The sequence below is a fragment of the Halomonas campaniensis genome, assembly GCF_002211105.1.
GTDB classification, from domain to species: Bacteria; Pseudomonadota; Gammaproteobacteria; order Pseudomonadales; family Halomonadaceae; genus Vreelandella; species Vreelandella campaniensis_A.
Map to the genome: position 1 here is coordinate 156,550 of NZ_JPUA01000043.1, position 46,288 is coordinate 202,837.

Annotated in this window: 40 protein-coding genes (1 of these 40 cut by a window edge); 18 read left to right on the forward strand and 22 right to left on the reverse strand. The window is 54.3% G+C overall.

Annotated elements, in window-relative coordinates; all coding sequences use genetic code 11:
• The 3 genes from JI62_RS20185 to JI62_RS20195 form a co-directional block, all read right to left on the reverse strand.
• Nucleotides 1-579, reverse strand: the 5' end (the start) of a protein-coding gene (locus JI62_RS20185; RefSeq protein ID WP_088701895.1) for a methyl-accepting chemotaxis protein. The gene continues 1,137 nt to the left of window position 1, outside the view; the window shows 579 of its 1,716 coding nt (coding positions 1-579); the start codon lies at nt 577-579; the stop codon falls past the left edge of the window.
• Nucleotides 580-813: 234 nt separating this feature from the next.
• A complete protein-coding gene (locus JI62_RS20190) occupies nt 814-3,861 on the reverse strand; it encodes an efflux RND transporter permease subunit (RefSeq protein ID WP_088701896.1) in 3,048 nt (1,015 codons plus the stop codon).
• A 1-nt stretch (nt 3,862) separates the two neighbouring features.
• Nucleotides 3,863-4,957: an efflux RND transporter periplasmic adaptor subunit gene (locus JI62_RS20195; RefSeq protein ID WP_088701897.1), complete on the reverse strand. Its 1,095-nt coding sequence runs from the start codon at nt 4,955-4,957 to the stop codon at nt 3,863-3,865.
• A 177-nt stretch (nt 4,958-5,134) separates the two neighbouring features.
• Between JI62_RS20195 and JI62_RS20200 the strand changes: the two genes are divergently transcribed.
• On the forward strand, nt 5,135-5,758 hold the full coding sequence (locus tag JI62_RS20200; RefSeq protein ID WP_088701898.1) for a TetR family transcriptional regulator: 624 nt from the start codon (nt 5,135-5,137) through the stop codon (nt 5,756-5,758).
• A gap of 102 nt (nt 5,759-5,860) precedes the next feature.
• Here JI62_RS20200 and JI62_RS20205 read toward each other — a convergent pair whose 3' ends face one another.
• From JI62_RS20205 to JI62_RS20215, 3 genes are read right to left on the reverse strand one after another with little or no spacing between them, the layout of a single operon-like run.
• A complete protein-coding gene (locus tag JI62_RS20205) occupies nt 5,861-6,763 on the reverse strand; it encodes an amino acid ABC transporter substrate-binding protein (RefSeq protein WP_240513316.1) in 903 nt (300 codons plus the stop codon).
• A 12-nt stretch (nt 6,764-6,775) separates the two neighbouring features.
• Nucleotides 6,776-7,669 (reverse strand): amino acid ABC transporter substrate-binding protein, encoded by an 894-nt coding sequence (locus JI62_RS20210; RefSeq protein WP_088701899.1) that lies wholly within the window; start codon nt 7,667-7,669, stop codon nt 6,776-6,778.
• A 10-nt stretch (nt 7,670-7,679) separates the two neighbouring features.
• Complete coding sequence (locus JI62_RS20215; RefSeq protein ID WP_240513317.1) at nt 7,680-8,948, reverse strand: diguanylate cyclase domain-containing protein; 1,269 nt, start codon at nt 8,946-8,948, stop codon at nt 7,680-7,682.
• A gap of 445 nt (nt 8,949-9,393) precedes the next feature.
• On the opposite strand from JI62_RS20215, the gene codB reads away from it, so the two are divergent.
• The 3 genes from codB to JI62_RS20230 all read left to right on the forward strand — a co-directional run bounded on the left by codB (nt 9,394) and on the right by JI62_RS20230 (nt 12,483).
• Nucleotides 9,394-10,659, forward strand: a complete 1,266-nt coding sequence (gene codB, locus JI62_RS20220; RefSeq protein ID WP_088701901.1) for a cytosine permease — start codon at nt 9,394-9,396, stop codon at nt 10,657-10,659.
• A gap of 17 nt (nt 10,660-10,676) precedes the next feature.
• The gene (gene codA, locus JI62_RS20225) at nt 10,677-11,930 is read left to right on the forward strand and encodes a cytosine deaminase (RefSeq protein ID WP_088701902.1); all 1,254 of its coding nucleotides are present in this window, start codon (nt 10,677-10,679) and stop codon (nt 11,928-11,930) included.
• Nucleotides 11,931-12,006: 76 nt separating this feature from the next.
• Nucleotides 12,007-12,483: a YbaK/EbsC family protein gene (locus JI62_RS20230; RefSeq protein WP_088701903.1), complete on the forward strand. Its 477-nt coding sequence runs from the start codon at nt 12,007-12,009 to the stop codon at nt 12,481-12,483.
• Between the two features lie 21 nt (nt 12,484-12,504).
• On the opposite strand, the gene JI62_RS20235 is transcribed toward JI62_RS20230, so the two are convergent.
• Nucleotides 12,505-12,954, reverse strand: coding sequence for a GNAT family N-acetyltransferase (locus JI62_RS20235; protein ID WP_088701904.1), 450 nt, complete (start codon nt 12,952-12,954; stop codon nt 12,505-12,507).
• A gap of 92 nt (nt 12,955-13,046) precedes the next feature.
• On the opposite strand from JI62_RS20235, the gene JI62_RS20240 reads away from it, so the two are divergent.
• From JI62_RS20240 to JI62_RS20255, 4 genes are all read left to right on the forward strand, one after another.
• Complete coding sequence (locus tag JI62_RS20240) at nt 13,047-14,543, forward strand: PLP-dependent aminotransferase family protein (protein WP_088701905.1); 1,497 nt, start codon at nt 13,047-13,049, stop codon at nt 14,541-14,543.
• A gap of 9 nt (nt 14,544-14,552) precedes the next feature.
• Entirely contained in the window at nt 14,553-15,158 is a 606-nt protein-coding gene (locus tag JI62_RS20245) for a DNA-3-methyladenine glycosylase I (protein ID WP_088701906.1), read from the forward strand.
• A 172-nt stretch (nt 15,159-15,330) separates the two neighbouring features.
• Nucleotides 15,331-16,056, forward strand: a complete 726-nt coding sequence (gene pcsA / locus JI62_RS20250; protein ID WP_346425912.1) for a phosphatidylcholine synthase — start codon at nt 15,331-15,333, stop codon at nt 16,054-16,056.
• A 33-nt stretch (nt 16,057-16,089) separates the two neighbouring features.
• Nucleotides 16,090-16,782 carry a uracil-DNA glycosylase family protein gene (locus tag JI62_RS20255; protein WP_088701908.1) on the forward strand — a complete coding sequence of 231 codons (693 nt, stop codon included), beginning with the start codon at nt 16,090-16,092 and terminating at the stop codon, nt 16,780-16,782.
• A 41-nt stretch (nt 16,783-16,823) separates the two neighbouring features.
• On the opposite strand, the gene JI62_RS20260 is transcribed toward JI62_RS20255, so the two are convergent.
• Complete coding sequence (locus JI62_RS20260; protein ID WP_088701909.1) at nt 16,824-17,798, reverse strand: zinc-dependent alcohol dehydrogenase family protein; 975 nt, start codon at nt 17,796-17,798, stop codon at nt 16,824-16,826.
• Between the two features lie 68 nt (nt 17,799-17,866).
• Complete coding sequence (locus tag JI62_RS20265) at nt 17,867-19,309, reverse strand: PLP-dependent aminotransferase family protein (protein WP_088701910.1); 1,443 nt, start codon at nt 19,307-19,309, stop codon at nt 17,867-17,869.
• A gap of 164 nt (nt 19,310-19,473) precedes the next feature.
• Between JI62_RS20265 and JI62_RS20270 the strand changes: the two genes are divergently transcribed.
• Nucleotides 19,474-19,686, forward strand: coding sequence for a DUF1127 domain-containing protein (locus JI62_RS20270; RefSeq protein WP_088701911.1), 213 nt, complete (start codon nt 19,474-19,476; stop codon nt 19,684-19,686).
• Nucleotides 19,673-20,545, forward strand: a complete 873-nt coding sequence (locus tag JI62_RS20275) for a PhzF family phenazine biosynthesis protein (protein WP_088701912.1) — start codon at nt 19,673-19,675, stop codon at nt 20,543-20,545. Before JI62_RS20270 ends, JI62_RS20275 begins: the two co-directional genes overlap by 14 nt.
• A gap of 72 nt (nt 20,546-20,617) precedes the next feature.
• Here JI62_RS20275 and JI62_RS20280 read toward each other — a convergent pair whose 3' ends face one another.
• From JI62_RS20280 to JI62_RS20290, 3 genes are all read right to left on the reverse strand, one after another.
• Complete coding sequence (locus JI62_RS20280; RefSeq protein ID WP_088701913.1) at nt 20,618-21,016, reverse strand: Hsp20/alpha crystallin family protein; 399 nt, start codon at nt 21,014-21,016, stop codon at nt 20,618-20,620.
• A 37-nt stretch (nt 21,017-21,053) separates the two neighbouring features.
• The gene (locus tag JI62_RS20285; protein WP_088701914.1) at nt 21,054-21,515 is read right to left on the reverse strand and encodes an Hsp20/alpha crystallin family protein; all 462 of its coding nucleotides are present in this window, start codon (nt 21,513-21,515) and stop codon (nt 21,054-21,056) included.
• A gap of 203 nt (nt 21,516-21,718) precedes the next feature.
• Nucleotides 21,719-22,771, reverse strand: a complete 1,053-nt coding sequence (locus tag JI62_RS20290) for a class I fructose-bisphosphate aldolase (protein ID WP_088701915.1) — start codon at nt 22,769-22,771, stop codon at nt 21,719-21,721.
• Nucleotides 22,772-23,128: 357 nt separating this feature from the next.
• On the opposite strand from JI62_RS20290, the gene JI62_RS20295 reads away from it, so the two are divergent.
• Entirely contained in the window at nt 23,129-23,683 is a 555-nt protein-coding gene (locus tag JI62_RS20295) for a zf-TFIIB domain-containing protein (RefSeq protein WP_088701916.1), read from the forward strand.
• A 114-nt stretch (nt 23,684-23,797) separates the two neighbouring features.
• Here JI62_RS20295 and JI62_RS20300 read toward each other — a convergent pair whose 3' ends face one another.
• The 3 genes from JI62_RS20300 to JI62_RS20310 all read right to left on the reverse strand — a co-directional run bounded on the left by JI62_RS20300 (nt 23,798) and on the right by JI62_RS20310 (nt 31,472).
• The gene (locus JI62_RS20300) at nt 23,798-28,717 is read right to left on the reverse strand and encodes a DNA repair ATPase (RefSeq protein ID WP_240513318.1); all 4,920 of its coding nucleotides are present in this window, start codon (nt 28,715-28,717) and stop codon (nt 23,798-23,800) included.
• Between the two features lie 161 nt (nt 28,718-28,878).
• Nucleotides 28,879-30,816 (reverse strand): hypothetical protein, encoded by a 1,938-nt coding sequence (locus JI62_RS20305; RefSeq protein ID WP_088701918.1) that lies wholly within the window; start codon nt 30,814-30,816, stop codon nt 28,879-28,881.
• Nucleotides 30,817-30,839: 23 nt separating this feature from the next.
• Complete coding sequence (locus JI62_RS20310; RefSeq protein ID WP_088701919.1) at nt 30,840-31,472, reverse strand: NfeD family protein; 633 nt, start codon at nt 31,470-31,472, stop codon at nt 30,840-30,842.
• A 540-nt stretch (nt 31,473-32,012) separates the two neighbouring features.
• On the opposite strand from JI62_RS20310, the gene JI62_RS20315 reads away from it, so the two are divergent.
• Entirely contained in the window at nt 32,013-32,639 is a 627-nt protein-coding gene (locus JI62_RS20315; protein WP_088701920.1) for a LysE family translocator, read from the forward strand.
• A gap of 4 nt (nt 32,640-32,643) precedes the next feature.
• Here JI62_RS20315 and JI62_RS20320 read toward each other — a convergent pair whose 3' ends face one another.
• Nucleotides 32,644-33,591: a nucleoside recognition domain-containing protein gene (locus tag JI62_RS20320; RefSeq protein ID WP_088701921.1), complete on the reverse strand. Its 948-nt coding sequence runs from the start codon at nt 33,589-33,591 to the stop codon at nt 32,644-32,646.
• 126 nt (nt 33,592-33,717) lie between these two features.
• Here JI62_RS20320 and JI62_RS20325 point away from each other — a divergent pair, with 126 nt between their 5' ends.
• Nucleotides 33,718-34,188 (forward strand): Lrp/AsnC family transcriptional regulator, encoded by a 471-nt coding sequence (locus JI62_RS20325; protein WP_088701922.1) that lies wholly within the window; start codon nt 33,718-33,720, stop codon nt 34,186-34,188.
• Nucleotides 34,189-34,194: 6 nt separating this feature from the next.
• On the opposite strand, the gene JI62_RS20330 is transcribed toward JI62_RS20325, so the two are convergent.
• The 4 genes from JI62_RS20330 to JI62_RS20345 form a co-directional block, all read right to left on the reverse strand.
• Nucleotides 34,195-34,650, reverse strand: a complete 456-nt coding sequence (locus JI62_RS20330; RefSeq protein ID WP_088701923.1) for a nucleotide triphosphate diphosphatase NUDT15 — start codon at nt 34,648-34,650, stop codon at nt 34,195-34,197.
• 40 nt (nt 34,651-34,690) lie between these two features.
• Nucleotides 34,691-35,311, reverse strand: coding sequence for a TetR/AcrR family transcriptional regulator (locus JI62_RS20335; RefSeq protein ID WP_088701924.1), 621 nt, complete (start codon nt 35,309-35,311; stop codon nt 34,691-34,693).
• Between the two features lie 93 nt (nt 35,312-35,404).
• The gene (locus tag JI62_RS20340; RefSeq protein WP_088701925.1) at nt 35,405-36,901 is read right to left on the reverse strand and encodes a CoA-acylating methylmalonate-semialdehyde dehydrogenase; all 1,497 of its coding nucleotides are present in this window, start codon (nt 36,899-36,901) and stop codon (nt 35,405-35,407) included.
• Nucleotides 36,902-36,932: 31 nt separating this feature from the next.
• Nucleotides 36,933-38,306 (reverse strand): aspartate aminotransferase family protein, encoded by a 1,374-nt coding sequence (locus JI62_RS20345; RefSeq protein WP_088701926.1) that lies wholly within the window; start codon nt 38,304-38,306, stop codon nt 36,933-36,935.
• A gap of 325 nt (nt 38,307-38,631) precedes the next feature.
• Here JI62_RS20345 and JI62_RS20350 point away from each other — a divergent pair, with 325 nt between their 5' ends.
• The 5 genes from JI62_RS20350 to JI62_RS20370 are packed head-to-tail and all read left to right on the forward strand — an operon-like array spanning nt 38,632 to nt 43,966.
• A complete protein-coding gene (locus tag JI62_RS20350) occupies nt 38,632-38,874 on the forward strand; it encodes a hypothetical protein (RefSeq protein ID WP_088701927.1) in 243 nt (80 codons plus the stop codon).
• 15 nt (nt 38,875-38,889) lie between these two features.
• On the forward strand, nt 38,890-40,413 hold the full coding sequence (locus JI62_RS20355) for a sodium:solute symporter family protein (RefSeq protein ID WP_088701928.1): 1,524 nt from the start codon (nt 38,890-38,892) through the stop codon (nt 40,411-40,413).
• Nucleotides 40,414-40,424: 11 nt separating this feature from the next.
• The gene (locus JI62_RS20360) at nt 40,425-41,255 is read left to right on the forward strand and encodes a FadR/GntR family transcriptional regulator (RefSeq protein WP_088701929.1); all 831 of its coding nucleotides are present in this window, start codon (nt 40,425-40,427) and stop codon (nt 41,253-41,255) included.
• A gap of 18 nt (nt 41,256-41,273) precedes the next feature.
• Nucleotides 41,274-42,563 carry a Zn-dependent hydrolase gene (locus JI62_RS20365; RefSeq protein WP_088701930.1) on the forward strand — a complete coding sequence of 430 codons (1,290 nt, stop codon included), beginning with the start codon at nt 41,274-41,276 and terminating at the stop codon, nt 42,561-42,563.
• 2 nt (nt 42,564-42,565) lie between these two features.
• Nucleotides 42,566-43,966: an amidase gene (locus JI62_RS20370; RefSeq protein WP_088701931.1), complete on the forward strand. Its 1,401-nt coding sequence runs from the start codon at nt 42,566-42,568 to the stop codon at nt 43,964-43,966.
• A gap of 13 nt (nt 43,967-43,979) precedes the next feature.
• Here the strand turns inward: JI62_RS20370 and JI62_RS20375 are convergent, their stop codons facing one another.
• Nucleotides 43,980-45,374: an AMP-binding protein gene (locus JI62_RS20375; protein ID WP_088701932.1), complete on the reverse strand. Its 1,395-nt coding sequence runs from the start codon at nt 45,372-45,374 to the stop codon at nt 43,980-43,982.
• The coding region (menC, locus tag JI62_RS20380) for an o-succinylbenzoate synthase (protein WP_088701933.1) at nt 45,368-46,288 on the reverse strand (921 nt) is incomplete at its 5' end. The genes JI62_RS20375 and menC, both read right to left, overlap by 7 nt.

A 46,288-nucleotide genomic window follows, 5' to 3' on the forward strand; every position in this document is an offset into this window, starting at 1 on the left:
ATCGATATAGGTGAGGAACTGCATGTTACTGTCATAAGCATCAACCATTATCCTATTTTGCGCCGCCATGTAATCGTTGTAGGCCGTTCCCGCCTCTATGAACTGCTGATTTAAATCACTGGCCGTCTGCCTTGCATTGCGAAACTGTTCACCGTCACCCGCTGCCAACGCTACTTCTTGGGGCATCAAACCCTGCTCCGTCAAGTCCTGGAAACTGGCCAGTAAGGTTTCCACAAGGGGCGTCTGAATAGCGATCGACTCAAATCTGGAAAAGTATGCCTGAGCTGCCTGCTGCGCGCTCTGTGCCTCAGTCAGGTAATCACGCGCTGCGCGCGTATCCCCTTCATAAGCCGCAACATAGCTATTCACGTAAAACAGCTGTGCGTTCGCAATGGACAGCTGCCCCCGATTAACTGACCGCATTTGGTCTGCTGCACGGTCAACCTCTTTAAGCGACGAGCTACCCTCTACACCTGCTTGATAGCCAAGAAAAGCAATGATGATTATTAGCAGTGAAAAAATGACCAAAACAAGCGTTAAGCTCATTTTAATCGAGATATCTTTAAGAATGCGATTCATTTACAGAACTGCTCCAGGGGTTAGATTAGTTTTTGGTAATTCATATAATCTAGCTAGAGACGTTCCAGCGATTTTAGACTAAATTAAATTAACCGTTTGATTGCTATTCAAAACTTTATCTTTATCGGCTAATAGATCTTCAACTTTAGTCTAATTAAAACTCAACCATTTCACCGCCGTGACTTCGCTAAGCCACGGCGGTTAGGTAGGGGAAAAGCAATCCAGTGTAGGGTGTTATTTATCGGGGTGTATGCGTATCCGGTAGAGCACACAGTAAACCACCGGTAGTACAATGAGGGTTAACAGCGTAGCGACGCCAAGACCACCGATCAGCGCAACCGCCATACTGGCGAAGAAAGCATCGCTAATCAGCGGGATCATCCCCAGCATGGTGGTCAGGGCGGCCATGGCGACCGGGCGAACCCGGCTGACGGCTGCTCGCACCACCGCGTGGTAGCGATCTCGGTGTAGCGGCAACTGCACGTTGATCTCCTCCACCAGCACGATGGCATTTTTAATCACCATACCGATCAAACTTAGCGTGCCCAGCAGCGCCATAAACGAGAAAGGCATACCGGTGAGCAACAGCGCGCCGACTACGCCAATAATGGTTAATGGCACCAGCGACCAAATAGCCAACGGCTGACGGAAGTTATTGAACAGCACCACAGTGAGAATAAACATCATCACTATCCCCAGCGGCAGCGAAGCAAACAGCCCACTTTGCGCTTCCCCCGCGGTCTCAAACTCACCACCCCACTCAAGCCGATAACCCGAGGGCAGATCTAACGCTTCCACCCTTGGGCGAATCTCGGCCAATACGCTGGCGGCGGTCATCCCGCTTAACGGGTCAGACTCACCGTACACCGCCAGCATGCGCTCGCGATTGCGGCGCATAATTAGCGGGTCAGCCGCCTGGGTGGTGATATCGCTGATCACTTGATCGGCGGTGATATAGCGGTTTTGCTCTGCGCTCCAGACGTTAAGTGAACCGAGATTATCCACATCGTGGCGCTGCTTAGGGATAGCCCGTGCCACTATCGGAATCAGGTCGCTGCCGTCGCGGTAAATGCCCACTTGGCTGCCACTGGTACTCAGGGCCAGGGTGCTGGCCAGGTCTTCACGGGTCACGCCCAGCCTACGTGCTGTATCTTCAAGAAAAACGGGCTCAATCGCCTGAACGCGGTTACGCCAGCTGGTGCGCACGCTGGTCATATTGGGCGTATCACGGAACATGGCTTCAACCTGATCACCCAACTGACGCAGCACTGCCGGGTCACTGCCGTAGAAGCGTGCCTCAAGTTTGGCTTTCGGTGCGGGGCCGACTTCCAACGGGGCGATTTTATAGTCGATATCGCTATGGTCGCGCTTAAGCACTTGCTCAACATCTGCCATGCGGTCATGTTGAGTCGCTTTATCGTCGGTTTCGACTATTAGCTGCGCATAGCTTGCGTAGCGGTCTTCCGGCGAATAGGTGAGGGTAAAGCGCTGCGCCCCACCGCCCACGGTGGTGGTCAGGTGGCGAACCCCGGACATCTCCATCACGCTCTCTTCCAACTCGCTAACGCGGCGCTGGGTTTCGAGAATATCAGTGCCTTCCGGCGTGCGGTAATCGACAAAAAAGATCGGCGTATTGGAGGCTGGGAAAAAGGCATTTTTAACCGAACCAAAGCCAATCACGGCACCCACCAATACGGCCATCATCAGTACCAAGGTTAGCCAGCGCCAGCGAATACCGGCGATAATCACGCGGCCTACAAAACGGTAAACCACGCCTTTGTAGGGATCCTCCTGACCATCGCCGGGGGCAACGTTGCGGAAAAATAGCTTGAAGTAGAAGGGCGTTAACGTCAGCGCCGTGATCCAGCTCAGCAGCAACGAGTAGAGCAGCACGAAGAACAGCGAGCCGATAAACTCACCGGTGGTGTCGGGCGATAAACCGATGGGCGCAAAGGCGGCAATCGCGATTAGCGTGGCCGCCAACAGGGGCCAAGCGTTTTGGCGAATCACTTGGTGGGCTGAATCACGAATAGTGTTACCGCGCTTTAACCCCACCAACATGCCTTCGGTGACCACAATGGCGTTATCCACCAGCATTCCCAGGGCGATAATCAGCGCCCCCAGCGAGATTTTCTCCAGCTGCAGCCCGTGAAAGCGCATCAACATAAAGGTGCCGATAATGGTGATCAGCAGAATAAAGCCCATTAATAGCCCGCTGCGCCACCCCATAAACAGCATCAACACCACGATGACGATGGCCACCGCCTGGATCAAGCTGACCAGGAAACCGGATACCGCGTCATCGACCACCTGGGGCTGGTTGTAAACGACGTTTAGCTCCATGCCCAGCGGCGTGCGGTTTTGCAATTCATCCAGACGCTGCTCTAGCCGCTCCCCCACCTCGACCACATTGACGCCGCTTTCAAACGAGACGCCCAGCGAGATCGCCGGTCGACCCATATCGCGGTAAAGCTGCTGGGGCTGCTCCGCCAGCTCACGGCTTACATCGGCAATATCGCTCAGCCGTACCAACTCGCCATCGCCCTCGCTGACAATCAGGGCGCGCAGATCGTCAATATTCGCCGCACTGCCCGTGGGCGTGATGCGAAAACGACGGCCATCCTGTTTAAGATGCCCTGAGTCTGCCACGGCATTTTGAGTCTCAAGCAGCTGCTGTAGGCGAGAAAGCGGAATATTGAGCGCACGCAGGCGTTCGCGATCAACTTCGATATAGATGCGCTCTTCGTGCTCACCGCTTAATGATACCTTTGCAACGCCCTTCACCAGCGCGAGCTCGCGCTTAAGAAAATCAGCATGATCAGCCAGATCCGGCATGCTATAGCCCTCGCCGGTCAGGTTAACCATAAAGCCAAACACATCGCCAAAGTCGTCGTTAACGAGGGATTGGCTTGCTCCTGGCGGAAGCGCGGCCTGAGCGTCCTGTACTTTACGGCGCAGCGAGTCCCACAGTTGCTGCAACTCTTCGTTTTGTACCGTGCTTTCAAGCTCGACGGTAATCTGCGAGAGGCCATCAGAGCTTACCGAACTAACACGCTTAATCGATGACATCTCCTGGATCGACTCTTCCAGGGTCGAGGTGACTTCCTGTTCGACCTCTTCAGGCGTCGCTCCGGGATACTGCGTGGTGATCAACGCATTGCGAATGGTAAATTCAGGGAACTCCAACTGGCCCATGCCTAAAAACGATAGCGCGCCGCCCGCCAGCAGCACCACCGTCATTAAATAGCTGGCCGCGCGGTGGCGTAGGAAGTAGTCGACCATATTATAGCCCCTGCTCCTTTTCCCACGGCGTCACCTGGGTGTCCGCGGTTAAACGGTGGGCGCCAGCGGCCACGATGCGATCCCCCGCTGCCAACTCTCCGCTGACTTCAAGGCCGTTTGAGGTTAATTGACCAACCTCCACCGGCACTGCTTCAACGTTTTCCGGCTCGACGAACCGCCATACCTGGGCCTGGTCGGGATCATCACCGGCATAGCTCACTGCATCCGCAGGCAGGTGCCACAGCGGGGTGCTATTGTCGGTTTGTAGCGAGCTCAAATCTAAGCGCACGTTGGCGCTCATGCCGTCTAAAAGGGTGATATCGTCCGGCTGGGGAAGCGTTAGGGTGACTTCATACGCCAAACTCTGTGCGCTGGCTTGGGTGGTGTAAGAGGCAAGCTGGGCGAGATAGGGCTTGTCGCTATTGCCAAAGCGCACTTCGAACGCCAGCGCATCACCGAAGGGCGTTCCATTGCTTCGCGGTATGCGCTGCACGATCTGCTCGGGCAGATGAAACACCACGTCTAGCTGCCCTGGCTGCTGAATCACCGCAACCGTTTCCTGTACCTGAACAATCTGCCGGTTATCCACCGGCACTTGGGCAATCACGCCATCGTAAGGGGCGCGAAGCTTTGTATGCTCGACCTGCTCTTGGGCCTGTTCAAAGGTGGCTCGGGCGGCCCGCCACTCACTTTCCGACTCATCAAATTGGGACTGACTGACCGCCCCACGCTGCAGGGTATAACGCATGCGTTCCAGCGTTGCCTCGGCTAGCTCCAATCGCGAGCGGGCGCTGTCCAGCTCGCTTTGCACATTACGATCATCAATCCGCGCAATCACTTCGCCCTCGCTTACACGCTGGCCAGAGCTGACATTGAGCTCCAACAGTTCCCCGGCCATCTGAAAAGACAAATTGCTGCGCGTCGAGGCTTCCACCCGCGCCGGAAACTGTCGCAAGGCGGCGGCATTGGCTGACTGCAATGTGATCAACTTGACTGGTCGCGTTGCATCAGATGACTGCGCCTGGGGTTGCTCACAGCCCGTTAGCACGAGCAGAGCCAGCAGGATGGGCAATGAACGGAGAAGAGTAACGGCCACGGGATGCTCCTTGGGGGTCTATACCGCTTTCCAAAACTGACGTAGAAAAACCGAAGTGAGGTATTATACATCTCACTGACATTCACGAATGTCAGTGAGATGTATAATAATCATCAACCGGCGACTTTGCTATCCATCACTGCCAAAATACCGCTACGTTTATTAATAGGAGCCGCTATGTCCCGTCGTAAGGCCGACGCTGAACGTACCCGAGAAACCATTCTGGACGCGGCAGAGACCACCTTTCTAGCCCAAGGCGTTTCACGTACCACCTTGGCGCACATCGCCCAGGCAGCAGGCGTGACACGAGGGGCCATTTATTGGCACTTTGAAGACAAAGCAGCGCTTTTTGATGCGCTGCTGGAGCGAGTGCGCGTTCCACTTGACGAAATAGTGGGTGAGGCCGTTCAACGGTTAGGCGATTCGCCAGTAGAGTGCCTTCGCGCTATTGCCCAAGGCCTGCTGGCAACCATTTGCTATAACATCCCGCTGCAGCGGGCGGCGACGATTGTGCTGCACCGCTGTGAGAAGCTCGAAGAGGAACACCCTCGAATCTGCATGATCACGCGCCTTTCTGATCATGTCGAAATGCAGATAGAGCAGTTGTTTGAAGAAGCCCGAATAGCCGGCGCCCTACGCAAAGGCATCTCACCGGCTAGCGCCCGACGCCAGCTTCATGGATTTTTGATTGGGGTCTGCTTTGACTGGCTACAAGACCCTGAGGAGTACTCCCTGTCCGATGACAGCGAGGGTATCGTCGAAACATTAATGCGTGGCTTATTTAACACTCAAAGCATATGAGTCTGAATCCAATAATAAAGCGCTGAGCACTATAGGCATTTTAAACACTATTTCGGGGCAGTTGAGAGCAGGTATTTTCTCCAAAACTTACGCTTAATACATTTAATCCACCTTCGACTCGCGAAGGGCGATAAAGTGTTCAGCCAATACGGTGCTCATCGGTACATTAAGCGTAATGTCTTTGCCAGGAATAGGTTGCTGAAACCAGCGTTCGTAAAGCAGCGGCATTTCAGGACTGGTATAAATATGCTCAAGAGCCTTGTTCACCTCAGCTGCAAAGGCATCGTCGCCCAATCGCATTAGAAAACCGAGTGGCTCTGTCGACGTAATGGCTTCTTCGGAAAGCGCGTACGCGTCAGGGTGCTCGGATTCAGCCATCATTGTGCTCAGTAATATATCATCCATCGCGAAGGCCGCTACGCGCCCATCAGTAACTAAATCAAACGCTTCCTGCAATGTCTCGACAGGCACGACCGACAAGTTCAGTTGCCGTTCTCGATTGACCTGATTGATCTGACTGACATTGACGGTGCCCCTAGCAACGCTCACGCTTCGTCCGGCCAAGTCCTCCAAGGTGTTAAACCCATTCTCTTTCAGGGCCACATAATGCACCGAGACAAAGAAATGGCTCAGTGCAAACTGCGCACTCTGCCGTCGCTCTGGGGTATTAGTACTGGCATTACACTCAATATCGATATCACCGCTATTGAGCAGTTGTACCCGATTACTAGGCGTACGATACACATACTCTATATCCAGGGAAGGCAGACCTAACTGCACTTGCAACTGTTTCGCTAAACGTTGGCAAATATCAATAGAGTAACCGACGACGTTACCGTGATTATCTAAATAAGAGAATGGCGCTGTCTCACCATAGCCAACCCTTAATACGCCGGTTGCTTCTATGCGTTCAAGCGAATCGATAGACGTCTCTGCATAGGCTGCCTCTCCACCAGACATCATTACCAACAAACTACACCACCCAAGCAATAAACTCCGGCGCATAACACACCTCCTCTACTCTATGTACTGCTCAGGATTGGCGAAAATAGCAGCAAGCGCCGGCGCTAGCGGCAAGTTCAATACTCGGTTATCGGGAGGGAGCGGCTGCAAAAACCATTTTTCATAAAGCGTGCGGATAGTGTCACTCTGATAAATATTGCGTAGCTCCTTATTGACCAGATCAACAAAAACAGGGTCATCAGGCGGCATCATTAAGCCATAGGGCTCGGCACTGCTCAGTGTTGCTTGAGAAATATGAAAAGCGTCAGGGTCGGCAGCAGACGAAACCAAACCCGCTAACAAAATCTCATCCATCACAAACGCGGAAGCCTGCCCTGAGGCGACCATCGCAAAGGCTTCTTCATGGTCACGGCTGAGCATTACCGATATATTGAGCCCCTCGGTGCGATTCAGCTCGTTGAGCTGGGCGATATTGATAGTGCCCGTGGTTGATACCACGCTGCGGCCCGCCAAATCCTGCAAACTGTCCATATGCTGGTTAGCGAGGGATACATAACGCGTTGCAGTTAGAAAATGAGGGTATGAAAAAGCGGCTTGGCGCCGGCGTTCAGGGGTGTTGGTGGTCACCCCGCACTCGATATCCACGTCGCCATTACGCACTAATATAAATCGATTGGCAGGCGTGACCGGCACATAAGTTATCTTGAGATCACTTAACCCCAATGTTGCCTCCAAACCTTCAATGACATTTCGGCATAGCTCAATCGCATAGCCTGTTGGTTGGTCGTTGACCAGGTAGGAGAAGGGAACTTCGCTGGTACGATGGCCAATAGCAATCTCACCAGCCGACGCAATACGCGACAACGTCGGCGAGGAGGCGATCTCCTCACTAGCAGCGGCACCTTGCCACATCGCACTAATCATTAATAACGCTACTAGCCACTTCATAGGCTTACCTTTATTCGATGATCCTGGAATCCATTGTCATCCCTGCGGCATAGAGCATATAGCGGTCGCGCCCTTTCGCCTTGGCCGCATAGAGCGCCAGATCTGCGTGACGTAGCAGGTCATGGCTATTGCGCCCATTCGCGGGCGCGGTAGCAATGCCAACACTCACTCCAATGTTAATTTCCTGGTTATTAAACTGATACGGTTCACGTAGAGTAGACACAATCGCTTCCGCCAGTACTTTTGCCTCACTGGTGGCACTGCGCACAACGCGTTGGATGATGGCAAACTCATCGCCACCAAGGCGCGCCACCAAATCATTGTGGGTCAGCAGCCCCTGCACCCGCTGACTAACTTCAACGAGCAGAGCATCACCCGCCGCGTGCCCCAGGCTATCGTTTACTGCTTTAAAATGGTCAAGATCAAACAGCATGATATTAAATACGTCGCCTTGATGCAGTGAATTCACCGCTGTTTTCAACGCATTATTGAGTTGTACACGATTGGGCAACTTGGTCAGTTCATCATGATGAGCAAGATGCTGAAAGCGCAGAGCTTCGTCTTTAACTTCAAGTAAGTGTTCACGCTCAATGACTTTTTTACGAAGCGCATCTATGGCCTTTGCCATCCGGCCAATTTCATCGTTTCGGTCGGTATAAGGCGTGCTTTCAGCAGTCTGGTTTTTGGCGATGTCGGTGAGCGACCTAATTAATACCGGCACAGGTGTAAATAACTGACGCATTAAAATAGTGACTAACAGGGCTGTAGCGATCAACACCGCCAGCAGCACCACAAACGCTTTGCTGATCAGATCATTACGCATCTGATACAGCCCTTCTTTCTGGCCTATAGTGGCTACCAGCACTCCTAAAAGCTGACCATCAGGAGTAACAATGGGCAGCGAACTAATGAAATACTCTTCATTGCCAATGTTGGCAAATCCAACATAAAAATCAGCGGCATTCGATGTTGTATGCCACGTATCGATCTCCAGATTGGCGGGTAAGTCTGATGATGTATTAAGTGCATCAGCCACGACAGTGAAGCCCTCTGAGGACTTCGCGAACAGCCATACATTGTTACGTGTTTGTGCACTTGCCAGCGCCAATACATCAATTGGACTAAACCCAGTTTCCAGGACTGACTCTTCATCGCCAATCGGGCGCTGGGAAATGATATGCGTGACTTGACCGGTGTCATCTGTCTTAACCGCCACGGATGTATAAATACGCCTAATAGTCGCGCTCACTATCTGGGCATTCACCTGCGCTTCGCGCAACCACTGCTCCCGAGCCCCACGCTCCACTATCAAAAAACCCGACAGCGCCCCCATTAAATACGCAAACAGCACACCCATTAGCATAAACATCACCACCTTACCCACCAGGGTATGATGCCAAGGAAGTCTAGCCGCAGACCGTGAAGCACTCCTATGCTGGGGTTCTGGCATCTACTCCGGTTCCTTCATGGTTATAGCTGCAGCGGGCGTACCTGGGCGCAAGCGCAATAAGCACCATTTCTTTAACCAACAAACTTTTATGACCACTATATTATTCGGCAAACATACACAAACAATTAGGTTTTACTAACTAAAGTATCATTAAAATGGGCTGGTATGTCTTAAAAAATAACAAACTTAATCATTCTTGTTGCCCTACTCTTTTGGCATATCTCTTGCTTTATAAATAGCTGACAGACTCGCTGATTTACATTAGGAGAACTTGATGCATAATTCTGACTATCCCCTCAGTGAAGTCCCTACCAGTGCCCGCAAGGGCCTCCTTTCTACCTCGGCAGTACTGCTTGGGTTTACGTTTTTCACCGCCACCATGTGGGCAGGCGGCACCTTAGGCCAAGCCTTTCCGATTGGCCAACTGCTATGGATCATAGTGATTGGTAATTTGCTGCTGGGGATGTATGCGGCAGCCCTCGCCTATATTGCTTGTAAAAGCGGGCTCAATTCGGTGCTGATGGGGCGCTTCTGCTTCGGTGAAAAAGGCAGCAAGCTCTCCGATTTTATCCTCGGTTTTACCCAAATCGGCTGGTATGCCTGGGGCACCGCCACGATTGCCCTAGTGTTAGTACGCACCACAGGGATGCCTGAATGGCTGGAAATCCCCTTAATGGTGCTCTTTGGCTTTGGTTTCTGCATCACCGCAATGATCGGCTACAAGGGCATGGACTGGCTTTCACGCTTTGCCGTCCCCGCGATGATGCTGTTTATCTTAATCAGCCTTTTCACCGGGCTGGTGGATGTGCGCGGCTTTGCGGGACTGAGCCAACAAACGCCCACGGACAGCATGAGCGTAGCAGCGGCGATTACCGTCATCATTGGCACCTTTATTAGCGGCGGCACCCAAGCCACCAACTGGAGCCGCTTTGCCAAGACCCCGAAAATTGCCGTCATCGCCACCCTGGCGACTTTTTTTGTCGGTAACGGCTTAATGGTACTGACCGGCGCACTCGGCACCATGATTTACCAGCAGGCGGATATCGTGGATGTATTGATCGCTCAGGGCTTTGTCTCCATCGCCGTACTGATGCTGCTTCTGAATATATGGACGACCCAGGACAATACCATCTACAACTTCGCCGTGGCGGGCTGCAATTTAATGCGCACCGAAAAGCGTCGCTTGGTCACTGTGGGCGGTGCAGCGATTGGCACCGTGCTGGCGGTGGGCGGCATGTATAACCTGCTAATTCCCTTCCTAGTGCTACTCGGCACCTTTATACCGCCTATGGGCGGGGTGATTATGGCGGACTTCTGGCTCAAGCATAAAGGCCGCTATCCTGCATTGGATAAAGCACGACTACCCGACTTCAACAGGCGAGGGTTAGCTGCCTATGCGCTGGGCGCCGGGGCGGCTTACTTCTCCCCGTTACTACCTCCGTTGGTGGGTGTGGTAGTGGCAGCAGGCAGCTACGCCGTGCTGCTTCGTTTAAACCACGCTACGCTAAGCGATACGCTTCCCTCTACTGCTGAACAATAAGTGAGCCCCTGTTTTATATGAGCATGCAAATTATCAACGCCCGACTACGCCAGCGCCCTGAGCTTTACCGACTTGAGATTGAGAACGGCACGTTCACGTCGATTACCGTGCAAGACGCACCGCAAACAGCCATTGAGGGGCAGATTGATGCGGGCGCCAAGCTCGTTTGCGCGCCCTTTATTGAGCCCCATATTCATTTAGACGCTGCCCTTACGGCGGGCGAGCCTAGCTGGAACCAGAGCGGCACACTGTTTGAAGGTATTGAGCGCTGGGGCGAGCGTAAACCCATGCTTACCGAAACGGATATTCGCGAGCGGGCTCTGAAGACCCTGAATTTGTTGATCGGCAATGGCGTGCAGTTTGTGCGCACCCACGCCGATACCAGCGACCCTAGCCTGATTGGCCTTAAAACGCTGTGCGCTTTGCGCGACGAGTTAAAAGATAAAATTGATATTCAGGTGGTCGCCTTCCCGCAAGACGGCCTGCTCTCTTATCCCGGCGGTGACAAGCTGATGGAAGAGGCGCTGGAGGTCGGCGCCGATGTGGTGGGCGGTATTCCCCACTTCGAGTACACCCGTGAGCTGGGAGTGGCTTCCATGAAACGGGTGATTGAGCTAGCGATCAAATACGACCGCTTGGTGGATGTGCACTGTGACGAGATTGACGATCCCAACTCGCGCTTTCTCGAAGTTCTGGCCTACGAAGCACTGTTTAACGACTTAGGCAGCCGTGTGACCGCCAGTCACACCACGGCGATGCACTCCTACGACAACGCTTACTGCTCCAAACTGTTTCTGCTGCTCAAGCGTTCGGGCATCAACTTTGTCTCCTGCCCCACCGAGAGCATCCACCTGCAGGGGCGCTTTGACACCTACCCGAAACGGCGCGGCGTGACGCGTGTTAAGGAGCTCAACGCAGCGGGCATTAACGTCTGCTTTGCCGAGGACTCCATCTTCGATCCCTGGTACTCACTGGGGAATGGCAAGCTGTTGCGAACGCTGGATTTTGGCCTGCATATCTGCCAAATGATGGGCTATCAGGACTTCAGCCAGGCGCTTTCGCTGATTACCGACAACAGCGCCCGCACGCTCAATATTGAAGCGCGTTACGGCATCGAGGTCGGCAAGCCCGCCAGCTTCAACCTATTGGAGGGCGAGGATGACTACAGCGTGCTGCGCACTCAAGGCGAAGTGCTGCTTTCTGTACGCCACGGCGAGATCATTATGCAGCGCGAGCCAGCCAAAATTACGACGCCCCCCTGGCTTGGCTAATGTAGCAAAGGCACGTTAAATTAGTTATTTGACCGAGAACGTTAATGCCGAATGTTCATGACCGGGGGTATCCACAATGGGAATAGAAACCGTTCGTCAATTCTTTGCCGAGCATGCACCGGATGTAAACATCGAAGTACTTGAAACCAGCACAGCTACCGTTCAGCTCGCCGCTGACGCCCACGGCGTAGTGCCAGGGCAAATTGCCAAAACTCTGGCATTCAAAGTCGGTGAAAAGCCGCTATTGATTGTGGCCAGTGGCGATGCGCGTATCGACAACCGCAAAATCCGCGATACCTTCGGCGGCAAGGCCAAAATGCTCGACGCCGAGACGGTCATGGAACTGACCAGCCACCCGGTGGGCGGCGTTTGCCCCTTTGGGCTTGCCACTGACCTGCCGGTTTACTGCGATGAATCGCTCCACGCCTATGACGAAGTGCTACCTGCCGCTGGTTCGCCCACCAGCGCCGTGCGCCTAAGCCCAAAGCGTTTGGCCGAGCTGGTCAATGCCACGTGGGTGGATGTGTGCAAGCTGCCGGAAAACGCCACTTAAACACGCACCTATAACGCCGTGTTATTTAATATCGAGTAAATAACCGTAGAACGCCGTATTACGCTGCCAGCCTAATGATTCATAAAGGTGCTGGGCGCGCTCGTTCTCAACCTGGGTCATTAGCATCAATCGTGCCACGCCGTGATCATGGGCTAGCTGGGTGGCAGCTTCCATTAACACCCTACCGGTGCCTTTATCACGACATTCTGGCAGCACAAACAGATCATTTAACGTCCAGCGGGCATTTAAGCCCACTGTGGAAACCCCAGGGTAGAGCTGCACAAAACCCGTGAGCACGCCTTCGCTGTTCTCGCTAACCAGAATGAATGAATCTCCTAGCCCCATGCGCTGATCTAAAAAATCGCGCGCTGATTGAATATCACTCGGCTGCTTATAAAACTGACGATAGCCATCAAGTAATATGCTAAGAGGTTCTAAGTCATTGAGTACCGCCGAACGAACGTTAACCATAACGACTGCTCCGTGTGAGAGGTGATTTAACAAAGCTTGCCGTCATAGTGGTCTATAATAAAGAGCCACTTATCGCCAAATTAAGGGTACCAGTGAAAAGACGTGACGCTGCCAGTGACTGGATTGTGGAAGCGCTAGCGCTAAGGCTAACCACGAATGAAGCCACCACGCTTGTGCAGCAACTTTACTGCTCGCTTAAGGAGTGGATTCAACATGGTGAGCTGACGGCTGGCGATGCGCTTCCTTCTTCCCGCTATTTGGCTTGGGCTTTGGGTGTTAGCCGTAATACGGTGCTGGCCACCATGGATCGGCTTCTGGCGGAAGGGTTGCTGATTTCCCGCCAGGGTGCAGGACTCTATGTGGCGAACCTCCCCGCGCTGTTAACCCGAGCGGAGTTTCCACCCCCTTTGCCTGTCCGCTACTCAAGCCGGGGTAACAAGCTATTAACACTCAGCGGAACCTTGAGCCACGGCCATCGCGCCTTTGCCCCAGGCGTCCCGGCGCTCGATCTATTTCCCCGCGAGCAGTGGCAGCGCCTTTTAAGGCGTCACTATTATCACGCAGAAATGGCATGGATGGATTATCAAACCAGCGGTGGTTTACCTGCACTCAAAGCGGCTCTTAGTGACTATCTAAGACTCTCCCGCGCGGTGCGCTGCCAGCCAGAGCAGATTGTGATTACCCAAGGCGCCCAGCAGGCGTTTGAACTGATTGCTCAACTGCTCACTGACCCTGGTGATTCGGTTTGGATGGAAGAGCCAGGGTACGGTGGCGCCCAGGCCTGCTTTCTAGCGTCGGGATTGACGGTAACGCCCATACCCGTCGATAAAGAAGGCTTAAACCCATTACTTGCTCCCGAGAATGCGCCAACACCTCGGCTAATTTACGTGACACCCTCTCACCAGTATCCCAGTGGCGTGACCATGCCAGTGCCCAGGCGGCTGGCGTTACTTGAGCATGCTTCTCGCACTGGTAGTTGGGTCATTGAAGACGATTACGACAGCGAATTTCGGTACGACACGCCACCGACGCCCTCTCTACAGGGTCTTGCCGAGCAGTCATCGGTTATTTATGTAGGCACCTTCAGTAAAGTGCTTTATCCCGGCTTACGCTTAGGCTATTTGGTGCTGCCTGATACACTTGCCAACGACTTCAGACGTGCCCATGCACGACTGCACCGTGAAGGTAACTATCCCGTGCAATCGGCGCTTGCTGAATTTATTACCAGCGGGCACTTTACTCGTCACATCGCCCGGATGCGGGCGGCTTATCGCCAGCGCCAAGCCTGTTTACGCACGGCATTAGCGCCTGCTGTGGCCGCTGGGCTTCGGCTTTCTGACGGCCATGCAGGTATGCATCTATTAGCTGAACTCGATACTATTGAGGAAGAGGGGATGCTCGTTAAGCACGCCAGTGAAGCGGGCATTACGCTCTCTCCACTTTCACGCTACTACCTTTCCGAGAATAAGCGCCCTGGATTAGTGCTCGGCTATGCGGGCTCGACTGAAAGCGAGCTTCTAGCGGCAGGCGCATGGCTTAGCGATACATGGTTAAGCTTAAACCACTCACATCTTGGACTAAACAATTAGGAGCGCCCAATGCCCGATTTTATCGCCCCCGATGGAAACCCTCGCTGCCAATGGTGTGGCGGCGCGCCGGAGTTTCTACCCTACCACGATAACGAGTGGGGCTTCCCGGTAGACAATGATCAGCGGCTATTTGAGAAGCTTTGCTTAGAGAGTTTTCAGTCGGGCTTGAGCTGGCGCACTATTCTCAATAAACGCGAGAACTTCCGCACTGCATTTCACCACTTCGATTTTCATCAGGTTGCCCACTTTAGCGAAGATGATGTGCAACGCTTGCTGCAAGACGCGGGTATTATTCGCCACCGGGGTAAAATCGAAGCCGTCATTAATAATGCCCAGCGGGCACAAGTAATGGTGGAACAGGAAGGTTCGCTGGCCGCCTTCTTCTGGCGTTACGAGCCAGACGCCGATTCAATCGCCGCGCCGCAAACCCAGACCACCTCGCCTGAATCCATCGCACTTTCCAAAGAGTTGAAAAAGCGCGGCTGGAAATTCGTTGGCCCAACGACCGCTTTTGCCTTTATGCAGGCAATGGGGCTACTTAATGATCACTCGCTAAGTTGCATCACCCGCGATCGGGTCGAACAGGCAAGACAGCGGTTTCAGCGACCGGTGTAACAAAAAAGGCGTAAGGCACTATACTTCTTGCATGCTTGGCAAACGAAGACGCCATAGACAGATAGCCTACCTGCGTATTATCTGGGCATCTTCCTGTAGTAAGGTATGGTTCTTTAAGCACTTATCAATAAACCGAACAGCAAGGGGACAACACGTTCCCAATGGGGTCAACGTGGTTCAATCGTTCTCTTCACCTACAGAATCCCGCGCCTCACGATGTAAAGCTTGGAGTGTGCATATATTCACCGCCAGCGGTGTACTGCTCGGCACAATGGCGCTGCTCGCACTGGTTGATGATAATCCCGTTGCTTGCCTGCTCTGGCTGGGTGCCGCAATGATGATAGATGGTATTGATGGCACGTTAGCACGTAAGTATGAAGTGAAGGCCATACTGCCCCATTTTGATGGTTCAACGCTCGATATGGTCATTGATTATCTGACCTGGGCCTTTATTCCTGCCCTATTCATCTACTACTTCATTGAACTGCCGCCCTATTTAGGGCTGCTATCCGTATTTATCATTCTGCTGTCATCGATGTTCTGCTTCTGCAACGTCGATATGAAAAGCCAGGACAATTACTTTGTTGGCTTTCCTGCCGCCTGGAACATCGCCGCGGCCTATTTCTATATTCTCGACTTCCCGCCTTTCATCACCTTTGCCGCTATCGTCTTTCTGGCCATCCTTACCGTCACTAAGATGAAGTTTCTCCACCCCTTTCGTGTGCGCCAGTTCATGCCGTTCAATATTGCCATCACGCTGGTGTGGTGTGCATGTACAACGTCGTTGGTACTCTCAAGCCCTGAGCACGCCACCTGGGCTTTATGGGGGTGGGGCATTGCGTCTGTTTACTTTGCCGGTATGTGCCTATGGCGTACGGCGCAAGAGTGCTTTTATTGAACTTGCTGCCTAACTGCACAAGGAGCACGGAAGATGTCACTGACCCCGCGGCAACAGGAGAAGTTCAGAGCGCTGGCGGCAGAGATCGAAGGAATCGATGTCGAGGTCTACAAGCGCTTTGAGCGCGATCCTCTGGAGCCGATCATCGGTCTTGGGCAACGCAATCTGCGCATTGGCTTTTTCGGGCGCGACCCAGGGCGCGATGAGGTACGCCATGGCGAACCCTTTATCGGCGCTGGGGGGCAATTGGTCAGAAAGGCGCTGTATGAGCACCTTTATGATGAGAAAATGCCGGATTTCGAAGCATCAAAAGCCGTGGGCGAGCACTTTTTCTGGATCAATACCGTGCCCTACAAGCCCTTCGGCAACAAGGCGTGGTCGATGAAGGTCAAACGCCACTTCCACGGCCTGATGAACGAGGTTCTGATCTCCCGCTGGGAAGGACGAACCCTCATTACGTTAGGACGCGAAGCCTTCCTGTGGTTTGGCATTGGTCGTTCAAAGGAGGAGCGTGCGCGTTTGGAGGCCTTCTGGAAGAGTGAGAATCGCTTTGAGAGCCATATCGAAGTGACGCTGGAGGATGATCGGGGCAAGGCACAGGCCTTTACACTCTACCCACTTCCTCACCCCTCTCCCCTCAATCAGACCTGGTATGCACGCTTCCCAGGTCTATTGAAGCAGCGCCTAGAGCAGTTGGATGTACGTCCAGACAACCTCACGCTGTAAAGACGTAACCGCCCTCATTTAAGGCGACAGCTGGTTGGACGCTAATCATGCAAGGGTAGAGTAAAGTCCAGAAGCACCTTCGGGCCGCTTGGGCTAAGTGCCATCTCAACAGCTTGTCGCCACTCTTGGCGTGAAAACACTTGATAATCAGGCATCGCTGACTGATCTAAAAGTCTCCAGATAGCCGAGAATTTGTGCTGCCAAGTTTCTCCAGACATGCTGGCCAAACTATCGCGCAGGTGAAACCTTCTGTAGCGAGCGCAAGGCTTGGAATCCAATTGAATCGCCTGCCCTGTCAATAATCCGTAGGCGATAAACGTCGCCCCCGGTGCCATTAATTGCAATATATTTGCCGCGACGCGGCCACCTAAAGCGTCAAACACCACATCAGATTCACGGGCCATACGCGAGATCTTGGGCATATTGTGAATCGATATCGGTTTGATACCGAGCTGTTCCAGGCGGGCAACTCTACTCTCGGAGCGGTATATGCCGACAACCTCCCTGGCGCCGTGCTGATAGGCCCATGCCCCAAGATAGTCAGCGCAATTGGAACCCGCTCCACTGAGAAGAACACGCTTTCCCTCGACAGGCCAAGTCTTAAGCATGGTCAGAGCAGCCAAGGGATTAATGTAGGCACGCGCGGCAACGGCATCAGAAATGGTATCGGGAACGGGTACTGCGAGTGCCGCATCACAATCTAGAACCGTCTGCCAAGTGCCTTCGCCTCGTAATGGGAGCACTCGCTTTCCGATAAGAGAGGCATACTGTCTAGGTGCCTCAATAACGCGCCCCACTCCTTCGTAACCGGCGACAGCAGGGAGCTTTATACGGTGAGAATAAGCACCGGAGATGGGAATCAAGTCAGATGGGTTAACGGGAGCACATAACATCCTCACCCTGAGCTTACCCTCACCCAAACGAGGAACGTCCGCGGTTTCCATGTTCAATGTTTCAAGCGGCCGTCCGAACGCGCGATAGGTGAGAGCATGACGACGCATGGTTACCTCGAACATAGCGGATAAATTTCCATGACCTAATATGGATAAGGATAAATGCTCAAGGTTGCGGTTTAGACGTGAACTTAGATAACGCTTGTCGCATGCGTCTGAGCTTCCTCCACCATCTCGGTGGCTAGCTCACCCACGGTACGCACGGCGTTTTCGATGCCGGGTGTTAACGTGAACGCATAGTTAAGACGCAGGCATTGGCGAAACTTGCCCGAAGCTGAAAACAGCGATCCCGGCGCAACATGGATAGCATGTTGCGCTAAGCGCTGATTGAGCTTCACACAGTCCACCGCGGCGGGTAGCTCTACCCATAGCAAAAAACTGCCTTGGGGGTAGCTAATACCCGCGTCCTTGGGGAAGTAGCGCTGAACCCAACTGATCATGATATCGCGCTGGCGCTGATATTGGCGGGTGGCGTAACGGACATGGCGCTCGTAGTGCCCTTTGGCGACGAATTCTGCCACTGCCAGCTGCGGCAGCGTGGCTGAAGCACCGGTGGAGACATACTTCATATGCAGTGCCTGATCACGGTAGCGCCCTGGCGCCAGCCAACCCACTCTTAACCCCGGCCCCACGGTTTTGGAAAAGCCGCTGCACAGCATCACGCGCCCGTCGTCATCGAAAGATTTCACGGTGCGCGGTCTTGGCAGACTAAATGACAAGTCGCCGTAGATATCGTCTTCGATAATGGCTACATCGAAGCGTTGAGCAAGCTGAAACAGCGCCCGCTTGCGTGCTTCAGGCATGGTGTAACCCAGCGGGTTGTTGTAAGTGGGCGTGACCTGTATCGCGCGGATTGGCCATTGCTCTAACGCTAGCTCCAGGGCTTCCAGACTGATGCCGGTTTGTGGGTCGGTGGGTATCTCCAGCGCTTTTAAGCCGTTGGCCTTGAGTATCTGCATGGTGCCGTAAAAGCTGGGTGAGTCCACGGCCACCACATCGCCGGGCTGGGTAAGGGTGCGCAGCGCGATGGCCAGCGCCTCCTGACAGCCGGTGGTTACCATAATGTCATCCGGGTGCAGCAGGCAGCCGGAGGCGATGGCCAACCGTGCCACCTGTTGGCGAAGCTCAGGGCTACCGTTCAACTTGTCGTAGTTGAACCCATGCAGGTCGTTACTACGATGAAGTCCAGCGAGTATCTTCGACAGCGGTCGCAGCGTCTCATAATCAAAATTCGGTATGCCGCGCCCCAAAAGCAGCCGAACGTCATCACGCTGAGTGGCGACAAGCTCCAGCACCTGATCCCATTGGGAAACATCCAACGGTCGTTGGGCAGGCCGAGAGACTGACGGTAGCACCGACGGCACGCGGCTAGGCAGTACGAAGTAGCCCGATTTTGGTCGAGACTCAATCAACCCCACGTCCATCAGTTGGCGGCAAGCCTCCTGGGCCGTCGAGATGCTAACGTCAAGCTCCTGGCACACTGCACGGATAGACGGCAGGCGATCACCCACACGGTAAATCCCGTGTTCGATACGCTCGCGCAAAATGCTGGCGACTTCTTCATAGCGCGTCATGACACTCCCCCTAATGCAGCCTGATAACGATACAGATGACCTCAACATCGGCCATACAGAGGCATAACACGCCCTTCTGTATCCTAAAAACATTAAACTCTATATCTGTATTCAAATGATAGCACTGAGTAATCTGGTTGAGCATATAACACGGAGGATTAGCCATGCCACGCTTCAGCCTCACCCAGCTTCGCTATCAGCTAAGATCTCAACTGCGTCAGTACCGTCACTATCATCGTAGTCGCCGACAGTTACTGGCGCTTGATGACAGACTACTTGACGATATTGGCATTGACCGCACACAGGCGCTCAAAGAGGGACATAAAGCGTTTTGGAAGCATACACCACTCGATGAGGGGCCTTATGAAAACCGCTGAGTATTACCTACTCGACGTCTTTACCGACCAGCCGTTTACCGGCAACCCATTGGCCGTCTTTCTAGAGGCTGATGGGTTGGCAGACAGTACCATGCAGGCGCTGGCTAATGAGCTCAACCTGGCTGAAACGGTGTTTTTAAGTTCAGCCACTGAACCGAATCACTACCCGATGCGGATTTTTACGCCGACTCGTGAACTACCTTTTGCAGGCCACCCCACGGTAGGCACCGCGCATTTGCTAAGGGAACTGGATTTAGTGAACCACGGGCAAGGCGTTGTGCTCCAGCCTCCTATCGGCGAGCTAGTGGTTAAGTATGAACATGATAGGGCAACGTTTAAGACCGCCCAGCCCGCCATGGTCACCGGCAGCACTATTGATCGCATCACTGCCGTTGAGCTGCTGGGATTGGACATCCATCAGGTTATTGGTGATCCGGTGATTGCCTCCTTTGGGCTACCCTTTCATTTGATCGAACTCACTGACGTGGCAGCGTTAGAGAGCGTGCGTATTGCTACGACGGCTTGGGCAAGTGCTGTTATGGCTAGCAGCGCCGTCCAGATTTACCTGTATGTGATTGAACAACAAGGCGGGGCAGAAACGATTGTTCACAGCCGCATGTTTTGTATGCATGCGAGCATTTGCGAAGACCCCGCTACCGGTAGCGCCGCAGCTGCTTTAACCGGCTATTTGGCCTCACTTCAACCCGGTGCTTTGCAGTGCAAGATTCATCAGGGTGTTGAGATGGGGCGTCCCAGCGTTATCTACACAGCAGCAAATGACGGTATCAAACCCGGTTTTGTGCAGGTTGGCGGTAACGCAGTGGTCGTGGGTAAGGGAGAGTTTTACCTAGAACAGTAACCAAAAGCTGAAACAAAAAAAGAGTGCCCACGTTATCGCGGACACTCAGCATCTGTTCTCAGTTGGCTAACGTTATGCTGCCTGTACCTCAATACGGCGGGTACGGTGGCTATCTTTCTTGGGCAGCGTTAGCGTCAGTACGCCGTTGGCGAGAGTGGCGCTAATGGCATCACTATCCACTTCATGACTGAGGTTAAAACGCCGCGCAAAACGCTGGCCGCGAACCTCGGCGTGCAGCGCGCTCAGCCCTTCGGGCATATTTAGCGCTATCTCACCCTCCAAGCTCAGCACGTTGTTGTCGAGCTCTATTTTCAGCGTTTCATTAGTCACGCCGGGCATATCCGCCACCAGTTTGAGCGCGTTAGACTCCTCAATGATATCCACCGCTGGCAGCAGGGTTTCTTGAGAGCGTTGCTCTTCGCCACGCTGTAAAAGCGGGGAGTGGTTGGATGAACGAACAACGTTATTCATGATTTATCCCTCCTTATTCAAGGTTAACAAACATGATTTACGCCGCCTGAACATCAATACGTCGCGGCTTGAGCTCTTCGCGCTTAGGCAGCACGATCTCAAACACTCCATGGGCATGGCGTGCCTCTGCCCGTTCGGCATCGAGACCGTCGGGGAGCGCAATCGCTCTAACAAACTCACCGCTGGCGCGCTCACGACGAAATACCGGGCGCGAGCTGCCATCTTCATTACTACCCGTCACAGCATCGCGTTTGCCACGCAGTGTCAGCACATTATCCTGAACATCGATGGTCAAATCCGAGGGTGCCAAACCCGCCGCAAACACATAGACCCTCACGGCATCGTCGCTCCTGGCGACATTGATCATCGGAAAACTACCACGCGGCACTGCACGAATATCCATCGCGTTGCCGTCGGGGAAGAAGCCATCCAGCAGTTGACTAAACCAGTCAAGCTGGCGTGGCGAGCCGGTTTCAAAACGCTTGAGATCATCGAACATATCGAACACCTCCTACGTTAAGCAGACTGTGAGAATTGCGATAAGAGGCAGCCTCTTATCCACTCCACCGAAGCAGCCTCTACAGTTTGCAACATAGGAGCGGTCAATCAATTTTCAAGGGTCTGGATGGCAATTTTTTTGGGCTATTTAACCGGCCAAAGACAGCACATTAAGGCCCCTTTGAAGGTCGATGCTCACAACGGTCAAGCCACCGTCACGTCGGTAGAGAGATAGACATCCTGGATCGCATGCAGCAGCTCAACGCCTTCCTGCATTGGTTTCTGGAAGGCCTTACGTCCAGAAATCAGCCCCATCCCACCCGCACGCTTGTTGATCACCGCCGTGCGCACCGCTTCGCCGAGATCGGAGTGCCCCTTGGAACCACCGCCGGAATTAATCAAACCTGCGCGGCCCATAAAGCAGTTGGCGACCTGGTAACGGGCTAGATCAATGGGGTGATCCGTGGTCAGCTCGTTATAAACCTTATCGTGGGTATGACCAAAGCCTACCGCACGGTAGCCACCATTGTTCTCAGGCAGTTTCTGTTTGACGATATCTGCTTTAAGGGTTGCAGCCATATGGTTCGCCTGGCTGGTGAGGTCGGCTGCGACATGATAATCGGTGCCGTCCTGCTTGAAGGCTGGATTGCGCAGATAAGCCCACAAGACCGTTACCATTCCCAATTGATGCGCGCGCTCAAAGGCCTCGCTAATCTCCATGATTTGCCGACGGCTCTCATGGGAGCCAAAGTAAATCGTCGCCCCCACCGCCACGCAGCCCATATCGTGGGCCTGCTCCACATCGGCAAATAGCGTTTGGTCGTATATCGCCGGGTAGCTCAGGGTTTCGTTATGGTTGAGCTTGAGCATCATTGGGATCTTGTGGGCATAGCGCCGCGCCACCGACGACAAAACACCCAGTGTCGATGCCACGCCGTTACAACCACCTTCGAGTGCCAGTTCAACGATATTGGCCGGGTCGAAATAGCGTGGGTTAGGGGCAAAAGAGGCGCCTGCCGAATGTTCAATGCCCTGATCTACCGGCAGCAGGCTGAGGTAACCGGTACCCGCCAAGCGCCCGTGATTAAAAAAGCTCTGCATATTGCGCAGCACCGCTGGGCTGCGGTCGCTATCCGCCATAACACGGTCAATAAAATCTGGGCCCGGCAGGTGCAAGCTATCCCGGGGTACGCCCTGGCAGGTGTGATTAAGTAAACTATCGGCGTCACTGCCAAGCAACGCAGCTATATCAGTCATGATGAGCTCCTTTATATTTATATGTAACAAAAAGTAAGTGTATGCCAAAAACTGCTTAAATGAAGCGTATCGATTTAATAAAGCCTAGCGCTTCAATAGACCATAGGGGAAGCACCGCCGCAATCAGGTGGCTCTAGGTTTCCCGACAGTTGACAAGACTACGACTAAAGGATGAAAATACAATCACAAATGAGTTTTAGTCGCAAATAAGACTCCTTTTGTTTCCTTCGCTTCACACTTGGAATCACTTTATTCTAAGTACCTATTTTTCGGCGCAGCAACTTGCTCTTAATTAATCTTTGTGACAACTTTCATATATGAGAAAGATATCATGGACTTAACAGCAGGAACGCGCCAATGAAATGTACCGCATGCCAGCAAGGGGACTTAGTCCCCAGCTTTCTTGATGCCCTTTTCCGTAGTCATACTTGCAATAACTGCGGCGGCAACTGGATCTTGATTGAAGACTACATTAGCTGGAAAGAACGTCACCCCGAACATGTATTTGATGACATTTGCGTTGAAAGCATTGAAGCGGAAGACACCGTAGGCGCACTGATTTGCCCGGTGACCGGCGGCATTATGAGCAAGTTTCGCATTACTAAAGATAATGCTCACCGAATCGACTATAGCGCCCGCGTCGGGGGCGTTTGGTTGAATAAGGGTGAGTGGGAAATGCTGGTTGCGGAAGGGCTCGCAGGCAATCTGAACAGCATACTGACAGATTCCTGGCAAAAGCGGATACGTCAGGAAAAAACCAGTGAAACCTTTGAGCAGCTGTATCGCAGCAAGTTTGGTGATGCTGACTACCAAAAAGCTTGTGACGTGCGCGAGTGGCTGCATAGCCATTCTCAAAAAGCAGATTTACGTGCTTTCTTAATGGCAGAAAATCCTTACTCGGCTATTGAGTGAGTGCTTTTAGATAAATGATTAATCAGCCGCTGATAATCAGCGGCTGACTTTTAACGATTAAGTATCTCCAATCAATAACTCATGATTAGTGTTCGGGTAGTTCCTCCAGCAACATTACCCATCCTCCGTTCTTACCTTCCCCCATTGGCCAACCCCTTCCGCAATTAAGCTTAACTGGCGAACCACCAAGGCACCGGTCTCTTCATTGCCACCGGTTAACTGCCGACGTTGGAACTCACGCTTGATATCTGCCCAGCGCTGTTTTTCTTCCTCGCTCAAGGTGCCTCTAAGCTCTTTCAGCTTGAGCAGATTCTCTTCGGCCCCCTGGGTTAACAGCTGCGCTTCGCCGACGTAGTGATCATCAATGATCGCTTCAAGCTCGCCGTCGCTGAGGATTGGCGACATCTTCTCCGCCAACCGATTCATATTGCGGTAGCTGCCCTGTAGGCGGAACGGCGGCTCGGTGCGGTACTCGTCAGCCTGGGCGCTGGAGGCGATATACTGCTGATTGACGCGCAGCACCACTTCACGTGCTTTAAACATATTCTTCAGCACCGCCACGATCTCTTCACGCTCTGCGGCGCTATAGTCGTGTTCAAAGTCGGTGCTTGGCACCTCGCGACCCATGGCGATATCAACAAAGCGGTAGAAATCGTCCATGCCCCGCGTGGCCAAAGAGGCGAGCACCGTGTTGGCACTCATGGCGTTCTCGATGTAGGAGAGCGCAAACACCTCCTCCATGCCGCTTAATACATCGCCCAGGTTATAAACATCGGCGCGGTTGGCCAGCATGTCGGGCACTTTGAACACGTCGCCGCTTTCGGTGTAGGGGTTACCCGCCATGGCGATGCAGAAGCGCTTACCGCGCATATCGTAGGTCTTGGTGCGCCCGTTCCAGATACCGTCTACCCGCCGGCTGCCGTCACATAGCGAGATAAACTTCTGCAAAAACTCCGGGTGAGTATGCTGAATATCATCCAGATAGAGCATGACGTTGTTGCCCATTTCAAACGCCAAGTTGAGCTTGATCAGCTCGGCCCTGGCGGTGGAGTGGGTAGCCGCGTCAGGATCCAGCGAGGTCACATCATGGCCAAGGCTGGGGCAATTAATCTTCATAAAGATCAGCCCCAGGCGGTTCGCCACATACTCCATCAGGGTGGTTTTACCGTAGCCGGGGGGCGAGATCATCATCAGCAAACCACTATTATCCGTTCGCCGCGTATCTCCCACCGTGCCCATCTGCTTAGCCAGGTTATCGCCAATAATGGGTAGGTAGCTTTCGGTAATCAGCTTGTTGCGCACAAAGGAGTTTAGCGGTTTAGGTAGGTACTCTTCGAGCCGCAACCGTTCCCGCTGCTCGCGTAAAATCAGCTGACGACGCTCCTGCAGTGCCGTCCAGTCGCGTATCACGACCTGCTCGTGGTGGCGCAGCCGCTCCTGAAAGTCATCGAGCTGAAGCGACAACTCCTGCTGTTCTAAGCGCCCGTGCTGCCCCAGCAACCCGGTGACGGTGAAGGCTAGCTCGACATTATGGGTCGCGGTACTTAACCGGTCAGCCGTATTGAGCATAGCAATCGCTTCAGGCAGGTAGTGTAGCAACGCCTCTTGCTTGGCTTGCCCCGCGTGAGCCTGCAGCCAGTGGGAAGTGATCACCCAGCGGGCGCCGGGGTTACCCGCCACCACCGCCAAGGCCTCTTGGAAGTGTGCGTAATGCCCCTGCTGCTGCATGGAGGTGGTAAAGCTCTCCACTAAGCTGGCAGCGTACTGGGTGACCGGAAAACGTTCGCCCTCTTCAGCCAACTGGCGCACCAAAAAGTCAGTGGCACTGCTTATCTGACTCACCGAGCACTTGATCTGTTGGGCCGATACAAAAGCATCAAGCTGCGGTTGTACTTCCTGGATCAAAGCGTTTAGCAGATCCTCGTTATTCATAATGCGGCAAAGAATGCCCGCCGATAGACAGCGAGCGCGCAGATTACGGGTCGCGTCTTCATCATGAATACGGTCGGCCCAGAACAGCATCGCCAGCGCTCGGGGCAGCGGCCCAAAGCCTAGCAGACCAGCACTTTGGCGAGCCGGCCACAGGGTGCGTACGATTAACGCGGCGTCGTGGTCGTGGATACCTTTTTCGTAGCTTTCGCGGTAGCGCGGCGAGGCAAAATTGGCAATCTGACGCTGCAGCTCGCTGAAATCTTCCACATTAATGGGCTTGGCACCAGGCTGCGCCAGTTCACCCATAAAGCGATAGGCAAGGTACTCGGCGCGATAAACAGCGGGGCTTTCGGAAGGCAGCAGCATCCCCCAGTAGTCTTTCAGCTCGGTCAACCGCTCGTCTTCCAGTGGCTCGTAATACTGGGTGCCCGTCAGGTGCAGCATGATGCGCTCTTGGCGCGGCACCAGGGTTAAGTCGAGATGCTGTTGGTTGACGCTGAAGCGGTGACGCGGCCCCAAGCGAATAACATCGCCACCGGATTCATAGATATCGGAACGGTCGCGCACGCTACGCATGGCGGCGTCTTGAGAGGAGCGTAGCCGCCCGGCGATATCGTCCGCCTCAAGGTTACCGCCCATCTCGCGTAGCTCATCGATCATGCTACGCACTTTGCCCACCATGGCATCCGCTGCGAAGAAGCTATGCAGCTCTTCCAGGGTTTCAAAGCGCTCTGTGCGGCGCTCCACATTGGCCAGAATCCGCTGGCTGGCGTCCGTTAGGGTAGAGACACGGCGTTGACGCTCATCCTGCAACTGCTGGCGACGGGCTTCGATGCTTTCGTGGGCGCTTTCACGCTGTTCAAGAATGGTGGTTAAAAATTCATCAAATTCACCGAACTGACTCTCCAGCTCCTGGAGCTGATCGAGCATACGGGTCATTAGCTGATCGCAGTCGTCGGGCTCGCACAGCGCGCCGACTCCGTTGGCCAGGCTCTGCTCAAACAGGCGGATCTGCGCCGCAAACTGCGCCTGAGCCTCTGCGCTCCCCTGCTCTCTTAAACGGATCTCCGCTTCGGAGCGCTGCTGATTAATCGAGGCGTAGATGCTGGAGATATTCTCGGTAATCCGCGTTTGTTCAATAGCATCGCCGCCGGACATCGACGACAGCAGCCCTTGAATCATATCTAGGCCCGCGGTTAATTCGCGATAGCGCTCCACGCACTCCGCCAGTTGCTGGCGATTCTCTGCCTCACCCACCTGCTCTTTCAATGTCGCCAGGGTTTCCCGGTAGCCGTCCAAGGCTTCTGGCTGAGCAAGAAAGCTAAAAGTCTGCTGGGTTAGCGACTGTTCCGCTTTATCCAGCGCTTGCTCTAACGTTTGCAGGCGTTCCTCATCCAGATAGCGGCGCTCGCGCAGCGCCATCAGCCGACCACGATGGTCGCGTAAGTGCTTTAGGTAGGTAACAAATAAATCGGGGGTTTTCCAACTACTGGGCTTGAGCTCCCGCAGCAGCGCCGCCTGCTGTTTCTCAACCTCGTCTAGCGCCTGAGCAGTCTGGGCACGAATCGCCTGGACTTTCTCATACTCATCGAGCATCAGTTCAGCGGTGTGCTTTAGCTGTTCAAGCGCGGCGTGAATGGTTTTAAAGTCAGCTTCACCAATCCAGTGAAACTGGTTCAGCGTGCGGTCGACCCGCCGGATGATGGCGTTAAAGTGGCGCTCTGCTGCCTGCTGCTCGTTAGCGAGCTGCACAATACTATTGAGCTCAGCAATGCCGCGAACCAGATCAGGATTGCCAATTCGGCCTAGAGGCGTGTCGTTACGAACCGCATCCTGGGCATGAAAGCGCTCCGACATAAAGGGCGTCGCCCATACCTGGATGGGGTGAACCAGCGTAGGCTCGTCTTCGGCATAAAAAATCGCCAGATGGCCGTTTTCAAGTATCGCCGCCCCATGCCCCACCATGGGAGTATCGACCTGCTTGCGGATCAAGTTGTAGCGATAAAGCACCACCTGTCCGGTTTGCGGCGCGTAGAAAATGTAGAGAACATCTTCGCCGTTTGGCGAGCGCACCATGCGCTTGAAACGCAGGTCTTCTTCGGGGACTTCGTAGGTGGTCAACTCACCGGTATTTAAGTAGTAGCCTGAAGGGAAAATCAGGCCGTGGTTTTCCGGTAGCTCAACCACCGAACCCGCCATGGCATCGACACGTTTAACGTGCTGCTCGCCACGATTAAAAAGGTAGTAGCGCCACTGTTTCTCATTGAAGGGCAAAATGCGGATCAGCACCACCGCGCCGAGATCAGCATATTCAAAGCTGGCATCGTCCAGCGACTGGGAGTCAGACTCCACCGGGTCGGCAAATACCCCCTCGCCGCTGCTGGTGTTGTTCTCGATCTTGAAGGTAATGTTACCGCGCAGGTTATCCACGAAGACGGTATCAAGGATATTCAGATGGGGAGCGCGGCCTTGCTCCTGCATATCCCGACCTGCTGTCTGCCAGGGGAAGGCGAAGCGGTCGGGGAACACTAGGTCGCGCTCGCCGCGGTTATCGATATAGCGGCTCACCTCGCCGCTCGCGGCTAATTCCCAGCGGAAAACGCGCAGGTCGCTAAGTTTTTCACCTATTTGAAAAGCGATCAGCAGTTTGTTGTTCAGGGTGATCAGTTGAACCAGCGTAGCGTGACTGTAGTATTTCTGGAGTTCTTTGAAATCCTGAACAAAGCGGCTCTCGGTGAGGAAGCTACCCGCCATCGGCGCTTCACTTAACTCAAGCCCCTCTTCATCGTCTTTAAGGTAATAGAGCGCAAAGATATCGCTCGCTTCCAATGCCTTACGCAACCCCAGCTGAACATTGAAACCAAACAGGATTTGCTCACCAATGCGCACCATATCCCGCGCAATGGCGTTATTTTCGGTACGTACCCGGGCCCTGCCCAACAGCGCCATACTACTGCTACCAAAAACATCAGCACGAGCTTCGTTCAGCTTACCGATCGAAGCACCCAGTTCGCCGCCCTGGGTTCTCAAGCGCCGCTGAATCGTCTCGAATGCGGTGCTTTCTCTGACGATGTTTTCAACCGAAGAGTGCTCCTTCGACATAGTAGTCATCCTGAAAAAGTGCTCACTAGAAATAGCAAAGACCGCAATGGGGTGACGATTGCGGTCTTGGAAAGGTGTCACCGGCCGCTTGGAACGACATAGGCCGAGACTCTCTGCATAGGAGGGAAAGCAACTCTCCGCATGGAGAGTCGCCCTGCCCTTTAGGCAGATTCGGAGGCTTTGCCAGCGTCAGCGTTCAGGGCACGATTCGCCAAGCCCGCCAGGGTAGCTTGCAGCGCTGGTGACTTATCGAGCACACCTTGTACTGCCTTACCGTAGCCCAGGCCGGCGGTGAGTTTTTCAAACACATCGCTGTCGCCACCAATCAGCTCAAATTTGGCATTGTGCATCGCGGCAGCCATGACCTTGCCATTTTCGAGCATACCGATGCGCTGGGCTTCGATTTGCGCCATGACTTCTTTTTCGTGCACTTCCAGGTTCATACGGAACTCTTCGAAGTGGCGAGCCTCTTCGGACATATTGTCGTAAGCGCGCAGCTTCTCGACCAAGCCATTGGCTTCGGCTTTGGCCATTGCTTCCCGGGCCTGCGCTTTCGCGGTGCCCAGTTTTTCCTCGCCCATCGCCTCGGCTTCAAGGCGCTGTTCAAGAATACGCACTTCCGCCAGTCCAGCATCTTCATCGGCTTTCGCATTGGCCGTTTTAACCTCGGCCTGGGCAAAGCCTTCGCTGCGCTGGGCGTGAGCACGCGCTTCGAGCACTTGCGCTTCTGCCAGCCCGTCTGCCGCGGCAAGTGCTTGTTGGCCGCGCGCCTGCTTCTCTTCTGCGGCGGATTTCTTCTCGGCGGCATCCAGATCGGCTTGAGCACGAATAACCGCTTCTTCAGCTTCCAACTTGGAGCGCTCAAAGACAGCTTCCGCGGCGCGCACCTCTTTGAGCTTGCGCTCTTCCGCTTCGGCTTGAGCGGCGGTCAGGCGTGTGACCTTCTGACGCTCCGCCTCGGCGCGGTTGCGCACATCGTTAATATTCTCTTCTTCTTCCGCCACGCTGCGCTCAACCGCAATACGCTGGCTGGTAATGTCGGCAATCTCTTTGCGCTCCTCTTCCAGCGCTTTCTCCATACCGATTCGTTCAATTTCGACTGCGCGCTCGCGGGTCACATCCTCAAGCTCTTTGGCCTGACGAATCCGCACCTCTTCGATTTGTACCGCACGCTCGCGGGCTTTGGTGGCCATTTCGATCTGGCGCTGCTTGTTCTCTTCGGCAATCGCCAGCTCTTCGTCGGTTTTAATCCGGGCGGCTTCGCTTTTCGCACGCTCTTGCTGGAGCACCTGCTCGGCTTCGGACTGCTCACGAGACTGCAGGCTTTCGATTTCACGACGCTGACGCGCCTCGGCATCGGCCTGAGTTCGCTCAAGCTCTAATGCCGCTTCACGAGCGGAGACATTCTTGCGCTGAATTTCCAGCTCTTGGTCGCGTTCCAAGCGGTTGGTTTCAACATTGTGGCGGGCGGTAATCTCGGTGATGCATTTGATACCTTCTGAATCCAGAATATTGTTCGGATCCAGCGAGCTTTTCGGCGTCTGCTCTAAATAGTCAATCGCAACGTCTTCGAGAATATAGCCATTAAGATCCTGACCAATGGTCTCAACGATGGCGTCGCGGAACTGCTGACGCTCTTCGAAGAGCTGCATGAAGTCCATCTTTTTACCGACGGTCTTCAAGGCTTCACTGAACTTGGCGTTAAACAACTCATTAACGGCATCGCGATCGGAAGCACGGCCTACGCCAACGGATTTAGCAACGCGTAAGACATCCTCTGCGGTGGCATTAACCCGTAAGTAAAAGGCTACGCTGATATCAGCACGCAAGTTGTCACGGCAGATCAGCCCCTCTTTCCCGGTACGATTGAGTTCCAGGGTGATCACCGATACCTTCATGGTTTCGGAACGGTGAACAACGGGCAGCACCATAGCCCCGGTAAAGTAAACCTTGGGCGTTGCGGAAAGGTCATTGACGATTAATGCTTGGCCTTGATCTATTTTTCGATAAAAGGCTTTAAACAGTGCCAGTATCGCAAGCAGTGCAATAACAATCACACTGATGCTAACCAATAGTGGCATGATCCACGACAAATCCATCTTTATCTCCTGCACCAAGGCAATTAATCGGCTAAGCCGGCTTCAAAATCTTTCTCAGATATCACCCAGTACGCATCTTCATTAATCAAGTACTGAATGATGATGGCTCGCTCACCCCGCACCAACGCTGAGTCGCTTCGCACTTGTAAAATAAGATGGTCACCATCGATATGTGCATCAGCGCGGCCTTTCTCTTTGTCCACCACTGCCGAACGAACGGTGCATTGCTTACCTGTCAGGCGCTGCTCAATTGGCAGGTGTTGAGCGGGCCGAAAAAGAGGCCGTAAAGGGCGAATCAGAAAGGACGTTATGATAGTGGCGACAACAAACCCTAATATCAGCACGACGCCATTAAACACCCACAGCAACAGGCCTGGGCTTAGGTGGGTTCCTAACAACAGCATTGCAAAATAGCTACACAACCAGCCGGTTAATGCCAGCAGCGTAATCACTAGCGGCAGGGGAACGCCGTGTAAGCCCAGCGTTGCCAGTAAACCGCCCAACGCCAACGAACCGCCTTCGCCCACATCACCCTCTATGACATCACTATCGGCCAGCCCCGATAACGAAAGTAACCAGTAAACAACAGCCACACAGAGCAGAACCGTAAAAATCACGGTGGGAAAGGTAGAGATAATCGAAATAAAGAGAGGCATACACCTGTAACCCAGTGAAGCTAAACACAAGCGTCATCGATACCGGATGCCGCCATGAGTGATCGCCTTTTTCATTTTTGCTGAGAAAGGGTTCTTCTATGAACAATCGTATTAAGCTGACGCCAATTACCGCTTAGGCCTTGAGCCCGGATTAGGTTGGGTATTGCACTTCTGGCACCACCCCCTAAGTGCGAAGAAAAACTACAGCATCCACTCATAAAATCAATTAGGTCATCGACTTTTAAGAGATCTCTTACAAAACCAATAGCGAATGTCTTACAAAATTGGGGGCTTTCTACTGAAATGCTGACAATTTCGAGCAAATCGAAGCAGACTGGAGGGGATGCCGACATTGTAGAACCAGAGGGGTGATGTACTCGCAAGCGAACGATAAGCCACTGCCAAAAGAGATAGCAGAGGCGAGCAGAGAGCTTGCCCATTCACAGCATCTCTAAAATACAACGTTGGGTCGTCGATACGGGTGTTATCCATTAAGATTAACAACAATGAGTCATTTCAACCTCATAGGGAGATATGCCCATGCTGCTTTCCACTTGGTTGCTTTTTGTTGCCGTGGCCATGGTCAGTATTGCTAGCCCTGGCCCCGCGTTTCTGGTCGCGGTGCGCAATGGCATGGCAGGAGGTGCGAAGCGCGTGGCGCTGTCATCGCTGGGCAATATTACTGGGCTGCTCATCCTGGCGAGCGCGGCTGTATTGGGGTTAGGCGTGGTACTCAATGCCTCAGAGATGTTGTTTAGCTTACTTAAACTGGGCGGCGCGGCTTACTTGATCTATCTGGGCATTCGTCAATGGCGTAGCAATACCTCGCTTTCGGTCACTACCATAGCGACTAAACCAACCCCTAGGTGGCGTACCATTAGTGAAGGCGCATTGGTAGCCGTGAGCAACCCAAAAGCAATCCTGTTTTTTACCGCACTGTTTCCGCAATTTTTGGATACACAGCGTGCCTTGCTTCCCCAGTTTTCGATTATGGTGGGCACCTTTATGGCGCTCTCCTTCGCTGTTTTAATGCTCTATGGCGGGCTCGCGAAACACCTCTCCCGTTGGTTGAGCAGTGCCTCACGGGTGAAATGGGTTAATCGTATGATGGGTAGTGCTTTTATCGGATTGGGTGTCTCTATTTTGCGTTTACGGCAGCCGGTGTAACCACCTAATTATTATTCACTACGGCTTTTGGCCAACGAGCAATTATTGCGGTAACGATAACGGCAAATAGCAGCCGTGCCCATAAAATGCCTGCTATATCGGCCCCCAGCATCAAGATCAGCAGCGTGTCTTCTATAACGCTATGGCATAGGCCGAGAAAGCATAGTGCAAGCGTGCTATCCCGCTTACTAAGCACACCGTTTTGCACGTCACGGATCAGCAGCCCGGCGCCATAGCTTAGCCCCAACGTGAACCCAATCACGGTTACATTAGCGGCCGAACGGCCAATGCCCAATAGCTTGAGCAGCGGTCGCAACACAAGATGAATCCAACGCTCAAGTCCAAGCTTTTGTAAAAGTTTGAGGAGTACAATCAGCGCGAAGATAATCACAAAAATAAGCGCTAAGGTTTCAAGCTGAGCAACGGCCCAACCGCTTAGCGTTGGCTCTGATGAAAAGCTTGGCTGCCATATCAGCTCTACCGGTGCTTGCAGCAAACCAAACGTTGAGTAAAAACAGTGTAACAACCAAGCAAACAGCAAAGCCCCACCGACACGCAGGACTATGGTGGCCCACCAGGGCGCCCCCGCCCGCTTGGCGACGGCCCCTTCAACAGGAATTGAGTGCCCTACCAGCATTAGCGCCCCAAGCACCGTTACTTGCTCGACACTCAAAGGCATATCACCAGCTACTTGAAAAAACACTGCAATGGCGGTGTACAAGTTGGTGAAGAGCGCCGCCGCCCATACGACGCCCAACTGCTCGGGCAGGCCGAGTAAGCTCATTAAGGGAGCCAGCACTGCTCCCAACCCACCGACAATCCCCAACCACTCTAACCCTTTAACGATGAGCAGCGCCGGGATCAGGATTTTGAGTAGCGTCATGTATACCCGCAGTGCGTCTTTAAGAACGCTATATAAACCATCCGATAGGTGATAAATGCTCTTACGCATTTAGTTCTCCATTGCCATCGCCTGAATAATCGTTATGGTAAAGGAGGCAGCGCAGAATCTTCTTTTCAATACCGCTCTAACAATCACTATTCGTTCTTTATGAGCACCGAAAGGACATTTTATTTCGTGGACACCATTGATCGACGCATTCTTAACCAGCTTCAACGTGACTCCAGCCTGACCAATCAAGCATTAGCGGATGAAGTGGGTCTCTCTCCCTCAGCTTGTTTAAAACGAGTTAAGCGATTGCGCGAAGAAGGAATCATTGAGCGGGAGGTAGCACTACTCAATCCTGACACCCTTGGGCAGTGCCTGCATATGGTGGTGGAGGTGACGATGGAGCGGGATAACAAATCACTCTACCAGCGGTTTTTAACATCCGCGCTAAGCGCCCCTGAAGTGAAGCAGTGCTACCAGGTAACCGGAGAGTGTGATTTTGTATTGATAGTGACAGTCGCGGATTTAGATGAGTATGACCGTTTCTGCGATCGCGTACTTTATGGCGACGACAATATGCGCAAGTACCGCACACTACTGTCGCGTAAGCGGCATAAGTTTGAGACGTCGGTACCGATGGAAAGCTTGCTCTCTACATAGCGAGATTTACTCTACTGGAACGATGGGGTACGTCAACCAGCCGGCGGGCGGCTCATGGCCCTGCCAGTGTGCAAGTACCGCCTGGCTTGCCGGGAATAACGGAGCGGGCAGAGCGCTGGGGGTAAACCAGCGCCATTCAGTAAATACTTCCGGCTCAAGCACAAATGCCTCCGCATCTTGCTTCACATTGGCGAGTACTGCCCCTGTCACTATAGAGACGGGGCTATTCAAGTTCTGGGTTATTGCCAGCAACTTAAGACGCTGCAGCTCGGAAATGCCCGTTTCTTCTGCAACTTCGCGAGCAGCCGCCGCCTTAAATGACTCTCCCGCGTCAACATGGCCGCCCGGTAAACACCAGCATGGCGATTCACCGGGCTTATCGCGGTAGCCAAGCAGCACTGCTCCGTCAGGCCGGACAAGAATAGCGCCAACACCAATTACAGGCTGTCTGATATTGTCCACCGTTACCCCCTTTCCAGATCAGTTAGAGCACTTAGTTCACTTAAGCCGTCAGCCCAATCCCGCGCAAAATCACCGAGGTAACCGATTGCACGGCTTTCTCAAACTGTAAGTCGTCTAGCGGTTGGTCGTCGTTGAGCAGATAGATCTGGTAGTCGAAGTCGGCGTAGTGCTGGGTGGAGGCCCAGATCATATAGAGCAGGTAGGAAGGCTCGACGGGATTGATCTGACCTGACTCCACCCACTCGCGGATTTTCGACTCTTTAAGCTTGGCCCACTCGTAGAGGTTGTCGCGCAGGCTCTCTTTGAGGATCGGTGCGCCCTGCATGACCTCGGCCGCCCAAACTTTTGAGCCGTGGGCGCGATTGCGGGAGTGGTTCATCTTGGCGCGAATGTAGGTGGAAAGCACGACCCGGGGGTCATCGTAAAGCTCGAAGCAGAGCGCGTCCTGCTTCCAGACCTCTAAAAGCTCCAGCAACACATCCTGGTACAAGGCTTTTTTGGTGGAGAAGTAGTAGTGCACGTTGGACTTGGGAAGTTCGGCCATCTGGGCGATTTCCCCCATAGAGGCACCGGCGTAGCCTTTTTCGGCAAATAGCTGCTCCGCGGCTAAGAGAATCTTCTTAACGTTGGTCTGGCGAATTTCATCCTGGGTTCTTGCCACGCTGCACTCGTTCCTTACGTCGAAGATAGGCACTAACGAAAGCACCGTCGCAGAGCGACGGTGCTGAGAAGATCTCCTATTTACCCTAGGACGTCAACTTTGATTGGCGGGGAACGAGAACTCCGCTCGCGTCGCTTCACTAACCGATGGCCAGCGCTGGGAAACCGCTTTGCGGCGGGTGTAGAAGCGCACTGAATCCGGGCCGTAGGCGTGAAGATCACCAAACAGTGAGCGCTTCCAACCGCCAAAGCTGTGGTAGGCCACCGGCACTGGCAGCGGCACATTAACCCCCACCATGCCCACTTCAACGCCGTCGGTAAAGCGGCGGGCGGCTTCGCCGTCGCGGGTGAACAGGCAGGTGCCATTGCCGTATTCGTGGTCGTTGATCAGTTGCATGGCATCGTCCAGGCTAGCGACCCGCATGACACAGAGCACCGGCCCAAAAATCTCTTCCTGGTAAATGCGCATCTCGGCGGTGACGTTGTCGAACAAGCAGCCGCCCACGAAGTAGCCATCCTCGTAGCCTGCGACTTGCAGATCACGACCATCAGCGACGAGCGTTGCACCAGCGCTTACACCATCTTCGATAAAACTGAGTACTTTAGCGCGGTGCTCGGCGGTCACCAGCGGGCCCATATCCAGATCTTTTTTGGTGCCGGGGCCAACTTTCAGTTGGGCGATTTTAGGCAGCATGGTTTCGACTAAGCGATTGGCCGTTTCATCACCGACGCACACCGCCACTGAGATCGCCATGCAGCGCTCGCCGCAGCTACCAAACGCTGCCCCCATTAGCGTATTGGCGGCGTTCTCTAAATCGGCATCAGGCAGCACCACGGCGTGATTCTTCGCCCCACCCAAAGCCTGAACGCGTTTGCCTGCAGCAGAGCCCCGGCTATAGATCGCTTCCGCGACCGGCGTTGAGCCAACAAAGGAAATGGCTTTTACGGCCTTGGCGTCCAGCAGCGTTTCCACCGCTTCGCGACCACCGTGAATCACATTCATGACGCCTTTGGGCAGCTCCGCTTCTTGCAGCAGTTCAGCTACCGCCATCGCCGCTGAGGGGTCTTTCTCTGAAGGCTTGAGGATAAAGGTGTTGCCGCAGGCGATTGCCATGGGGTACATCCACAGTGGCACCATGGCAGGGAAGTTAAACGGGGTAATGCCCGCCACCACGCCTAACGGCTGAAAGTTAGACCAGGCATCAATACCCGGCCCGACATTATGGGAGTACTCACCTTTTAATAGTTCCGGGACACCACAGGCGTACTCGACGTTCTCAATGCCGCGCTTGAGCTCACCCATGGCGTCTTCCGGGGTTTTGCCATGCTCTTCGCTGACCAGTTGCACCAGGCGGTTAGCATTATCTTCGAGCAACTGCTTAAAGCGGTACATTACCTGGGCGCGCTTGGCGGGCGGGGTATCGCGCCAAGCGGGAAATGCCGCCTGGGCAGCAGCAATGGCACGCTCCACATCGGCTGCATTGGCATCCGCTACTTGGCGAATCACTTTGCCCGTTGAGGGATTGGTCACGTCCAGCGTGCGCTGGCTTTGCACTAATTCACCGTTAATCAGGTGTGAAACATTACTCATATTCAAACTCTCTGAAGTTTAGATCAGTCACTTATGCCAACGAATCCAGGGTGGTTGCCACCGCATCGAACAGCCGCTCTAGCTCGGCCTCAGTGGTGCCAAAGGGAGGGCCAAACTGCAGCGTGTCACCGCCGTAGCGCACGTAGAAGCCAGCCTCCCAAAGCGCCATATGCGCATCGCGGGGGCGAATCGTTGGGTCGCCATCGCGGGGTGTTAGCTGAATCGCCCCGGCCAAGCCGTAGTTACGAATATCGACAATATGATTGCGACCTTTCAGAGCGTGCAGCTTCTGCTCAAAGGCGGGCGCAATGGCGCTAACCTGGGCGGGGAAGTTTTCACGCTCCATCATCTCAAGCGCCGCCAGACCCGCCGCGCAGGCCACTGGGTGGGCGCTGTAGGTGTAGCCATGGGGGAATTCAACGGCGTGCTGGGGGCCACCGGCGTGCATAAAGGTATCGAAAATCTCGCTGGAAGCGATCACCGCGCCCATGGGAATTGCGCCGTTAGTGATCTGCTTCGCCACGTTCATGATATCCGGCGTTACGCCAAAGGCTTCGGCGCCGGTAGTCGCACCACTGCGCCCAAAGGCAGTGATGACTTCATCAAAAATCAGCAGAATATCGTGGGCAATACAGATCTCGCGCAGCCGATCCAGATAGCCTTTAGGTGGCACGATCACCCCCGCCGAGCCGGACATGGGCTCGACAATCACCGCTGCAATGGTTGAAGCGTCGTGCAGGGCGATTTGATCCAACAGCGCATCGGCAAGCTCAGCACCAGTTTCCGCTTGACCACGGGTATAGGCATGGCCCGCCTGCAGGGTGTGCGGCAAGTGCGTTACATCCATCAACTGGCCGTAGTGTTTACGATTACCACCGATACCGCCCAGGCTGGTGCCGCCAATATTCACCCCGTGATAGCCCTTGGCGCGGCCGATCATGCGGGTCTTCTCCGGTTTGCCTTTTAAACGCCAGTAGGCTTTGGCCATCTTGACTGAGGTATCGGCGGCTTCAGAGCCTGAGTTGGTGAAAAATACATGATCAAGACCTGCAGGCGTGAGGCTAGCCACCTTTTCCGCCAGCTTGAACGCCAGCGGATGGCCAATTTGAAAACCGGGGGCAAAATCGAGGCTGCCGAGCTGCGCCGCCACGGCTTTCTGTATCTCTTCACGGTTATGGCCAGCGCCGCAGGTCCAAAGCCCGGAAAGGGAATCAAACAACTTACGACCCTGGTCATCAATGTAGTAACGCCCTTCCGCCCCGGCGATAACTCGCGGGTTAGCACGAAAATCGCGGTTGGCGCTAAACGGCATCCAATAGTGCTGGTTAAGCGCCGTTTTTGAAGACGTATCTACTGACGGGGCACTCGAGGTTTCAGCGGGGATTTTGCTTTTTATTCCAAACATGGTGTCCAGCTCCATCGTTATAGGGCATTACCTCAGCATGCGCCACCAGACACGTTTATAAAATTACGCTCTTCTTTTGTTCACGTTAGAGAATCTATACGTAACAAGGCATCTTGACATGCCTATCGACCTTGACGCCGGTTAAAAAAGCACCTAATCATTATATTTATACGAATAAATACAACAAATCGATGGAGCACGCCCACTCAGTACTTGGCACCGATAACGTTGCTTCCAAGAAGCTCGCTGTTGGTAGCTGCGTACTGAAAATACCGCTCATAAACTCAACATAAACAATTCACTATGAACATAGGGCAAACTTGCTATGAAGTATTTAACTCCCCTCAAGCTGTCGATTTACGGTTTGATGCTTTTCAGTTTCTTTATGCTGGAAAGCCCCGTCATTATGTTGGCTAACCGAATAGAGCCCATGTTGATGGGTATCCCCTTTCTATTGGTGTGGAACTTGTTTTGGTGGTTTGTACTAACGGCGCTTTTTTTGGTGGCTTATTTCACCAACTGGGGCAGCCCAACATCAGATCATGAAGGCGCCACTAAACAACACTAAGACGGGGGATTAAACATGACCGGCAGTCTATTAATTATTGCGGCGTTTATGATTATCCCCTTGATGGTGGGGGTTTTATCAGCACGCCAATCGCAAGAAACCAGTGAAGATTTTTTCGTTCAGGGTCGCGCCATGGGCAGTATCGCGGTGTTTTTCACCGTGGCAGCAACCTGGTGGAGTGCCTTTGCCTTCCTTGGCTCTAACGCCACCTTTTATACCAATGGGCCAGTGTTTCTTACCGCGCTCGCCTGGAACCTGCTGTTTGGTTTTATGTATTACTGGATCGGTAAACGGGTTTGGTTTTTAGGCAAGCGATTCAATTATTTAACACCGTCGGATTTAATTGGTGACTTCTATAACAGCGAGGCACTACGCATTACCGTTGCCGCTATTACGCTGATTTTCACCGTGCCTTATTTGCAGATCCAGCTCACTGGCGGCGCCTACTTAATCGAAGTCGCCTCCGGGGGGTTGATTCCGTTCTGGCTCGCCGCGTTGCTGTTTTACTTCATCATTATTATCTACGTATGGATTGGCGGTATCCGCGCCATTGCCTGGACCGACGTTATTTATGGCGCTCTGCTGTTCTTCGGCATGCTGTACGCGGGTTACTACATTTCCACCCAGGTAGGAGGGCCAACCGCTCTGTTTAGTCAGTTGCAGCAAAGCTCACCCGAGCACCTCACTATGCCTGGGCCTAACGGTACAATGGGCTACCCCATGTGGTTCTCGCTGTTTGCCATTACCGCGATTGGTGCCTTTATGGGCCCCCAAATCTGGCTGCGTATGTACTCGGTCAAACACGGCAAGCTGTTTAACTTAATGCCCTTTTTACTGGGCTTGGCCGCCTTTGCCTATGTAGGTTCGGTGCTGTCTGGCTACTCCGGGGTGCTGCTTGAGCCCGATGTGGAAAACCCCGATCAAATCCTGCCCATCATGTTGATGGATTACGCCCCTTACCTGCTTGCCTCGCTGATTATGGCAGCAGGCGCTTCAGCAGCGATGTCCACCGCTAACTCGCAGATTCACGCGGTGTCCACAGTGGTAACGATGGATATCTATAAGCGCTATGTAAACCGTGAAGCAAGCCAAGCGCGGATCGTTTATATCGGCCGTTTATCGTTAGTAGGCTTCTCTCTGGCCGCTTATATCATGGCGCTAACCGTTCCCGGCGTATTGGTGACTATCGGCATTGCTGCGCTAGCAGGTACCGCACAACTGGTTATTCCTACCATTGGCGCTATCACCTGGAAAAAAGCCCACCCCACTGCGGCGCTTGCTGGGCTTTGGGCCGGTGTCGCCTGTGTACTACTGATGACCTTTGGCCCGCTAAGCGCCCCCTTTGGTTACCACGCAGGTATTTGGGGACTGTTGCTGAACACTGTGCTGTTTGTGGGCCTAAGCCATGGGCTGCATCGTCGCGATACGGCGGTAGTAGAGCGCTTTACCCAGGCACGCTACGACTATGATGCCGAGTACCACCCCGAACGCTTGCCTGCTTACACCCAAGAAACGACCAACGCCGCTAACTACAAATAAGGAGTGAGTTGATGACTCAGGCCCCTGGTTCAGCCTCTCAGCGCCGACCCAAACTTGCCGAGCTGATTAGCGATGATATCAAGCGCTGGATCGCCGCCGAGTCATTAGGGGAAGGTGATCGGTTGCCGAACGAAAAAGCGCTGATGGAGCTTTACGGTAGCGCCAAGGCCACGGTGCGAGAAGCGCTCAAGATCCTTGAGGTTGAGGGGCTGATTACCTTAAAAACCGGGCCTAAAGGGGGCGCGGTGATCAACCAGCCGGGGATGGAGCCCGCCAGTCGAATGCTGCGTAACTTTCTGCATTTCCAGCAACTGGATGGCAAGCAAGTTTACCAGTTGCGCAAACTGCTGGAAGTAGAGCTGGCGGCATCAGTGGTGGGAAGACTCACCGAGCACGACTTCCAGCAGTTGGAAGCCAATATGTCGGCCTGCGCTTGCTGCGCGAGCGATGCGGAGGATCACCGACACCAGCGCTTTTTGGAGCTGGAGTTTCACCAACTGCTGGCGCGTGTCTGCCCTAATCCTCTGCTCGCCTTTATGTGCCAGTTTTTAAACGACATGCTGCGCGATTTGGTAGTGATAAAGAAAGCTTACGTGCCCGAACGCAAGCAGTTCGATCACGCTAATCAGGACTACCACCGCCAGCTGGTGGACGCCTACCGGGCCGAAGATACCCAGCGTGTGCGTCAGGTAATGGCTGAGCATATGGCCGATGCCGAGCACCACATGAGCGCGCTGGAAGCGGAAATGGCCGCGCAAATGCTGATCAGCAACGATTCTCCCAACCTTCAGAATCACCGTTCCAAGCTACACGACCTAGCGACGGGAAATGCATCCGTTTAATCTTGCGAGGAGAGTGAAATGAACACCTACGTTACGCCAAGCAAAGATAGCACCGACCTACGTACTGACAGCGACCGCCTATGGGAGTCGTTAATGGAGATGGCCAGACTAGGCGCCACTCCTAAAGGCGGGGTGAACCGTCAAGCGCTTACCGATTTAGAACGCCAGGGGCGCGACCTGTTTATCCAGTGGTGTCGCGCCGAAGGCTGCACAGTTCGCATTGATAATATCGGCAATATCTTTGCTCGCCGTGAAGGCAGCGACCCCAACGCCAAAACGGTGATGGCGGGCAGCCACCTGGATAGCCAACCCACCGGCGGTAAGTATGATGGCTGCTTTGGCGTACTCTCCGGTTTGGAAGTAATTCGCACCCTTAACCAGCACAACATCACCACGCAATCCCCTATCGAAGTCGTCGCCTGGACGAACGAAGAGGGTTGCCGTTTTCCGCCCTGCATGATGGGCTCCGGCGTATTCACCGGCGAGCTGGAATTTGACGCCATGATGGCGCGCACCGACGCCGATGGCGTGACGGTAAGCGATGCCCTGGACGCCATTCACTACCGCGGCAGCGATAATGTCTCGCCAAGCGAGATCAAGGCCTACTTTGAGCCGCACATTGAGCAGGGCCCGATTTTAGAAGATACCGACACCACCATTGGTGTGGTTATCGGTGGGCTTGGGCAGAAGTGGTTCGACTTAACGCTGACCGGACTTGAAGCCCACGCAGGCCCTACGCCGATGAACCTACGTCGGGATGCCATGATGGGCGCGGCCGAAGTCACCCAAGCGCTCAACCGGATTGCCTTTGATCATCAGCCCCACGGCCGCGGCACGGTGGGCTGTATGACGCTGCACCCCGGTTCGCGTAACGTGATTCCCGGCCAGGTCAAAATGACCCTGGATATGCGCCACTGGGAGCCTGAAGCGCTTGAGACAATGGGGCAGGCCGTCACCGCCGCTGTTGAAGAGATTTGCCAGCGCCATGGCCTTGACTACCACCTGGAACCCACTGCCAATTTCGCCCCTGAATACTTCGACAAAGCGTGCGTGGATGCAGTACGCCAAAGTGCAGAGCAGCTCGAGCTTTCCCATATGGATATCATCAGCGGTGCAGGCCACGATGCCATGTTTGTTGGCCGCGTTGCCCCTGCTGCGATGATCTTTATTCCCTGCAAGGATGGCATCAGTCACAACGAGATTGAAAGTGCGACGCCAGAGCATGTCCACGCAGGCTGCAATGTGTTGCTCCACGCCATGCTGAATGCCGCTGGCTTCGTCAGCAGCGTTGGCGGAACAGGGGAGTAACGATGGCGGAAACGTTTGAAACACTTACGGCAGTCGACGCATTGGCGCGATTCGGCGAGGGTTCGCTCTCGCCAGAAACGCTGGTTGATGACTGCTTGGCACGGATTGCCCGCGATAATCCCAAGGTAAATGCGTTTACCTGTGTGAACGAGGTAGAAGCCCAGCGTTTGGCTGCAGCATCTGCACAGCGCTGGCAGGCAGGTACGCCGCTTGGCCCCCTGGACGGAATACCTGTCACCATCAAGGATTTAACCTTAACCAAAGGCCTGCCGACACGGCTGGGCTCGACGACCACGTCACCGGATGGCCCTTGGGAGGTGGATGCACCGATCAGCCGACATCTACGCAACGCCGGGGCTATCATAATCGGCAAGACCACCTCTCCGGAGTTTGGCTGGAAAGGCGTCACCGATAACCCACTCCACGGTATCACTCGAAACCCGTGGAATACGCAACTCACGCCGGGGGGCTCATCGGGTGGCGCGGGGGCTGCCGCTGCGCTTAACCTGGGCCTGCTGCACCAAGGTAGCGACGCCGGGGGCTCTATCCGCATACCGTGCAGTTTTACCGGCACTTTTGGTATTAAACCGACCTTTGGCTGGGTGCCCCAGTGGCCCGCCAGCACCATGAGTACGCTCTCCCACTTGGGGCCAATGACCCGTACCGCTGCTGATAGCGCACTAATGCTTAGCGTAATGGCGCAGCCTGATGTTCGGGATGGCTACTCCGGCAACCCGCTTGGGCCAGACTGGCTAACGCCTCCTCCTGCGGATCTAAGCGGCTGGCGAATCGCCTTTAGCGCTGACCTTGGCTATGTAGAGGTAGCGCCGGATATTGCCCAACGCGTTGAGGAAGCCGTTGCCCATTTAGAAGTATTGGGCGCGACGGTAGAGCGAATTGACCCTGGCTTTAGTGATCCGCTCAAGACGTTTAATACGCTCTGGTTTGCGGGAGCCACTCAAGCGCTCGAAAAACTGGACGAACAGCAGCAGGCGGCCCTCGACCAAGGGTTTCTGGATATCGCAAGGCGCGGGCAGGATGTCTCGCTTTCCACCTACCTCGCCGCGCGGCGCGAGCGTAGCGAGTTAACCGCCCATATGGCGGCATTTCATGAGCGGTATGACTTGCTGGTCACGCCCACAATGCCAATTGCCCCCTTCGCTGCGGGCCACAACGTACCACCGGGTGACCGCTATCGCGACTGGATGGATTGGACGCCGTTTAGCTACCCCTTCAATCTCACCCAACAGCCCGCCGCCTCCATGCCTTGCGGGCTGGACAGCCAAGGGTTGCCGGTAGGCTTGCACCTTGTAGCAGGCAAATACCAAGATCTAAAAGTACTGCATGCCGCTCAGCTGCTTGAGCGCTATTTGCCAACACTCACACCACCGGGAATGGCATAACTACGCGGGTTGGCTACTTGTTGGCCAACTGCGCCCGCGCCAGCTCAGCAAACTGCTTGCGGGAGGGCTTAAAGCCTACCCCTGGCGGCCAGGCCAGCCAGGCATCGGGCACCATAAAGCCGGGTAAGGCTTCGCGCACCCAGACATTTAGCGCTTGTTTCGATACGGCCTCGCCGTGCCAGTCGATAAATGCCACCGGGCGCTCGCCCCACTCGGGGTGGGGTACTGCTACCACAAGCGCCTGAGCAATGCCGGGGTGGTCAACCAAGCGCTGTTCTATACTTTCCGGCTGGATATTCTCGCCACCCGAGATAAAGCCATTATCGAGCCGCCCTTCCACCACCAGCGCCCCGTCCGCATTGAAGTGGCCCTTGTCGCGGGTAGCAAACCAGCCTTCGTCATTGAGGGCTGGATCAACCTCGCCATTATTCAAATAACCGCAGAACAGGGTCTCGCCACGCACCTGTATCTCACCCTCAACAACCCTCACTTCACGACCCGGCAGTGGCCTGCCGACAACGCCCGGCGCGGTGGGAATACCGGTGCAGACCTGGCTGGCCATCTCGGATAGCCCATAGCTAACCTTCGGCGTCAGCCCCAGTGATGTCATCTTCGCCACCAACGGTGCGGGAATCGCTGCGCCGCCCAGTAGCAGCTCGCGCAACTGCGTGCGCTGGGGCGAAAAGCCCGACTTCAGCAGCCGCCAAAGCTGGGTGGGTACCAGAGAAAGGTGCGTGATTGACTGCTGCTCAAGACGCGCAGGAAGCGTGTATGGGTCGTCATCAAGAATCACCCGCCCACCGGCAAGAAAAACGCGAAACGGAATAGTATAGCCACCGATATGAAACAGCGGCAGCGAAAGCAGCCAGCCACTGTTTTGATCAACCGGAATAAACAACGCCGAGCCTCGCGCGGAGGCCAAGTGATTGGCCACACGATGCAGCACCGCCTTGGGCGTACCGCTGGAGCCGGAGGTAAAAATCGTGTTGCACAGCTGGTTGCTATCCAGCGCCGGTGGCTCTCTCACATCGGCTTCCGTCAAAAAATCGAAGCTAACCGGTGTAAGCTCGGCAGGGTAATGATGGTCGCTTTCCGTTTGGCAAACCCGCCCAGCCTGCAAGCGTTTGGCTAGAGTGAGCTGCTGGGAAATAGGGAACGCAGGATTCAGCGGGCAGAAAACAACCTCGGCCCGCAGGCAGGCCCATGCCAGCAGCAAGGATTCAAGCGAGCCTTTGGCGGGCGCCACTAAGCGATCACCCGCCACAAAGCCTGCGCGCGCAAGCTGCTGCGCTAAAGACGCCACCCGGCGATTAAGCGTTCGGTAGCTAAGACGCACCGAGCCAGCCTCTACCGCAATATGTTCAGGGGTCTCTTTGGCCCAGTAGTGGATGGGGCAGGTGTCTAGCATGCTGATTTTTCCATTTTAAAGAGACAGTGCACGTTTTCTATCATCATCTCGCCACCGGCAGTGGTCACTCGCTCGGTGAGCCAATGGCCGGTATCCAGCCCCGGCGGCTCATTCGGCGCCCACTCGCCGGCCAACCGAGCAAGCTGCCCAAGGCCTAGATCAGACTCAAAGCTGGAAGAGATCACTACACGCAGATTATCCGCTCGCGCCCTTTTAACGAGCGCTTCGCAGGCATTTAGCGAGCCAATCAAGGTGGGTTTGATCACCAGGGCTTTAATCTGGGGGTGGCCATACCACTCTTCCCTGCGGGATAGCGTTTCATCCAGGGCGATAGATACCCCCGTTGCCTCAGCCACGGCAATGGTGTCAGCAAAGGCAGCGCAGGGCTCTTCCAGGTAATCGATATGTTCAAGGGGAAGACATTCGCAGAAACGCAGGGCATTTTCCCGCGTCCAGCCGCCGTTGGCATCCAGAATCAGCTTGGTAGTGGGTAGCTGGGCTGCGAGCTGTTCGATCAGCGCCAGCTCCTCTTCCATGGCGTAGCGTACCACCTTGAGTTTGAGTCTAGGCGGCGGCAAAGCCCCCCAGCCGGTCAAGATAGTATCCAGCGAAAGCATCAATTCCGCGGGCGCGCCTTGGAGCAGCGGATAGGGCGGCAAAGGCGTGGGAAGATTTGCAGACCAAAGACGCTGGGCACAGTCGAAACCAAACTGCACTGAAGGTAACGTGGGCGTGGCTTTCTCACCTCGCTGTATAGCTGCAAGACAGGCCAGGCTTTCAGCTTGTGCTTCGGCGAGGGTTTCTGTGGAGAAGCCAGGCAGTGGGGCTATCTCGCCCCACTGGCCATTGATGGCAACGAGTAACCCTTCTCTGCTGGCCAGCCGCTGGCCTTTAAACATCAGCGGCTGGCGGAA

Bases quoted from the DNA above. Each gene is read 5' to 3' on its own strand.
- JI62_RS20190 (WP_088701896.1), bottom strand. From the start codon at position 3,861: ATGGTCGACTACTTCCTACGCCACCGCGCGGCCAGCTATTTAATGACG.
- JI62_RS20200 (WP_088701898.1), top strand. From the start codon at position 5,135: ATGTCCCGTCGTAAGGCCGACGCTGAACGTACCCGAGAAACCATTCTG.
- JI62_RS20205 (WP_240513316.1), bottom strand. From the start codon at position 6,763: ATGCGCCGGAGTTTATTGCTTGGGTGGTGTAGTTTGTTGGTAATGATG.
- JI62_RS20210 (WP_088701899.1), bottom strand. From the start codon at position 7,669: ATGAAGTGGCTAGTAGCGTTATTAATGATTAGTGCGATGTGGCAAGGT.
- codB (WP_088701901.1), top strand. From the start codon at position 9,394: ATGCATAATTCTGACTATCCCCTCAGTGAAGTCCCTACCAGTGCCCGC.
- codA (WP_088701902.1), top strand. From the start codon at position 10,677: ATGAGCATGCAAATTATCAACGCCCGACTACGCCAGCGCCCTGAGCTT.
- JI62_RS20230 (WP_088701903.1), top strand. From the start codon at position 12,007: ATGGGAATAGAAACCGTTCGTCAATTCTTTGCCGAGCATGCACCGGAT.
- JI62_RS20235 (WP_088701904.1), bottom strand. From the start codon at position 12,954: ATGGTTAACGTTCGTTCGGCGGTACTCAATGACTTAGAACCTCTTAGC.
- JI62_RS20245 (WP_088701906.1), top strand. From the start codon at position 14,553: ATGCCCGATTTTATCGCCCCCGATGGAAACCCTCGCTGCCAATGGTGT.
- JI62_RS20255 (WP_088701908.1), top strand. From the start codon at position 16,090: ATGTCACTGACCCCGCGGCAACAGGAGAAGTTCAGAGCGCTGGCGGCA.
- JI62_RS20260 (WP_088701909.1), bottom strand. From the start codon at position 17,798: ATGTTCGAGGTAACCATGCGTCGTCATGCTCTCACCTATCGCGCGTTC.
- JI62_RS20265 (WP_088701910.1), bottom strand. From the start codon at position 19,309: ATGACGCGCTATGAAGAAGTCGCCAGCATTTTGCGCGAGCGTATCGAA.
- JI62_RS20270 (WP_088701911.1), top strand. From the start codon at position 19,474: ATGCCACGCTTCAGCCTCACCCAGCTTCGCTATCAGCTAAGATCTCAA.
- JI62_RS20275 (WP_088701912.1), top strand. From the start codon at position 19,673: ATGAAAACCGCTGAGTATTACCTACTCGACGTCTTTACCGACCAGCCG.
- JI62_RS20280 (WP_088701913.1), bottom strand. From the start codon at position 21,016: ATGAATAACGTTGTTCGTTCATCCAACCACTCCCCGCTTTTACAGCGT.
- JI62_RS20285 (WP_088701914.1), bottom strand. From the start codon at position 21,515: ATGTTCGATGATCTCAAGCGTTTTGAAACCGGCTCGCCACGCCAGCTT.
- JI62_RS20290 (WP_088701915.1), bottom strand. From the start codon at position 22,771: ATGACTGATATAGCTGCGTTGCTTGGCAGTGACGCCGATAGTTTACTT.
- JI62_RS20295 (WP_088701916.1), top strand. From the start codon at position 23,129: ATGAAATGTACCGCATGCCAGCAAGGGGACTTAGTCCCCAGCTTTCTT.
- JI62_RS20300 (WP_240513318.1), bottom strand. From the start codon at position 28,717: ATGTCGAAGGAGCACTCTTCGGTTGAAAACATCGTCAGAGAAAGCACC.
- JI62_RS20305 (WP_088701918.1), bottom strand. From the start codon at position 30,816: ATGGATTTGTCGTGGATCATGCCACTATTGGTTAGCATCAGTGTGATT.
- JI62_RS20310 (WP_088701919.1), bottom strand. From the start codon at position 31,472: ATGCCTCTCTTTATTTCGATTATCTCTACCTTTCCCACCGTGATTTTT.
- JI62_RS20315 (WP_088701920.1), top strand. From the start codon at position 32,013: ATGCTGCTTTCCACTTGGTTGCTTTTTGTTGCCGTGGCCATGGTCAGT.
- JI62_RS20320 (WP_088701921.1), bottom strand. From the start codon at position 33,591: ATGCGTAAGAGCATTTATCACCTATCGGATGGTTTATATAGCGTTCTT.
- JI62_RS20340 (WP_088701925.1), bottom strand. From the start codon at position 36,901: ATGAGTAATGTTTCACACCTGATTAACGGTGAATTAGTGCAAAGCCAG.
- JI62_RS20345 (WP_088701926.1), bottom strand. From the start codon at position 38,306: ATGTTTGGAATAAAAAGCAAAATCCCCGCTGAAACCTCGAGTGCCCCG.
- JI62_RS20350 (WP_088701927.1), top strand. From the start codon at position 38,632: ATGAAGTATTTAACTCCCCTCAAGCTGTCGATTTACGGTTTGATGCTT.
- JI62_RS20355 (WP_088701928.1), top strand. From the start codon at position 38,890: ATGACCGGCAGTCTATTAATTATTGCGGCGTTTATGATTATCCCCTTG.
- JI62_RS20360 (WP_088701929.1), top strand. From the start codon at position 40,425: ATGACTCAGGCCCCTGGTTCAGCCTCTCAGCGCCGACCCAAACTTGCC.
- JI62_RS20365 (WP_088701930.1), top strand. From the start codon at position 41,274: ATGAACACCTACGTTACGCCAAGCAAAGATAGCACCGACCTACGTACT.
- JI62_RS20370 (WP_088701931.1), top strand. From the start codon at position 42,566: ATGGCGGAAACGTTTGAAACACTTACGGCAGTCGACGCATTGGCGCGA.
- JI62_RS20375 (WP_088701932.1), bottom strand. From the start codon at position 45,374: ATGCTAGACACCTGCCCCATCCACTACTGGGCCAAAGAGACCCCTGAA.